Source organism: Candidatus Phyllobacterium onerii (assembly GCF_028331445.1).
Lineage (GTDB): Bacteria > Pseudomonadota > Alphaproteobacteria > Rhizobiales > Rhizobiaceae > Phyllobacterium > Phyllobacterium onerii.
Window position 1 is genome coordinate 286,251 of record NZ_JAQMHX010000003.1, and the last position, 57,671, is coordinate 343,921.

51 protein-coding genes, 1 other RNA gene and 1 riboswitch (2 of these 53 cut by a window edge) are annotated in these 57,671 nt (G+C 56.2%); of the genes, 22 read left to right on the forward strand and 30 right to left on the reverse strand.

Annotated features, from left to right (window positions below):
- The 9 genes from PHA01_RS09425 to PHA01_RS09465 form a co-directional block, all read right to left on the reverse strand.
- Positions 1-924 carry the 5' portion of a peptidoglycan D,D-transpeptidase FtsI family protein gene (locus PHA01_RS09425; protein WP_271894737.1) on the reverse strand. Its footprint begins 816 nt before the window's first position, so only the first 924 of its 1,740 coding nucleotides appear in the window; the start codon lies at positions 922-924; its stop codon lies beyond the left edge, outside the window.
- Positions 924-1,382: a cell division protein FtsL gene (ftsL, locus tag PHA01_RS09430; RefSeq protein WP_271894738.1), complete on the reverse strand. Its 459-nt coding sequence runs from the start codon at positions 1,380-1,382 to the stop codon at positions 924-926. Before ftsL ends, PHA01_RS09425 begins: the two co-directional genes overlap by 1 nt.
- A gap of 3 nt (positions 1,383-1,385) precedes the next feature.
- Positions 1,386-2,393 carry a 16S rRNA (cytosine(1402)-N(4))-methyltransferase RsmH gene (gene rsmH, locus PHA01_RS09435; RefSeq protein ID WP_271894739.1) on the reverse strand — a complete coding sequence of 336 codons (1,008 nt, stop codon included), beginning with the start codon at positions 2,391-2,393 and terminating at the stop codon, positions 1,386-1,388.
- Positions 2,393-2,851, reverse strand: coding sequence for a division/cell wall cluster transcriptional repressor MraZ (gene mraZ / locus PHA01_RS09440; protein WP_271894740.1), 459 nt, complete (start codon positions 2,849-2,851; stop codon positions 2,393-2,395). The genes rsmH and mraZ overlap by 1 nt, the downstream gene beginning before the upstream one ends.
- A 387-nt stretch (positions 2,852-3,238) precedes the next feature.
- An RNA gene (gene rnpB, locus PHA01_RS09445) (RNase P RNA component class A) lies at positions 3,239-3,672 on the reverse strand.
- A 91-nt stretch (positions 3,673-3,763) separates the two neighbouring features.
- Complete coding sequence (locus PHA01_RS09450) at positions 3,764-4,513, reverse strand: lytic transglycosylase domain-containing protein (RefSeq protein ID WP_271894741.1); 750 nt, start codon at positions 4,511-4,513, stop codon at positions 3,764-3,766.
- A gap of 213 nt (positions 4,514-4,726) precedes the next feature.
- Complete coding sequence (locus tag PHA01_RS09455) at positions 4,727-5,491, reverse strand: peptidoglycan recognition protein family protein (RefSeq protein ID WP_271894742.1); 765 nt, start codon at positions 5,489-5,491, stop codon at positions 4,727-4,729.
- Positions 5,478-6,197: a J domain-containing protein gene (locus tag PHA01_RS09460; protein ID WP_271894743.1), complete on the reverse strand. Its 720-nt coding sequence runs from the start codon at positions 6,195-6,197 to the stop codon at positions 5,478-5,480. The genes PHA01_RS09455 and PHA01_RS09460 overlap by 14 nt, the downstream gene beginning before the upstream one ends.
- A gap of 150 nt (positions 6,198-6,347) precedes the next feature.
- Positions 6,348-6,719, reverse strand: coding sequence for a hypothetical protein (locus PHA01_RS09465; protein WP_271894744.1), 372 nt, complete (start codon positions 6,717-6,719; stop codon positions 6,348-6,350).
- 238 nt (positions 6,720-6,957) lie between these two features.
- On the opposite strand from PHA01_RS09465, the gene PHA01_RS09470 reads away from it, so the two are divergent.
- Both PHA01_RS09470 and PHA01_RS09475 read left to right on the forward strand, forming a co-directional pair.
- A complete protein-coding gene (locus PHA01_RS09470; protein WP_271894745.1) occupies positions 6,958-10,593 on the forward strand; it encodes a hydantoinase B/oxoprolinase family protein in 3,636 nt (1,211 codons plus the stop codon).
- 2 nt (positions 10,594-10,595) lie between these two features.
- Positions 10,596-11,108, forward strand: coding sequence for a GNAT family N-acetyltransferase (locus tag PHA01_RS09475; RefSeq protein ID WP_271894746.1), 513 nt, complete (start codon positions 10,596-10,598; stop codon positions 11,106-11,108).
- A 9-nt stretch (positions 11,109-11,117) separates the two neighbouring features.
- On the opposite strand, the gene PHA01_RS09480 is transcribed toward PHA01_RS09475, so the two are convergent.
- Entirely contained in the window at positions 11,118-13,034 is a 1,917-nt protein-coding gene (locus PHA01_RS09480) for an LTA synthase family protein (RefSeq protein ID WP_271894747.1), read from the reverse strand.
- A 278-nt stretch (positions 13,035-13,312) separates the two neighbouring features.
- Between PHA01_RS09480 and PHA01_RS09485 the strand changes: the two genes are divergently transcribed.
- Both PHA01_RS09485 and PHA01_RS09490 read left to right on the forward strand, forming a co-directional pair.
- A complete protein-coding gene (locus PHA01_RS09485; protein WP_271894748.1) occupies positions 13,313-14,566 on the forward strand; it encodes a BtaA family protein in 1,254 nt (417 codons plus the stop codon).
- A 4-nt stretch (positions 14,567-14,570) separates the two neighbouring features.
- Positions 14,571-15,230, forward strand: coding sequence for a class I SAM-dependent methyltransferase (locus PHA01_RS09490; protein ID WP_271894749.1), 660 nt, complete (start codon positions 14,571-14,573; stop codon positions 15,228-15,230).
- 2 nt (positions 15,231-15,232) lie between these two features.
- On the opposite strand, the gene PHA01_RS09495 is transcribed toward PHA01_RS09490, so the two are convergent.
- Positions 15,233-16,255: a Tle-like phospholipase domain-containing protein gene (locus tag PHA01_RS09495; protein ID WP_271894750.1), complete on the reverse strand. Its 1,023-nt coding sequence runs from the start codon at positions 16,253-16,255 to the stop codon at positions 15,233-15,235.
- A gap of 661 nt (positions 16,256-16,916) precedes the next feature.
- Between PHA01_RS09495 and PHA01_RS09500 the strand changes: the two genes are divergently transcribed.
- The 4 genes from PHA01_RS09500 to PHA01_RS09515 are packed head-to-tail and all read left to right on the forward strand — an operon-like array spanning position 16,917 to position 22,038.
- On the forward strand, positions 16,917-18,092 hold the full coding sequence (locus PHA01_RS09500) for an acyltransferase family protein (protein ID WP_271894751.1): 1,176 nt from the start codon (positions 16,917-16,919) through the stop codon (positions 18,090-18,092).
- 13 nt (positions 18,093-18,105) lie between these two features.
- Positions 18,106-19,212, forward strand: a complete 1,107-nt coding sequence (locus tag PHA01_RS09505; RefSeq protein WP_271894752.1) for a glycosyltransferase family 2 protein — start codon at positions 18,106-18,108, stop codon at positions 19,210-19,212.
- Positions 19,213-19,217: 5 nt separating this feature from the next.
- Positions 19,218-20,252 carry a glycosyltransferase family 2 protein gene (locus PHA01_RS09510; protein ID WP_271894753.1) on the forward strand — a complete coding sequence of 345 codons (1,035 nt, stop codon included), beginning with the start codon at positions 19,218-19,220 and terminating at the stop codon, positions 20,250-20,252.
- A 4-nt stretch (positions 20,253-20,256) separates the two neighbouring features.
- A complete protein-coding gene (locus PHA01_RS09515; RefSeq protein WP_271894754.1) occupies positions 20,257-22,038 on the forward strand; it encodes an ABC transporter ATP-binding protein in 1,782 nt (593 codons plus the stop codon).
- Between the two features lie 90 nt (positions 22,039-22,128).
- Here PHA01_RS09515 and PHA01_RS09520 read toward each other — a convergent pair whose 3' ends face one another.
- Positions 22,129-22,788: a sugar transferase gene (locus PHA01_RS09520; protein ID WP_271894755.1), complete on the reverse strand. Its 660-nt coding sequence runs from the start codon at positions 22,786-22,788 to the stop codon at positions 22,129-22,131.
- Positions 22,789-23,285: 497 nt separating this feature from the next.
- On the opposite strand from PHA01_RS09520, the gene PHA01_RS09525 reads away from it, so the two are divergent.
- Positions 23,286-23,783 (forward strand): hypothetical protein, encoded by a 498-nt coding sequence (locus tag PHA01_RS09525; protein ID WP_271894756.1) that lies wholly within the window; start codon positions 23,286-23,288, stop codon positions 23,781-23,783.
- Between the two features lie 36 nt (positions 23,784-23,819).
- On the opposite strand, the gene PHA01_RS09530 is transcribed toward PHA01_RS09525, so the two are convergent.
- From PHA01_RS09530 to PHA01_RS09545, 4 genes are all read right to left on the reverse strand, one after another.
- Entirely contained in the window at positions 23,820-24,476 is a 657-nt protein-coding gene (locus tag PHA01_RS09530; protein ID WP_271894757.1) for a response regulator, read from the reverse strand.
- On the reverse strand, positions 24,476-25,864 hold the full coding sequence (locus tag PHA01_RS09535; protein ID WP_271894758.1) for a sensor histidine kinase: 1,389 nt from the start codon (positions 25,862-25,864) through the stop codon (positions 24,476-24,478). The genes PHA01_RS09530 and PHA01_RS09535 overlap by 1 nt, the downstream gene beginning before the upstream one ends.
- 421 nt (positions 25,865-26,285) lie before the next feature.
- Positions 26,286-26,795: a Holotricin-3 precursor gene (locus tag PHA01_RS09540; protein WP_271894763.1), complete on the reverse strand. Its 510-nt coding sequence runs from the start codon at positions 26,793-26,795 to the stop codon at positions 26,286-26,288.
- 312 nt (positions 26,796-27,107) lie between these two features.
- Positions 27,108-27,608 (reverse strand): hypothetical protein, encoded by a 501-nt coding sequence (locus PHA01_RS09545; RefSeq protein WP_271894764.1) that lies wholly within the window; start codon positions 27,606-27,608, stop codon positions 27,108-27,110.
- Between the two features lie 658 nt (positions 27,609-28,266).
- On the opposite strand from PHA01_RS09545, the gene PHA01_RS09550 reads away from it, so the two are divergent.
- Complete coding sequence (locus tag PHA01_RS09550) at positions 28,267-28,578, forward strand: hypothetical protein (protein ID WP_271894766.1); 312 nt, start codon at positions 28,267-28,269, stop codon at positions 28,576-28,578.
- A gap of 440 nt (positions 28,579-29,018) precedes the next feature.
- On the opposite strand, the gene PHA01_RS09555 is transcribed toward PHA01_RS09550, so the two are convergent.
- On the reverse strand, positions 29,019-29,300 hold the full coding sequence (locus PHA01_RS09555; RefSeq protein WP_271894767.1) for a hypothetical protein: 282 nt from the start codon (positions 29,298-29,300) through the stop codon (positions 29,019-29,021).
- 393 nt (positions 29,301-29,693) lie between these two features.
- Here PHA01_RS09555 and PHA01_RS09560 point away from each other — a divergent pair, with 393 nt between their 5' ends.
- Both PHA01_RS09560 and PHA01_RS09565 read left to right on the forward strand, forming a co-directional pair.
- Entirely contained in the window at positions 29,694-30,512 is an 819-nt protein-coding gene (locus PHA01_RS09560) for a glycoside hydrolase family 25 protein (RefSeq protein WP_271894768.1), read from the forward strand.
- Between the two features lie 119 nt (positions 30,513-30,631).
- On the forward strand, positions 30,632-31,846 hold the full coding sequence (locus PHA01_RS09565; protein ID WP_271894769.1) for a lytic murein transglycosylase: 1,215 nt from the start codon (positions 30,632-30,634) through the stop codon (positions 31,844-31,846).
- 2 nt (positions 31,847-31,848) lie between these two features.
- Here the strand turns inward: PHA01_RS09565 and PHA01_RS09570 are convergent, their stop codons facing one another.
- Positions 31,849-33,075: an alanine racemase gene (locus tag PHA01_RS09570; RefSeq protein ID WP_271895072.1), complete on the reverse strand. Its 1,227-nt coding sequence runs from the start codon at positions 33,073-33,075 to the stop codon at positions 31,849-31,851.
- A 142-nt stretch (positions 33,076-33,217) separates the two neighbouring features.
- On the opposite strand from PHA01_RS09570, the gene PHA01_RS09575 reads away from it, so the two are divergent.
- Positions 33,218-34,156 (forward strand): DMT family transporter, encoded by a 939-nt coding sequence (locus PHA01_RS09575; RefSeq protein WP_271894770.1) that lies wholly within the window; start codon positions 33,218-33,220, stop codon positions 34,154-34,156.
- 494 nt (positions 34,157-34,650) lie between these two features.
- On the opposite strand, the gene metF is transcribed toward PHA01_RS09575, so the two are convergent.
- Entirely contained in the window at positions 34,651-35,580 is a 930-nt protein-coding gene (gene metF, locus PHA01_RS09580; RefSeq protein ID WP_271894771.1) for a methylenetetrahydrofolate reductase [NAD(P)H], read from the reverse strand.
- Positions 35,580-36,587, reverse strand: coding sequence for an ArsR/SmtB family transcription factor (locus PHA01_RS09585; protein WP_271894772.1), 1,008 nt, complete (start codon positions 36,585-36,587; stop codon positions 35,580-35,582). Before PHA01_RS09585 ends, metF begins: the two co-directional genes overlap by 1 nt.
- Positions 36,588-36,712: 125 nt before the next feature.
- Here PHA01_RS09585 and PHA01_RS09590 point away from each other — a divergent pair, with 125 nt between their 5' ends.
- Positions 36,713-37,030 (forward strand): DUF2293 domain-containing protein, encoded by a 318-nt coding sequence (locus PHA01_RS09590; protein WP_271894773.1) that lies wholly within the window; start codon positions 36,713-36,715, stop codon positions 37,028-37,030.
- Here PHA01_RS09590 and bluB read toward each other — a convergent pair.
- The 3 genes from bluB to ettA all read right to left on the reverse strand — a co-directional run bounded on the left by bluB (position 36,963) and on the right by ettA (position 40,342).
- On the reverse strand, positions 36,963-37,715 hold the full coding sequence (gene bluB, locus PHA01_RS09595) for a 5,6-dimethylbenzimidazole synthase (protein WP_271894774.1): 753 nt from the start codon (positions 37,713-37,715) through the stop codon (positions 36,963-36,965). The two genes, PHA01_RS09590 and bluB, sit on opposite strands and share 68 nt — an antisense overlap.
- Positions 37,716-37,762: 47 nt before the next feature.
- Positions 37,763-37,939, reverse strand: a riboswitch (cobalamin riboswitch).
- 26 nt (positions 37,940-37,965) lie between these two features.
- A complete protein-coding gene (locus PHA01_RS09600) occupies positions 37,966-38,574 on the reverse strand; it encodes an MOSC domain-containing protein (protein WP_271894775.1) in 609 nt (202 codons plus the stop codon).
- 118 nt (positions 38,575-38,692) lie between these two features.
- Entirely contained in the window at positions 38,693-40,342 is a 1,650-nt protein-coding gene (gene ettA, locus PHA01_RS09605) for an energy-dependent translational throttle protein EttA (protein ID WP_271894776.1), read from the reverse strand.
- Positions 40,343-41,701: 1,359 nt separating this feature from the next.
- On the opposite strand from ettA, the gene PHA01_RS09610 reads away from it, so the two are divergent.
- The 8 genes from PHA01_RS09610 (at position 41,702) to PHA01_RS09645 (ending at position 50,136) form a co-directional block, all read left to right on the forward strand.
- Positions 41,702-42,658, forward strand: coding sequence for an alpha/beta fold hydrolase (locus tag PHA01_RS09610; protein WP_271894777.1), 957 nt, complete (start codon positions 41,702-41,704; stop codon positions 42,656-42,658).
- 3 nt (positions 42,659-42,661) lie between these two features.
- Complete coding sequence (locus tag PHA01_RS09615; RefSeq protein ID WP_271894778.1) at positions 42,662-43,849, forward strand: CaiB/BaiF CoA transferase family protein; 1,188 nt, start codon at positions 42,662-42,664, stop codon at positions 43,847-43,849.
- Positions 43,833-45,482, forward strand: a complete 1,650-nt coding sequence (locus PHA01_RS09620) for a thiamine pyrophosphate-binding protein (protein ID WP_271894779.1) — start codon at positions 43,833-43,835, stop codon at positions 45,480-45,482. The genes PHA01_RS09615 and PHA01_RS09620 overlap by 17 nt, the downstream gene beginning before the upstream one ends.
- A 104-nt stretch (positions 45,483-45,586) precedes the next feature.
- Positions 45,587-46,318, forward strand: a complete 732-nt coding sequence (locus PHA01_RS09625) for a glycosyltransferase family 2 protein (protein WP_271894780.1) — start codon at positions 45,587-45,589, stop codon at positions 46,316-46,318.
- The gene (locus tag PHA01_RS09630; RefSeq protein ID WP_112531790.1) at positions 46,311-46,631 is read left to right on the forward strand and encodes a lipid-A-disaccharide synthase N-terminal domain-containing protein; all 321 of its coding nucleotides are present in this window, start codon (positions 46,311-46,313) and stop codon (positions 46,629-46,631) included. The genes PHA01_RS09625 and PHA01_RS09630 overlap by 8 nt, the downstream gene beginning before the upstream one ends.
- A gap of 13 nt (positions 46,632-46,644) precedes the next feature.
- The gene (locus PHA01_RS09635) at positions 46,645-48,330 is read left to right on the forward strand and encodes an ArnT family glycosyltransferase (RefSeq protein WP_271894782.1); all 1,686 of its coding nucleotides are present in this window, start codon (positions 46,645-46,647) and stop codon (positions 48,328-48,330) included.
- 81 nt (positions 48,331-48,411) lie between these two features.
- On the forward strand, positions 48,412-49,470 hold the full coding sequence (locus tag PHA01_RS09640; protein WP_271894783.1) for a hypothetical protein: 1,059 nt from the start codon (positions 48,412-48,414) through the stop codon (positions 49,468-49,470).
- Between the two features lie 3 nt (positions 49,471-49,473).
- Complete coding sequence (locus PHA01_RS09645; protein WP_271894784.1) at positions 49,474-50,136, forward strand: hypothetical protein; 663 nt, start codon at positions 49,474-49,476, stop codon at positions 50,134-50,136.
- Between the two features lie 89 nt (positions 50,137-50,225).
- Here the strand turns inward: PHA01_RS09645 and PHA01_RS09650 are convergent, their stop codons facing one another.
- From PHA01_RS09650 to PHA01_RS09680, 7 genes are all read right to left on the reverse strand, one after another.
- Positions 50,226-51,551 carry a UDP-glucose dehydrogenase family protein gene (locus PHA01_RS09650; RefSeq protein WP_271894785.1) on the reverse strand — a complete coding sequence of 442 codons (1,326 nt, stop codon included), beginning with the start codon at positions 51,549-51,551 and terminating at the stop codon, positions 50,226-50,228.
- Between the two features lie 98 nt (positions 51,552-51,649).
- Positions 51,650-52,696, reverse strand: a complete 1,047-nt coding sequence (gene mgrA, locus PHA01_RS09655) for an L-glyceraldehyde 3-phosphate reductase (protein ID WP_271894786.1) — start codon at positions 52,694-52,696, stop codon at positions 51,650-51,652.
- Positions 52,697-52,863: 167 nt separating this feature from the next.
- Positions 52,864-53,865: an ABC transporter ATP-binding protein gene (locus PHA01_RS09660; protein WP_271894787.1), complete on the reverse strand. Its 1,002-nt coding sequence runs from the start codon at positions 53,863-53,865 to the stop codon at positions 52,864-52,866.
- 28 nt (positions 53,866-53,893) lie between these two features.
- Positions 53,894-54,952 carry a Gfo/Idh/MocA family protein gene (locus tag PHA01_RS09665; RefSeq protein ID WP_271895074.1) on the reverse strand — a complete coding sequence of 353 codons (1,059 nt, stop codon included), beginning with the start codon at positions 54,950-54,952 and terminating at the stop codon, positions 53,894-53,896.
- Positions 54,952-55,791 carry a carbohydrate ABC transporter permease gene (locus tag PHA01_RS09670; RefSeq protein ID WP_112531782.1) on the reverse strand — a complete coding sequence of 280 codons (840 nt, stop codon included), beginning with the start codon at positions 55,789-55,791 and terminating at the stop codon, positions 54,952-54,954. Before PHA01_RS09670 ends, PHA01_RS09665 begins: the two co-directional genes overlap by 1 nt.
- Before the next feature lie 12 nt (positions 55,792-55,803).
- A complete protein-coding gene (locus PHA01_RS09675; RefSeq protein ID WP_271894788.1) occupies positions 55,804-56,754 on the reverse strand; it encodes a carbohydrate ABC transporter permease in 951 nt (316 codons plus the stop codon).
- A gap of 149 nt (positions 56,755-56,903) precedes the next feature.
- Positions 56,904-57,671 carry the 3' portion of an ABC transporter substrate-binding protein gene (locus tag PHA01_RS09680; protein ID WP_271894789.1) on the reverse strand. 492 nt of this gene lie beyond the right edge of the window, so only the last 768 of its 1,260 coding nucleotides appear in the window; its start codon lies beyond the right edge, outside the window — the gene reads right to left on this strand; it ends in the stop codon at positions 56,904-56,906.

Consider the following 57,671-nt stretch of genomic DNA (forward strand, 5'->3'; position numbering starts at 1 on the left):
GGAATCGAGCGCCATCGCGGTAGTAAAACTCTTGATGGTGGAACCCATCTCGTATGTACCGGCGGACATGCGATTGAGATGGTCTTTATCCAGCGCGTTGAACGGATTGTTCGGATCGAAATCCGGCGCCGAAGCCATCGCAAGCACTTCGCCGGTATGCACATTGATCACCACCGCGCCGGCCGCGATCGCTCGGTATTTTTGCATCGCATTGACGACCACATCGCGCACGACATGTTGGACACGCAGATCGATCGACAATTTCACCGGCTCAAGGGAGCGGCTGTCGGCAAGACCCACATCGCGCAGGTCGGACAGACCCTGTTCGTCGATGTATTTCTCCATGCCGGCAATACCCTGATTGTCGATATTGACGAGACCAAGGATATGTGAAGCGGTGGGACCGCCCGGATAAAAACGTGATTTCTCCGTGCGGAAACCAATGCCTGGAATGCCCAGCGCCATGATCTGGCTTTTCTGCTGCGGTGTCAGGCCGCGCTTGAGCCAGGCAAAACCCGTCCCGCTCTTGAGGCGGCTATAGGTCTGTTCGAAGTTGAGATCCGGCAGAACCGTCGAAAGCAATTCGACGGCTTCGTCCGGATCGACGATCTTGCGCGGCTCGGCATAAAGCGAGGCGGTCTTGATATCGGTGGCCAAGACTTCACCATTGCGGTCGAGAATATCAGGACGTGATGCAAGCACCGCCCCGGTCGGGCCATTATAGCCCGTCGTGTCTTCCTGCATCCCGTAGTAAACCAGACGTCCGCCGATAATCCCGTATATGCCGACGAAGCAGGCTATCGCCATCACAACACGATTGCGGGCGCGATTGCCCGATTTTTTCTTTTTGGCGTCCAGCGCGAAAACAGGCGCGATGCCCGTTACCAGTTCAGCTTTCTTCCGTTTGATCCAGATCGCAGCCATCAATAGAGCCCCGCTGCCTTTGGCGCTGCAATCGGAACAAGTCGCTTGGGCGGCTTGGGCGCCGTCTTCGGTTTGTTGATGCTGCCGGTCATGGTTGTGTCTGGTTTGATTTTCTCACCTGCATCTGCCTCGGTGATAATGTTCGCAACGTCATCCAGATCTTGCGAGACAGGTTTCGGCTGCGGCAATTCATTGATGTTGATGATTTGTTGCGCCTCCACCTGTTGCAGATCGAGTTGGCCTTGAAACGTCTCAACCAGCTTCTGCAGACGGTTCGGCTGGGTCAGCAGGCTCCAATCAGCCTTGAGCAGATCAATCGTATCCCTCTCATCCGTTATCATGCGCTGGAGCCGGGTAACTTGCGTCATCTGATTTTCAGCATCGTGCTTGATCTTGTAGGTCACGGCGGCCGCCAGGATCATCAGCCCGATCAATATGATGTCGAAGGTACGCAGCACGGATCAGCCCCTCGCTGTTTCATGGAACACTGGAAGATTTGGCAGGCCATAGATCGAATGATCTTCGGCTAGCGGTGGATTGTCTGTGCGGATACCGGCGCGCAATTTCGCCGAGCGGGCTCGCGGATTGCGGAGAGCCTCTGCCTCGCTCGGTGCAACGATGCCCTTGCCGACCGGAGTGAAGCTTGCCAGGCGCTGTTCGAGTTGCGGCAGATGACGCGAGCCGCCGCCAGTCCCTGAGCGGTCGGAAAAGAAACGTTTGACGATACGGTCTTCGAGCGAATGGAACGTGACGACGACGAGCCGCCCGCCAGGTTTCAGGACCCGTTCAGCGGCATGCAACGCGCGTACGAGTTCGCCCAATTCATCGTTGACGAAAATGCGCAGGGCTTGGAAAACCCGCGTCGCTGGATGGATCGGCACTTTCGGGTTTCTGCCGACAAGCGCTTCGATGGCATTGGCAAGGTCGCGCGTGCGGGTGAACGGTTCGGTCACCCGGCGCTTGTCGATCATACGGGCGATGCGCCCGGCATGGCGCTCCTCCCCGAGAAAATTGAAGATACGCGCCAGATCACCGATTTTCAGACGATTGACGACATCGGCGGCACTCGGACCGGTACTCGACATACGCATGTCGAGCGGGCCATCCTTCTGGAACGAGAAGCCGCGCTCCGCCTCATCGATCTGCATGGACGAAACACCGATATCGAGAACGACGCCATTCGGTGCACCGAGTATCGCGACCTGATCCAGTGTCGAAAAAGCACCCTGCACGAGGGTCAATCGTCCGGCATATTCCTTTTCCATGGCACGGCCGGCCTGGATAGCCGACGGGTCACGATCGACAGCCGTTACGGAAGCGCCTGTTTCCAGAATCCGCTTTGTATAGCCACCTGCGCCAAACGTACCATCGATAATCAGCTGACCTTTTTCCGGCTGGAGCGCGGCAATGACTTCATCGAGCAGGACCGGAATATGACGGCCATCGCCCGCATCTGGCGAACCCGCCATCAGCTTTTCCCCGCGGTCAGATTTTCCTGACGGCGCTTTTCCGCCAGTCGCTGCCGGACCTTTGCCCGATGCGCCTCGAACCGCTCCGGGTGCCACATCTGAAAATGCGTGTTGGCGCCCGCAAAGGTCACATCCGATGAAATGCCCGTATGCTCGCGCATGAAATCCGTAACCGTTATCCGCCCATCCCCGTCCAGCTTCAGGAAACCGCCATCCGCGTGAAGATAAAACGACATGTCGTCCGCCGTCTCCGCGAAAGGATCCTCGCTGTCCAGATGGTTGTCGAAGCGCGTCAAGAGTTCCGGGCCGCCCGCATCGAGCGCAGGCAAATGCAGAGAACGCAGGGCGTAGAGTTCCGTGTGGCCGGCCGCCTGGATGATCGAACGAAAATGCGCCGGAACGGACACCCGCCCCTTCGCATCGATCCTGTTCGTCACATGTCCGAGGAACCGGTTCAAAACGCAACTCCGCCGTTTCCGCCCCCAGGGCTTCGATCATCTCTACCTCTGCCTCACCCTTCGATCGCTTCGAAGCGCGAGCCCCACCAATAGAAGTCCAAGCACCGGCAAACTGAGCCGAACGCCAGCCTTGGCATGCCAAATCGTATTTCGGGAAACACCGTGTCGACTGAACGCTACTGATGAAATCAATCGATATCATGGGGCACTATGGGCGTCAATGGGATTACAAGACACAGAGTGGGAATGAGCCGTTATTCCGGCACACTTCCGGCGATTCTGAATTTATCGCTCATTAAGCTTAATGAAGGGTTAGGACTCTTCGAGAAGTTGTAATTGACAAAGCACGGCCGGACCGCTCGAAAGCAGCGAAATCAACGAATTGAAAATGCCAGCTGGCCTGTAAGCCGGGTTCTGTATGGCTGGATTTTCATCCAACGCGGCAGCCATTCATCTTGGACGGATGTTGCCATCCGCCTCCTGCAACCCACCCGGACGACTGACCCGGAAACTGATCGCCGGACTTTCGCCCGGCACGCCGTCCCTATTCGGTTTTGCTCCCGGTGGGGTTTGCCATGCCGCCCCTGTTACCAGTTGCGCGGTGGGCTCTTACCCCACCCTTTCACCCTTACCCCGTCATTCCTTGCGTCCGATACGAGCCGTATCCGGCGCAACGAAAGACGGGGCGGTTTCCTTTCTGTGGCACTTTCCCTGGGGTCACCCCCGCCGGACGTTATCCGGCACCGTGTTTCCATGGAGCCCGGACTTTCCTCACATGCCGCCTTTCGGCGTATGACATGCGCGGCTGCCCGACCAGCTGGCGATGCGTATAAATGCGTTTCGGAGGAAAAACGCAAATGAAAAAGGCCGGATACAATCCGGCCTTTGAATTCAGCAGAGGATTGACCAACCTTACATGGAGGCCATTTGCAACTTCACCTTGCTGCAATAGTTGGCAGAAACCGGGTTCATGCGCGTGGCACCATGACCGGCATTGTAGCGCAGGATGGTACCGCAGGTCGTGCCGTTGCCAAGCTTGTGCGCGCCGGCAAGATACTTCATGCCCCAGCGAATATTCGTTTCCGGGTTATACAGCGCTTGGCGCGTACCGGTATAGCCAAGACCACGCGCCGTCTCGAGCTTGATCTGCATCAGTCCGATTTCACCGGCGCTGCCGGTCATGTTTGGACGATAATTGCTTTCCACCCTGACGACCGCGTTCGCCAGAGCAAAAGGAACACCATAGGACGACGCATAGGAACTGATAATCGTCGAATAGTTGGACGATCCGATCGCTGAAGGGACACCACCCGTAGTCATTGTATCAACGCGGTCGATGGTCTCATTGCGAACGACGGTTTTCACCCGCGCTTTAGCATGAACCACGGGGCGTTTGTGGGTTGAAGCCTTTTTGCTCACCCGCTGCGACTTGACTGCGCTTTTCTTGACCGCTGTCTTTTCAACACCGCGCTTGGCTTGGGTCTTTGCCTGTACTGGCTTCGTAGACTTGTTAGCGGCTTTCTGTTGTTCCGCTTCGGCTCGTTTTGCCTTCATGTAGTCGGCGAGGTTTGTCGGCTCCTTTGGAGCGCTGAATGCTGAATTTGTGCCGAAGAAGGCCATCGCCCCAAGGAGGGCGAAAATCATACCAAATTTTTTTGTCATCTTTTTCCGTCTAGAAGCTTGGGCCGCACGAACGTGCACGCCGGGACCGTTCCGTGCCAAAAAACACAAGGGCGATGCCCGGAACATTGGCCAAGGATTTGACGGCGCAATGCAGCCGAATATTGATCGGCCAAATAACTTTGTGTAACCCATTGAAATATATATGCTGCAGCGCACAAAGCCTATCGAGAAAAGACTTTTTCGTTCAACAACTTATGACGAGACCACTGGCAGCGCAGAAAGTAGCTTGTGCAGGGTTTCGATGGTTGATACGTCCGCTACTCCATCGACTTTTTCAGGGCGAAAGTGACGCTGGAAGGCCAAAATGCCCAATTGTGTCGACGAACCGAACACACCATCGATAGGAACGCCATAGCCATAAAGAGCCAGCATTGACTGCAGGGCCTCGACAGGTTGCCCCTCATCGCCAAGCGAAAAGAACCTTCCGCCGCGTACCGGCGAAGGGCCAACCCAATGGCCAATGCCGGCATCGTAAAGTGCTGGCCATGGAAATTTTTCGCCGGGATCGATCTTGCGCGCCGGCGCGATATCCGAATGCGCCAAAACATTCTCCGGCCGGATGCTGTGGCGCGTCACGATCCCGTTGCAAAGGTCGATCACTGCCTCGATCTGCCGTTCAGGGAAATCCGGAAACCCGAGCAGCGGACCGCCGTTGACGATCTCGATTCCGATGGAACAGGAATTGATATCGGTCTCGCCTTTCCAGGAACTCTGCCCCGCATGCCAGGCGCGTTCGCTTTCTGGCACCATCTGTACGATACGGCCATTCTCGTAAACGACGTAGTGAGCGGACACTTCACTTTGTGGATTTGCCAGCCAGCTTTCCGCTGCCTCGCCGGTTTCCATGCCGGTATAATGGAGGATCAAGATGGAGGGACGTTTGCCGTCCTTGCGCGGACCGAAATTCGGCGAGGCATGAACACCGGCCCGCGGCTGGTCCGGCTCAAACGTGCTCATATGCCTTAAGATCTTTTTCGACTTTATCCCAAGCCGCATTGATCGCGGCGATGCGCTGGTTGGCAATGGCGATGAACTCTTCCGGCACTCCGCGTGCCATCAACATGTCCGGGTGGTTTTCGCGAACGAGCGCGCGGTACTGCTTACGTGCGGTTTCAAAATTGACGTCCCGTGGAAGACCGAGAACGAGGTATGGATCCGCCTGACTACGACCGACATGCCGTGCCAATATGATGTCGAACTCTTCCTCATCGATCGCAAATATCTCAGCGACTGTCCCGAGAAAAATCAGTTCCTCGTCGTGCAAGGCGCCGTCCGACTTGGCAATGTGGAACAACCCATCAAGGATGTCTTCCAGCATCTTGCAGTTGGGCTTGCCCGAGCCGCACAGCGAAGCCAACTGGGCGGCGTAGGCTTCGTAGCCCGCCACATCCTGCTTGGCGAGGTTATAAAGGCGTGTGACCTGGTCCTGATATTGCGCCGGCACATGGAAAATATCATTGAAAGCGTTGATTTCCGCCTGCGTCACGACGCCGTCGGCCTTCGCCATCTTGGCCGACAATGCAATCATGGCGATGGAGAAGGCTACGCGCCGCCGCGTTTCCGGATCGCCTTCAAACGCAGTACGCACCGCCTCGATGATGCTCGAAAAGGCATCGATCGCGGTGCTGGTAATGAAATCGCTGATGCGGCGCCAAATCGACATATGTTCGTTTTATTCAAATTCGTTCGCAATTGCGAGAGAGATAGTGTGTCGAAAAACGCGTTTTGCCGGGACCGGTTGACGCAGCATTTGCGTGCGTTCGGCAAAGCGGCCAGCGCACGGCTGGCCGCTTACCCATGACTGGGACTGTTTTTACTGAACGCCGAGCGCGTCCTTGATGGCTTTTTCTGCAGAGTCCGCAGCCGCCTTGACCTGATCCGCCGTCTGACCGGCTGCCGTCGCGGCATCCTCAGCCGCCTTTCGGGCGGTCGCGACTGCAGCCTGCTTTTGCTCAGCCGTCATTGTCGCTGCCTGATCCTTGATCTTCTTCAAGGTCTCTTCCGCGTTCATCGGCGCCGCCGGCGCTTCCGTAGCCGCGGGCGCTGGGGTCGGAGCTGGTGCTGGTGCCGGAGCCGGCTGTTCGACTTTTGCCGGCGGCTGCTCCGACTTCTGCTCACTTTCGCCGCAACCGGCCAGCGCCAGAAGCGAAACCGCCGCCAGCGAAACAACAAATTTACTCTTCATGGTTTCCTCTCCGAAATTGCTAGATGGCCCCTCGATTCCACCTTATCGAAAATAAGGCAAAGTTGGATTTTGTTTTCGCTTTCGGTTAATTCCTGTGTGGATAACCACACATACGCAGAAAATTTAATCCAAGTGCTGCAGCCGATTGCGCTTGCTAACCGGGCCTGTTTATTGTGAGGCGGCGGCGCAAGCTCGCCGAAATTTTGCAAATCACTAATTTTGAGATCGGACGAATATTATGAGCGACAAATGGGATTTCTGGATCGATCGTGGCGGTACGTTCACGGACGTCATCGCACGCGATCCCGAAGGCGCTATACGAGCCCACAAGTTACTTTCGGAAAACCCAGAAGCTTATCGCGATGCGGCCATCCAGGGCATTCGCGATTTGCTTGGCGTCAAAAAGGACGACCCCATCCCCTCGCAGCGTATCGGTGAGGTCAAGATGGGCACGACCGTCGCCACCAATGCGCTCCTCGAGCGAAAGGGTGACAGGACGGCCCTCGTGATTACCAAAGGGTTTCGTGACGCTTTGAAGATCGCCTATCAAGCGAGGCCGGACATCTTTGCCAAGGAAATCATCCTCCCTGAACAGCTATATGAGCGCGTGATCGAAATCGACGAGCGCGTCCATACAGACGGAACCGTGGAAATCCTTCCTGACGCTGAACAAATCCGTGTTGCATTGACCGATATCAAGCAGGCTGGCATCGATGCCGTTGCGATTGTCTTTATGCATGCCTGGAACTATCCGGCGCATGAACGGATAGCGGCAAAAATTGCGCGCGAAATGGGCTTCGGCCAAGTCTCCGTCAGCCATGAGGTCTCGCCGCTGGCCAAGCTCGTTGGTCGCGGTGACACAACGGTTGTCGATGCCTATCTCTCGCCTATCCTGCGCCGGTACGTCGAGCACGTTGCGCGCGAGCTTGGCATAAAGGGCAAGTCCGATCACGGCCCCCGCCTTTCTTTCATGATGTCCTCCGGCGGTCTGACCGCCGCCGATTTGTTTCAAGGCAAGGATGCGATCCTCTCCGGTCCAGCTGGTGGCGTCGTCGGCATGGTTGAAACCGCAAAGCTCGCCGGTTTCGACAAGGTGATCGGATTCGACATGGGCGGCACCTCGACCGATGTCGCACACTATGAGGGCGACTACGAGCGCGCCTTCGACACCGAAGTCGCGGGCGTCCGCATACGCGCGCCGATGATGCGCATTCATACGGTGGCGGCGGGCGGCGGATCGATCCTGCACTATACTGCCGGCCGATTTCAGGCGGGTCCCGATTCTGCCGGCGCCAATCCTGGCCCGGCCTGTTACCGTCGCGGTGGCCCGCTGGCCGTGACCGATGCCAATGTCATGCTCGGGAAGTTGCAGCCCAAGTATTTCCCGGCGATTTTCGGTCCGGGGCAGAATGAGCGGCTCGACCGCGAGGTGGTGGTCCAGAAATTCACTGCCCTCGCCGTAGAAATCGGCGAAGGCAAAACACCGGAAGAGGTTGCCGAAGGTTTCATCACCATCGCGGTCGAAAACATGGCCAATGCGGTGAAAAAGATTTCCGTACAGCGGGGCTACGACGTCACCCGGTATCTGCTGAATTGTTTCGGTGGCGCAGGAGGCCAGCATGCCTGCCTCGTTGCCGATGCTCTTGGCATGGAAGCCGTGTTGATCCATCCCTTTTCCGGCCTGCTTTCCGCCTATGGTATCGGCTTGTCCTCCATATTCGCCTCCCGTCAGCAAGCGTTGGTGAAAGCCTTGTCCCCAAGCTCATTGAGCGACATACGCCAGCTGTCCGACCGTCTCTCCGGAACTGTCATCGCGGAAATCACCGAACAAGGCGTACCCCCTGAACACATTATTTCACGCCCGATCCTGCATCTGCGCTATGACGGCACCGATACGACGATCCCTGTCGATTTCAGTAGTTTCTCGATCGATAAAGCGCGCCTTGCCTTTGAAGCTGCGCACAAGGCCCAGTTCGGTTTCATCTATGACGACAAGGGTATCGTCGTAGAAGCAGTCGGCGTGGAGGGTTCCGATAGCCGCGGGCACCAGCAGATTGAAACCGAGCAACGCCAGGACAATTCGAAGCCCGAGGCCGGTGAGACCTGCACGGTCTACACCGGAGGAGCCTTCCACGACGCTGTCACCTTCCCGCGCGCCAATCTCAGGCCTGGGCACAAGGTCAGTGGCCCGGCGTTGATCATCGAGACACATCAAACGATTGTCGTGGAACCCGGCTGGCAAGCGGAAATCACCGCGCTCAATCACGTTCTGATGCGGCGGATCGAGAAGAAGGCACGCGTTGCAGCGCTTGGCACGCAGGCTGATCCGATCATGCTGGAGGTGTTCAACAATCTCTTCATGTCGATCGCCGAGCAGATGGGCGTGACGCTGCAAAACACCGCTTATTCGGTCAACATCAAGGAACGGCTGGATTTCTCCTGCGCGGTTTTTGATCGCAATGGCGCGCTGGTGGCCAATGCCCCGCATATGCCGGTGCACCTGGGATCGATGGATCGTTCCGTCGAAACGATCATCAAGTTAAATGAAGGCGATATCCATCCGGGCGATGTTTTCGCACTCAACGCACCCTATAATGGCGGCACGCATCTTCCCGACATCACAGTAGTTACCCCGGTTTTCGATGACGCGGGCAAGAACATCCTCTTCTATTCGGCGTCTCGCGGTCATCACGCGGACATCGGTGGATCGGCGCCGGGGTCAATGACGCCGCTGGCGACGACCGTGGACGAAGAAGGCGTCTTGATAGACAATTTCCGTCTCGTTGAACGGGGCCGCTTCCGCGAAGAAGAACTGACCGCGCTTTTGACCAACCATCCATGGCCTGTGCGCAATGTTCACCAGAATATTGCCGATCTGAAAGCCCAGATCGCCGCCAATGAGAAGGGCGTGAATGAACTCAGGAAGATGATCGCGCAGTTCGGTCTCGATGTGGTCGAGGCCTATATGGGTCACGTGCAGGACAACGCGGCCGAAAGCGTCCGCGGCGTTCTCGACCGGTTGCCTGAACATTCCGAATGTTCCTATGCGACCGATACGGGCCAGACGATCAAGGTCAAGATCACTGTCGACAAGCGCGAGCGCCGGGCGACTGTCGACTTCACAGGCACCTCGCCAGTGATGAAGAACAACTTCAACGCGCCAGAACCGGTGGCGCGCGCGGCAGTTCTTTATGTCTTCCGCGTCATGGTTGAGGGCGCGATCCCGATGAATGCAGGCTGTCTGCGTCCGATCGACATCATCACTCCCGATGGTTCTATGCTCAAGCCTGCCTATCCAGCAGCTGTCGTGGCCGGCAATGTCGAGACTTCGCAGCATGTTACCAATGCGCTTTTCGGGGCGCTTGGTGCGATGGCGAATTCGCAAGGAACGATGAACAATCTGACCTTTGGCAATGATCAATACCAGTACTACGAGACAATCTGTTCAGGGTCTCCCGCCGGCCATTTCAACAATGGGGCGGGCTTTGCCGGAACCTCCGGCGTTCACACCCATATGACGAATTCGCGCCTCACTGATCCGGAGATACTCGAAATGCGATTTCCCGTCCTGCTTGAGGACTTTCACATTCGGGCAAATTCCGGAGGCGCCGGGAAGTTTTCGGGAGGCGGTGGTACCAAACGCACTATCCGGTTTCTAAGGCAGATGGATTGCTCGATCCTCTCATCACATCGCAATCGTCCCCCAGAGGGCCTCGATGGCGGCAGCGACGGCGAGGTGGGCAAAACCGAAGTGCGCCGCAACGATGGAACTATTGAAACATTGAAGGCGTGCGATCAGACTGTACTCGAGGCAGGTGAGGCCGTCATCGTCACAACGCCAACGCCCGGCGGCTACGGCAAGATCGGAGCCTGACAATGGTGCGCGCCGCCACTCCCCTCATTAGGATTTTGGACGGCGCCGATGCCGAAGCCTTTCACGCGCTGCGCCTGTATGGGTTGCGCAGTGCGCCAGAGGCTTTCGGTTCGAGCTACGAAGAGGAACGCGAACTCGGCATCGAGGAGGTCCGCCGGCGCCTCGATGACCGCCCCAATGCAGCCTTTGGTGCATTCGTCGATGATATCCTTGTCGGCGTTGCCGGGTTCGCCATGAACACCAAAAGCAAGCAAAGACACAAGGGGCTGCTGTGGGGCGTCTTCGTCGACAAGGACTGGCGCGGACATAACCTCGGAAAGCAATTGACGGAGACAGTCATCGATTATGCTCGGGGTCATGTCGATACGTTGCACGCAACCGTAATGGCCACAAACATTTCGGCACGCGCGCTTTATCTGGGGCTTGGCTTCACCGTGTTCGGCTTTGAAAAAGATGCCTTGCGCGTCAACGATCAATCCTATGACGATGAACTATTGCGATTGGACCTGAGATAAACAGGTGTCTTAACTGCCGTGAACATTCAACTCGGGAAAGAATTTATCCTGACCCGCCCGGTTCCCGAACATCATGTCATATTGCAGCAGCCGGAAATTGTTGATCAGCGGGTCGGTGCCTGGTTTTTCGATCCAGTCAGGATTTGACATGTCGTCTGTAGACAACAGCAGATGGCGGTCTATGACCTTGTAGCGGTCACGGATCGCGCCAAGAAAACCTGTGTAATATGGATGGCTTAACCCAGCAAGCTCAAGCACGTGCAGAGGCAGGAAAGCCGGGCTGACAGTACCGATGCCATGATTCGTTCCCGTTCGATTGGACCAGACTACCAAAGGCGTTTCATGCTGCTTGAGCATCTCGTCGAGCGGCGCGCGCCTGTCTGCAACGCGGCCTTTCATATATCCCGTGGAGATGTAGGCGTCGCCAAGGGGTGGCAGATGATCGCCGAAAAAGACAAGGATCGTCTGGCGTTTGCGCTTTGACGCCCAGTCCATCAGTCTCTTCAAACCACGGTCAGCATCGGCGACACCTTCAGAATAAGTGCGGATGGCTTCGCGCTCGGCAACACCTGTTTCTGTCGCCACGTCAATAGATGGGTCTTTGTAACGATACGGTTCATAAGGGCCATGACCCTGCAAGGTCACGGTGAAGAAGAAGAACGGGCCTTTAGTCTCGTCCGCTTCCCGAATGACTTCCTCCATCAGGGCCGCATCCGATACCAGCGGTCCCCGCGACGCGAGTTTCGGTAGATTCTCCTCCGATCGGAATGCGTCGAAGCCGAATGCCTGATAGACATTCCGGCGGTTCCAGAACCATTCGTGATAGGGATGGATTGCTTTCGTAACGTAGCCCTTGCTTTTCAGAAAGGTGGGGAGCGAAGGTAGAGGATGGCGGATGTATTGCTGATAGGGAATGCTGCCATAGGGCAAAAATGCGTTGGAAAATCCTGTCAACGCCTCAAATTCCACATTGGCTGTCATCCCGCCGAACTCTGGCGAGAACACCGATCCAGATTGCCTCGCACGCACCGTCGGGAGCGGATCACGATTGAAATTCACGCCGCGTAACCGTGTCGGATCCCAGAACGATTCGCTCATCACCATAATGATATCGGGCTTGTCCTGTGACTCCATCGCTATCGCAGGCATCGAAATCGCGGTGATCGCATCGGAGGAATAGCCTTGAGGAACGGTTAGGTCGGCCATGGGCAAATTGAGCGCGAAGGCCATCGTAAACCCGTTATGGGCATAGTTCTCCTTCTGATCCCACATGATTGGCTGTACGCGCAGGCGGTCCCTTGCCCAGGAAAAATTGTTGTAATCCATGATCGAAACAAAGAAGACCAACGCCGGTATCGCGACAACGAGCCGCCACAGGCGTCCCCTGCCGTTGAGCCTGAAGGTGCGCTGGCGCCAAAACCGCCAGGTCAAGACCAGTCCCGCACTTACCAAAATCGTTATTACGACGATGCCGGCGGCACTCCACGGACGTTCCCTGACGAGCAAGGGTAGAAGATCCACGACCTGGCGCGAATACAGAAAATCGGTGGGGTAAAGCGGATCTCCGAGATACAGCGCTTTCTGTCTTCCAATCCACGTGAACAGCAACACGCAGGGAGCGACGACCAGCAGTCCATTGTGAGAACGTCCGAGAAGCGCATCGAACGCAATCATCACCAGTGCATAGAAGCCGACAGTCGTCCAGGCAGGCCGGTAGAGCTCCTGAAAAAACAGCATCGTTTCCGAAATTGAGCCGCGCGATACCAGTTCAATGGCAAACACCAGGACCGTTGAAAGAACGCAAACAGCGATCACATAACCCGTGTGCCTTAGGTAGATTGCAAACATGGAGGGCTGAGTCGCAGCCGCATCGGCCTGCCAGGCACTCTCTGTCTTAACTTCGACTTGCTCGACCTGCCTGACCAACGCCATCTCCAACAATGCATGCGCGGGCGGTTGTTACAAAACCGTCACTAAAACGTCATATATCAGCTGGCCGTTCCGGGAAAAGTGGGAAAAACAAGGAATTAGCCGAATTCGATCACTTATGCGGCAACAGTGTCACATTGCGCGAACGAGCAAACCCAATGGGTTGCCGCTATAAGTTGAATCAATTTGACAATTCGTTGCACCGGCACCGTCACCCGTCTGTTACATCGAAATGTTAGGCGAGCAGGAATTTCCAACAAAGGGGATTCGATTAGATGCCGTTTGCTCGACAATCCACAAATGCCCCTCTCCCGCGCAGTGAGAAGCTGAACAAGGCAGTCCGTCAGAACAGATTTCTATCGCGAGCGGGGATATCCGAGCGGCTTTTCGCTCATGTCTTCAAGGGATTGGTCTATCCGCAAATCTGGGAAGATCCCGAAGTCGACATGGAGGCGCTGCAGATCCGCCCTGGACATCGCATCGTTACAATCGCATCGGGCGGCTGCAATGCCATGTCCTACCTGACGGCTGACCCTGCCAGCGTCGAGGCCGTAGATCTGAATACTGCCCACGTCGCGTTCAACCGCCTGAAGCTCGCGGCAGTGGCAAACCTGCCCAACTACGATGCGTTCTATCGCTTCTACGGCACGGCCGATGACAAGACCAACCTTGCTGCCTATGAACGCTTCATACGCCAACACCTGGACCCCACGAGCCGCGGCTATTGGGAAAAACGCATGTTGTCGGGGCGCCGGCGTATCACGATCTTCTCCCGCGATCTCTATCGCCACGGCTTGCTCGGTCTGTTCATCGGCATGGGACATCGCGTGGCAAAACTTTACGGCATCGATCCGCGCGATATTCTGAAATCCTCGACCATGGAGGAACAGCGCGCCTATTTCGACAGCGCCTTGGCCCCGCTCTTTGACAAGCGCATGATTCGCTGGGCGACGAAGCGGAAATCGTCCCTTTTTGGCCTTGGCATCCCACCGCAGCAATATGATGCTCTTGCAACCGCGGGAAACGGCAATATGGCACAGGTCCTGCGCGGCCGTCTTGAAAAGCTCGCTTGTGGCTTCCCGCTTTCGGAAAACTATTTTGCCTGGCAGGCCTTCGGTCGTGGTTATAGCGACAACGCTGAAACGGGCCCGCTGCCTTCGTATCTCTCACGCAACAACTTTGCCACCGTGCGCGACCGCGCTGGTCGGATGAGCGTTGTGAATGCGTCCCTGACAGAATTTCTCGCGGCAAAGGCCGTCGCATCCGTCGACCGCTTCATCCTCCTCGATGCGCAGGATTGGATGAACGACAACCAGCTCAACGAACTCTGGCACGAAATTACCCGCACCGCCGCACCAGGCGCTCGCGTCATATTCCGGACCGCTGCCGAGCCGACCATCCTGCCGGGCCGTATCGACGAAGCCCTGCTCGAACGCTGGTCCTATCAGGACGAAGAGTCACTCGCCCTTCACGCCCGCGATCGTTCGTCGATCTACGGCGGTTTCCACCTCTACACGCTGAAGGACTAGTTCGATGCTCGCCAAGATTGAACATGGTCCGCTGATGGATCGGGTCTACCGGCATCAGCGTCATTTCTATGACGCCACCCGCAAATATTACCTGCTTGGCCGCGACCCCATGATCGCGGGCCTCAATCCTCCTGGGAAAGGCAGCATTCTTGAAATTGGTTGCGGTACCGGCCGGAATCTCGTCCTGGCTGGCGAAGCCTACCCCAAGACTTCGCTCTACGGCATTGATATCTCGAATGAAATGCTCGCTACCGCGACCAAAAAAATAGCCGCAGCGGGACTGGACGAACGCGCGCACCTCGCTTACGCCGATGCCGCGGATTTTGATCCGGAAGCGCTTTTCGGACGGCGTGAATTCGACCGGATTTTCATCTCCTATGCGGTTTCGATGATTCCGCAATGGCAAGAGGTGATCCGCGAGGCTGTGAGCCATCTGACGCCTGGCGGCGGCGCCTTGCATATCGTGGATTTTGGTGACCTGAAGGGCCTGCCGGGCTTTACCAGGACTGCCCTGTATAAATGGCTGGAATGGTATCACGTCACACCGCGCAACAATCTGTTCGATGTAGCTGACACGATCGCTGCACAGACCGGTTGTACAAGCGAAACGCGGCGGCTCTACCGCGGCTTTGCCTGGATTTCAGTGATTCGTCGTAAGAAGTAAGTCTACTTGCACAGATCGCTCTTGGAGCCTTCCGAGTTCGGACCCGCGAGGCAATAGAGCATCGACATCTCCGCAGCCGTTCGGGTGTTTTGCGGATTTGTCTCTTGGGCATCGCCACTCGTGGTCTTGTTCAATTCGCAATCGGCGCGAAGCAGGCACATAACGGGGATCCGGGCCATGGCAACAGCGGCCCTCTGCATGCCTTGCGGCCCGACGAAGTCTCCGGCATTTCGCACGCGATACCACTGGTGGACGCGCGAAATCCGGAAGAATGCGCGCGGGTTGGACAGGATCGCCAACCTCGACGGAAGGGTATTGTCGGAAAAAAGATCAACGACCTGGCCATCATACGGCTCCGCAAGACGGCGGTTGTTGGATATGAAGGTCGAATTGAAGACGATGGCAGCGGTACAAGGAAACGCAGCTGCCATGTGACGTGCGAGCCCGCCTCCGAGACCATGTCCGACCATTATGTATTCAACCGGCAGGCCGGCCGCGTTCCGTTGGGCTTCCCTGCGAACTTTGGCGAACTCCTTGCGCGCGGTGCGATATTGATCCCAGGGATTGATCATCTGGGTAAAGTAGGTGTTTTCGCTAATGAGATCATTGAGACTTGTGGAATTGTCTTTCCCACGGAACACCATCATCACCGACAGGCGATCAGCCGCGCGACGATAGTACACTTCGGCGTCGAAGCCACCTGGCCTTACGATCGGTCCACCTTGCGGAGCCCAGCCGAAATAGTCGGGCTGAAGTTTGAAGCGCTCGCGCGGGATCGGTTGATAAACATTCGACGCATAGGCGGCATATATGCCGAAATAATCGGAGATCAGTTCATTGTCATAATCGGGATAGCCGCGATAGTTTCGCCAGAAACTCGGGATCGCAGGGCGAATACAGCTTCCGGTTTGGCCGACGGAAACACCCAAATCATTGCGATCGATCGTTACCCAGGAACTCAAAAAGGCATTTGCAAACGCGACGAAGCCGACGAGCAAAACCAGCAAGCCAAGTCTTCTGATCATTTCTTGCCCCCAAATGGCAAATGCTGCAACCAAACGTCTCAAACATAGGTTGCAACGAGTAACACGCGCCAAGAATTCGTGCAGCTAGGAAAATGGGGGGCATGATCTGGGCCATTGGAACTGCGCCGAGCGCACTTTTGGCCGTCGTGCTATGCGAAGTGCCTGTACCCATTGACGCCACTATCCAATCCGCGTCTCCGACGCCCGCAGGTGCTCCGCTAGCACAAATCTCAACGACGGGATGTTTGCAATGGCCACCGCTGTTATCGGTCGTTTATTGCATGTCATGCCCGAATGGGCGCGCGGTCAGTTCTCGTTCATCGCAGCATTATTGCGACGGACCTAGATTGATTGAACCGCGCCCGACTTATGCCGCACCGTAATCAGACCAAAGTCTGATTACGGTGCGGCCTATGTTTGATATGGAGGGATTTGGAAGACAGGCGAGCACCCTTGTGCTTTCTGCCACGTGCCAAATAGAAGCAGCCGCAATTGTTTGCGGCGAACGGAGCTTTGGTACGTCCGCCGATCGAGGTGATCACGCCCGAGAGAGCCTAATTGTTGGGTCAATGAGGGAGGCCAATTGGCAAGAACCGTCACTGATTGGAGGATTGGCGCGGTCCAGGAGCTTGCCGGCATAGCTGAACGCTGAAGGATCCCGATGTCGAATGTGCGTTATCGGCAGTTGGACGGTCTGAGAGCCGTTGCCGTCGCCATGGTATTGTATGCGCATTTTTTTGCTGCCGATGGCTCTTATTGGGGCCACGTCGGAGTGCGTCTCTTCTTCGTGCTGAGCGGGTTCCTGATTACGCGGCTTCTCCTGGAGGCGCGCTCCGCCGCGGAATTCGAACCCGTTGCGGCACTCAAGTCGTTTTACATTCGCCGGGCATTGCGCATTTTCCCCCCATATTTTGGCATGTTGGGCTTCGTCTGGCTGGCGGGCCTAGAGGAATCCAGACGAGTGCTAGCCTGGCACGCCTTTTACCTTTCAAACTTCTGGTATGCCCTTCGCGATGAGTGGACGCCGTGGATCTTGTGTCACACATGGAGTCTGAGTATCGAAGAGCAGTTTTACGTCATTTGGCCGTTGATTATTCTGTTGGCGCCGCGCCGTTCGATCGAACGGATTTGTATTGGCGTCATCCTCCTTTCGTTGGCATATCGTTTCTACTGGCCTGTTACAGGAACGCCTTCTCTCGCGCGTGATCTGCTTCCTCCGGCATCAATGGACGCACTGGCATGCGGTGCATTGCTCGCTGCCTGGCGATCGAGGACTGCGCTCTCGCCCCGATGGATGTTGATGAGCTGGGTGCCGCTCACCGCCACCTTCCTCATTCTGTTGTGGCTCAGACCAATGCCGATGCCCATGACGCTGGATTGGGCACGCTGGATCGGGCTGGAGATCCTCCCTCTCGTTCCGCTCGTGATGATTGTTGGCTACTGTTCGGCAGGATTGGGCGGTTATCTCGGTCGGCTTGTCGAATGCCCGCCACTGACTGCTCTTGGTCGCATCAGCTACGGCGTTTATCTTTTCCACGCGATCGTTCTTGCTTTTGTCGTCAAGGCTCAACCCTGGATACCCATCAATGTCTCGGAGCAAGGATTTGGCCGGCTCCTCATTGCCGGTGCGGGCACACTAATGCTCGCTTCGATCTCGTGGCTGGTCCTGGAAAAGCGGATCAACGCGCTAAAAGATTTCTTCCCTTACGTCGTTCCAAAAGAGCGCAGCACCACTCTACGGCTTCACGGGACAAAATATCACGGGGACACCGCCCATCCTCACCGTGCAATCGATGACAGCGACGCTCTCCCAAACCCTCAATCGTCAACGAACTGATCCCAGGTGAACCATGCCCACTCCACTGGTCTCCGTCCTGCTGCCCGTCTACAACGGCGAACCATACCTCGCCGCGGCGCTCGCCAGCATTCTGCGTCAGGACCATGAACGTCTGGAGGTCATCGCGATCGATGATGGCTCAACTGATGGCTCCTTGCAGATTCTGCAGCGATACCAGAAGGGCGACGGTCGTATATCCATCGTCTCGCGAGAGAATCGTGGCCTTATCGCAACCTTGAACGAGGGCCTGGCTCTGGCCAAGGGCGAGCTTGTCGCCAGGATGGATGCAGATGACGTCTGCTACACCGCTCGCCTGTCGCGCCAAGTTTCGGTATTTGGCGAGCAACCGCACCTCGCAATCTGCGGGACGGGTATCGACACACTCATCGGCGACCGTATCGTGCGCGGCTCGCTTGATCCACTCTACCTGTGGGCGAATTTAGGGATATTGTCGAAGTTCTTCACGATCTTCATGCACTCGACCGTGGTCTACAACAGAAACGTCATCCCGGATGAGATGCTTTTCTATGACCCACGTTATGTCCACGCAGAAGATTTCGATCTTTTCAGACGGATTACGGATCGCTTTTCGGCGGCAATGATCGGTGAGAGTTTGGTCGCTTACCGTATCCACGGCGAAAGCGTCACAAACAAGCACAAGCGACAAATGCGCAAGACGCATCTGAAGATCGTTGCTGAGAATCTCGAGCGGGAAGGTCTGGTCGACAATCCTGACGTCTTCGACGACATCGCCAACGCCGTGACGATGAACAGTGTTCAGCGGGTTGCGGAATGTATCCTGGGGCTCGAAGAGAATATCTCGACACAGCCCGAGGCGATACGGCCGAGCTATGAAGAAGGCAGATTGAATCTCTTTTACTTTCTCTATCAGCTCATCAGCGATGAACAGCGACCGGAGTTAACGCATGAGTTCCTAACCCGCACGCAAAAATGGGGACTCATTCGGCGCCGCGAACGATACAGTCTCCGCCCTGGTGCATACATGCCGTGGTTCAGTGGCATTTCAATCGCGGCCAACAGGCAGGTCGACGCGTTATCCCGATATTTGCAGTCCGTGCCCGCTGCGACCGTCCTTCCCCGTTATGACCTGATCGGCTGAGCAGAATGGATATAGAATTCCACCAGACCGCCCAACACAGTTTCAAGACGGCGCGCTCCCTGTCGACAATTGCTCCGTCGGAGTCAGAAAAACCGGTGCAGGCAAGTTTCATTGTGTGTACGCGAAACCGCGCTGCGGCTCTTGCGACCTGCATTAGATCGATTGAGGCAGCATGCCGGTCCCATGCTGCCTTTACGAGCGAACTCGTTGTTGTCGACAACGGCTCGACGGACAGCACGCCCGAGTACGTGACGGGCGTGGCCGCTGCCTCAAATATTCCAATCACGCTGCTTGCAGAAGCGCGTCCGGGCCTTGCCGCCGCGCGCAATGCCGGGCTGCGGCATGCGCGGGGCAGCATTGTCATTTTCATCGACGACGATTGCGAAGTTCATCGAGACTATCTCCGTGACCTGGAGCGTCACTATGCGACCGGTGAGCGGTTGGTCATCCGCGGCGGCCGAGTCGAGCTCGGCAACCCCAATGATTTACCATTCACGATCAAACGATCGCCGACGCGTGCGCGGCTCACCCGCGACGTCCATCCCGGTGGCTTCGTGGTGGGCTGCAACATGACGATGCATCGCGACGTCGCGGCCCGTATCGGCCATTTTGACGAGCTGCTCGGCGCGGGTGCGCCGTTGCGAGCCGCAGAGGACACCGACTACCTGATTCGCGCATTCCAGCTGAACGTCCTGGTCGAGTACGTGCCTGACATGACAGTCTTCCACCATCACGGACGAAGCTCTCGCCAGGATGTCGAGAGGCTCCATCGAAATTACAGCTTGGGCAATGGTGGGCTTTACGTGAAGCATATCCGATGTGCTCCTTGGCTGCTTCGCCATTTCTTTTGGTCCGTGAGATCGGCCTGCAGGGAGCTTTTCGGCGGGCCTCGATTCGATCCTGAGCTGCACCTGTCGCACTGGCCAATTGTATTCATGAACTTGTTGGGCGCTGTCGCGTTCGCGGGTCTTCTTCTAACAAAACGGTGGCGTCGTCGAGAGGTGCGCCAAGACAAACAGGCAGCTCTTGAGCTAAGGTGACACCATGTTGCAATTCGTATTGCCAGGCACGCAGATGCTCCGAGACGCGCTGGGGCGCCAATTGCCCCTGCTTTCCGCTGTGGTCATCCTCGGTCTGAGCAGCGCTGCGCTCGAAGGCGCCGGTATAGGTCTCGTCATTCCCATGCTGAGCATCATTGCCGGTCATGAGAATGACGCGGGAATGGCCGGCCTCTCTGCTGTCTTCCAACAAGTCGGATCGGGGTTGGATGATGGAGAACGACTCGTTGTAATCGCGGTCATTGTCCTCGCCTTGATCACGCTGAAGAACGTTTTGGCATTTTCGAACACCGTGCTCACGACATACATCTACGGTAAAGCCAGCCACTCCATTCGAAGCGCGCTCTCACAGCAGCTCCTCAGCATCGGATACCCGTTCTTCCTGCAACAGAGTCCGGGGCGATTGCTGAATATCATCTCCAATGAGTCGTGGCGGGCTTCGGATGCCATCCAGACCGTCCTCGCGTCGATTGTGAGCGCGTCGGCCGCCATCATTCTACTGGGGTTCCTTCTGCTTCTGTCCTGGCAGATGACATTGTTCGTGGCGCTGGGTTTGGCGCTGGTCCAACTGGCGCACGCCATTCTTTCGGCTAGTCTGAAAGACCCGAGCCGTAGTGTCACATCGCTCAATAGCGAACTTGCATCAAGAATGCTCCACCTCGTACACGCCGGCCGGCTGATCCGTATCTTCGGGCAGGAGCGGCGTGAAAAGGCGGTTTTCGACAAAGCATCCGACGCCGTTCGCCGGGCTGGCTTTGTCCTCCAAACCCGGCAGGGGGCACTACCGCCGCTGACCGAGGTCCTGCATGCGATGCTGTTCTTGGCAGTCGTCGTGGTTGCCTGGTTCGTGAATGTGAGTTTTCCGGTTATCGTCGCATTCATCGTCCTCCTCTACCGGCTGCAGCCGCATATGCGTGCCCTGCAATTGTCGTGGAGCCAGATCCAGGGTTGGAGCGGGTCACTGGAAGAAGTGAGATGGCTGCTGGATTCGTCAGATAAGCCAGAACCTCCAACGGGCACGCAGCCGGCCCAAGGCTTACGTCAACGGATGCAATTCGACGGTGTGACCTTTAAATACCCTGGTTCAGGTTCCCGCGCCGCGGTGTTGCATTCCGCGACCTTCGAAATCCGCAGCGGTTGCTCGACAGCAATCATCGGTCGATCAGGTGCCGGCAAAACCACCGTGGTAAACCTTTTGTGCAGATTTGTGGATCCGGATGAGGGGCAGATCATCGTTGATGGCGTGCCCTTGAGCCAGATCGACCCCGTCCAATGGCGAAGCCAGATCGCGCTGGCAAGCCAGGACCTGGAACTTGTGGACGGTACGATTCTGGAGAACATCACTTACGGGCAAGACCTGGCGACAGCCGCCGAAGCGGAGGGCGCGGCAAAATTGGCCGAGGCACACGAGTTTATAGAAAACCTGCCATACGGATATCAAACGATCGTTGGCTACAGAGGCGTCAACCTGTCGGCCGGACAGCGGCAACGCATTGCACTGGCAAGAGCAATGGTGCGCGATCCCGACATCCTGATTCTGGACGAAGCCACAAATGCTGTCGACGGTCTCTCGGAAGCAGCGATCGTCGAGACGCTAAAATCGAGGGCAGGACGGCGTACAACGATCGTGATCAGTCATCATAGGAGCACGATTGCATTTTGCGATGATGTTGTGATCCTCAGTGGCGGTCACGTGAAGAGCCAGGCTCGATTTGCCGAAGTAGCCTCATTGAGTATGGACCAACTTTACGAGCATAAAAACGGCTGACGAACTCGACTAATCGTCTTTTTCTTTGGCAGAATCGTTTCCCTTTGCGGTGAGCGCTGCACTCGATTCTATCCGGCCCACCAAGCTGTATTAATACGATCCGCGAGACGCACATACGGCGGGAATGGTCTTGAGAATGATTATGATATCTTTCTGAAAAGACCAGTTTTCAACGTAATGCTTATCGAAAGCAATCCGTTCGTCATAATTGACGTCATTACGCCCGCTGATCTGCCACACACCAGTCAGGCCAGGGCGCGATTTGAAATAATAGGTTGCGGCGGAACCATAGAGCTCGATCTCATCCTTCACTACAGGACGCGGCCCAACCAGACTCATCTCGCCGCGAAGAATGTTAACCAGCTGAGGTAATTCGTCGAGGCTCAATTTCCGCAACACGATGCCGAGTGTGGTGACGCGTGGATCGACCTGCAGCTTTCGCATCGCCACCCATTCTGCGTGTGCCGCCGGATTTGCAGCGAAATGGGCTTCAAGGACGGCATCACCGTCTGTAACCATGGTACGAAATTTGAGGCAATAGAACGCATTCCCACCACGCCCGATGCGGCGATGGCCATAGAGAACAGGTCCACCATCCGACAACTTAACCAGACATGAGAGCAGTAAAAACAGTGGGCTGAGTAGGATAAGGGCAAGGATCGCGGCAAACACATCGAACGATCGTTTCAAGAGCCCTCCAATGGGAAGTTTTTCAAGTTCTTCGGATTCTCGAATTGTTTTCGTCGTCACAAGAAGTCCTTTCGAGTGGTTCTCAAGAAGCTGGCTCGTTTCGTGTTTTGAATGGCAAAATCAACTCTTCATATGCGCGGCAATCCCCCACGCCAACCCAGGACTGGCGACTTCGTTCCACCGTTGGGCTTCAGCCCTAGGAAGCGTCGGACTTATGCCAAGCCCAAGATCAGACCAAAGTCTGATTTGCTGTTCAGCAATGAAGAGGCTCGGCTCGACGGACTCTAAGGGCGGTCGCGTTCCTCTTCGGACTTCAGACCAGCGAAGGATGAGACTTATGACAATCGACGATCGGACCAAAGTCGGAATACCGCGAGGCAATCGTTTGGTATGGAAGGGTATGGCGATGTTGACACGCGAACGCCACATGCCAAATTCGGGGAAGCCCTCTTGAGGCCCGCCACTTCTGTGACTGCAGTTGCTTTGAGCCGCAACCGAGACCAAACCTTCCCTTTGTCTTGCGTTCTGTTATGAGGACAGAACTTCTAGGAGGCACTATGCATACCTGTTTTGGACTGGCTCGTGTCCTTTGTAGCGCTTTCGTAGCGGCGGCATTGGTGGCGACGCCGTTTGAAATCACCTTTGATGGTGGATCTCTGAGTTTGCACGCACAATCGGCGTGGGCAAAAGATGGAGGCAATGGCGGCGGCAAGGGTGGCGGTAATGGAGGCGGCAAGGGCGGAGGCAATAGCAACGGCGGCGACGGTGGAAATAGCGGCGGAGGGAACGGGAAAGGTAATAACGGCAAGGACGGAAAAAACGACAATGCGGGCCAGAGCGGCGATGAAAAGGGCACTACAGTCAATCAATCCAAACCCGCTACCCGCGAAAACGTGGAAGTTGATGACTCTTCGATTGAAGTTCGTCACAAGAATGGAATGAGCGAAAGGATTGAGGCCGGGCGCTACACAATGAAGGACGCGAGGGGGCGCACCATCATTAACCGCACAGCAACAATTTCCGATCAATCGAGATTACAGTCGTTCGCCCGCTGATCGTTTTGCACGCTGGGTGCAGCATGCAATGATCGATTATACCAAGCGGATATCGTGGCCAGCGTCACGCAGTGCCATCGCAGCTTCCGTCCGGTTCGTGACGTTAAGTTTCGCAAATATGCGTCCCATATGATGTTTCACAGTTTTTTCGTGAATGTCGAGCTTCAGCGCAATCCGCTTGTTGCTCAATCCGGCCGCGGCAAGATCCAAGACCTCATACTCGCGACTGGAGAGTTCGGAGATCGGATCAGACTTATTGGGCGCATTGGAGACGGATGACAGATCCGATAGCATCCGTGCCGATAGGGCCGGAGAAACGTAACCTTCGCCGGAGGCAACAGCTCGGATTATTTCAGCCAGCGCCCGTGAGCCTACGCCTTTGAGGACATATGCTTTCGCGCCGCTGTTCAGAGCCTTCGTCACATCGTCACTCCTCTCTGACACAGTCAGCATGATGATCTTTTGGTCGGGGAAATGGTCGAGGATCGGAGAGATCGCGTCTAGACCACCGCCTGGCATAGAGATGTCCATTAGAATGACGTCCGGGCGGTGATCATGGGCAATCCGGATCGCGTCCTCCTTCGTGCAGCCTTCTCCAACGATCTGGAAGCCGTTGATTTCGCCGAGGCTGCGCCTGACGCCCTCCCTGAATAACGGATGATCGTCGATCACTGCAATACTTAGTCCAGTCATTACACCTGCTCCAGTCCGTCCAAATTCAGTGACATCCGTACCCTAGTCCCTCGTGCCGAAGACTCTATTGTAAAATGGCCCCCAAGACTTTCCACTCGATCTCTTAGCCCGGCAAGTCCGATACCGGTACGACCAGTGGCTGGATCGAATCCCGGCCCGCTGTCAGAGACCTCGACTACAACGCGTTCGCCTCGCAAAGTTTCCACAACCCGCTGTTCAATGCCTCCGCCATGCTGGAATCCATTGTTCAACGCCTCTTGTATAAAGCGATAAATGCAAATTTTTGCGGAAGGTTCGAGTTGCGCCGGGGTGCCTGACATCGATAAATCAACGCTCGACCCGGTACGATACTCGTGGGCTTTAACCGCCCGCTGGATGATTTCTGGCAAATCGGCCGCCTCTATATGTGGCAGCACAAGGCCGTCGCAGATGTTCCTGATTTCACGCATTGCTTCGTCCAGGCTTTCCTTTATCGCCATCACTTCGCCCTCACGCGTTGCTTCCGAGACAGCAGGATTAACCAGTACATCGCTGTCCAACCTAAGCGCAGCGAACGCCATGAGCTGTGCGGGGCCGTCATGAATATCCGCCCCTATGCGCCTGAGATAGCTTTCGTTCAGTGCAGCAGCGCGTTGAGAGGCACGTTGGACGCGCGCATGCAACGTCTTGTTCTGCAGGAGCAGGTCGGAAAGTTCGCTCACCCGTTGCTTTAGGTCCCGACGTTGGTCGTCGATGGTCTTGCTTCCACGGAACACGATAACTGACAAGACCAGAAAAAAAGCTAGTGTAAAGAAGGCGACAGCGAGCCAGCTGCGCAGGCGAGCCTGATCCAAACTGTGCTGAAATTCGTCAGCTATCTCATAAAATTCCGATACGGCGACCACTTTGCCCGACCAAGGTTGGAGGACTGGATTATAAATCTCCAGAAGTGGCTTGCCGCTCGCCCGCTCAGCTTCGCTTTCCACATCGTCAACGTTGTTAAAATTAGCGACCATCTTGCCAGCAAACGCTGTCTTCAGGTCATCGCTGACGGCAAAATGCTTGCCCATAAGCGCCTTGTCATTGGAATAGAGAACCAGCCCGTCGCTTCGCCAGAGCCTGAAAGACATGAGCCTGCTAGCCAACGCCCCCTGCCCCAACGTCTCATCCAACGCACGCGTAACCGTCTCGTCGAGCATCTGATTGGTTTGCATGTCGGGAAGAATGGGCGCGACAACGCTGTCCACGTACAAAGCGGTCGCCGCCGCCGAATTACGAGTCACGGCAGCTTCAATCAGACCCGCCACAAAAGCGCCAATCAAAATCATCGCGCCCACCGAGACTAACCCTCCAATGAGCAGAAACTGCCTTGCAAGAGACTGGGAATTCCAGCGGGTCAGCAGATTCATGGCTGTGTACGGTGCGTTGGTCCAAAGCCATTTGATCGAGGCAATATTCGAACGTTACGTAGGCACCGATACCCCGATGCTTTCATTGTTTATCTCCATTCTGGGTGCCTGTGCGATCGTAGCACTGGTCTGCCCATAGCGGTCGCGAGCCACCGTTTTTTGTTTCTATGTTGCCGTGGTCACCGCTACCGCAATGTCTGTCATCGTGCAATTATGCACGAGCCGGGAGACCCGGCGCAATCTCACCCCTCAAGAAACTTCCTCACGCAATCAAAACGTGAATCCAGATTCATCCCGATGTTCGGCTACTCCGCGACTTCTGAAGAAATTCTTCCCAACATGACGCCGTTGGTTGCTCGTGAAAACAGCGACCCGAAGGCCGCTGTCGAAAGATTACCGCAGATATAGATCCCGTAAGATCTTATTGGCGCGCATCCAGCAATGCATCAATGCGATCGACCTGCGCTGGAGTGAGCGTGCGGCCAAAGGCGGTTTCAAGCTGTGCAACCGCATCGTCAAGCGCCTGCTCCTGCAACGCAGGGTCAGTCAGCGCCAAGGCCTCTTCCCGGCTGCGCTCGTAGGTTGCAATTTTGCCTACGGAAGAGTTCGGTGCGGCCCGTTCCCTTGCCCGTGCAGACGCATGCGCAGCGTTCAGCGGACCCAATCCAGTTTTATCGTCGTCAGCGTCCAGAGATGATTTCTCGACTTTGGCTTTGTCGTGGGCATTTACAGAATTGCCGCGGTCGGACGACTTGCCATGGCTTCCACCGTTGTTCCCGTTTCCACCGCCATTGCCGCCACCATTGCCGCCGCCGTTTTTGGCCAGGACCGAACCTACGGGATTGAAATGATCGGTGGTTGCACACATTGCGCCGGCAAAAAACAAACCAAGACACGCTGCTGCGACGAGACCAACTTTAAATTGAACCATTGTCCACCTCCTCAATGAATTGCGTGCCGACAGAGCCGGGCCAACAGTCCAAAGATAGGCTTCTTCGAGGATAGAGAAATCGGACTAAAGACCTATCCGTAAAATCAATGGGCCTAACGCGTATATGCTCGTTAACCTCGCCGTATCATGCCAATTCCGCGACCAGGCCGTAGACGTGATTTCGGGTATGTCGTTGCTGTACGGAGCTATGTACTCCATGTACTCCGCAATCTGATGTAAAGATGCGGAATCGACATTAAACTGAAGCAGGAAGCTTCGACCCGCTCCTCTTCTCCCTTCAGACGGACGCCGCTACTTCTTCTGAGCGGCTTGACAAGCGCGCAATGCCTTGAACGCAGCGTCGGTACCAGTGAGGTCAATCACCAATGTTTGACGCCCTTTCGCGGTGATCGTCAGCTTTTTCTTCTTGGCAAGATTGTAGATAAAATCGAGATCGTTGAAGGGAACGGATGCACCGTCGAATCCCTCCATCTCCTGGCCGGTTGCAACGCCCGTGAACTTCTCACCATCGACGTCGAATACTACCGATAGCTGTTCACCTGCGGTAATCTTTTCGGGCTTCTTGGAGTAAAGCGCCAGATAGCCGCGCAGATTTGCGGTTGCATTGATACCGATCTCCACCTGTGCGCCATCGTCGGCATTTTGTCGGGCGATAAGGCAGCCAGGGCCCATCTTATCATTGACAAATATGTCCCAACCGGCCGCCTTGCCATATTTCTTGAACATATCCTGGGCCTCGCATGGAACGGTAAGGACAGCAACTGCCAGGGCAGTCCGAACTAATAAATGCATGATCTCCTCCTGTGTTCTGCTTTCAATGAAAAAAACACGACGATGTGTTCGACGCATCAAAATCTCTAAGATGTAGGTACGTCACAAGAACTCAAATCGCCGAGAGCGTTCTTCCCGACATCAGGACCAAGAACCAAGGGAACCCGAGCTTGTGGGCAACGGTACCGTTTGATTTGATCGTGAGTATTTTATTTTCGGCCAGTGAAATCCTACGGTGGGCAATTAACAAGTACGTAACTGTAACGATGCGGGAAGTGGTGAGTTCGCACGGCCTCTCAAGAGTCCGCCGAACTAGTCGCGCCGCTCGGCCAGCTGGCAGCGACCATTACGTGCAGAATGCAACCATAACCCGACACCAGAGCTTCATCGAGATGATCGCAGGCCCGCTCACTCTCCAGAGGCGCACGGCTCACGGTTGGGCCCCTCTTTCAGCATAGGACGGGAAGCGTCGAGCCCCACCGGTTTACCCCGCGGGAACTTCAAGCATGCCGAACAGTTTAGCTTCATCGAAGAGTTTCGCCGATTGTCCGAGGAGGCTCGGAGGCAAGAGGGCCACGCACTTGGGTGCCTAGCCTCGCCTATTGGCTCGCGTGGAGACGATCGCGAAGAGGCCATGGAAGAGGCTTGGATTAAGAACGCCTGATAATGAGGTGATGCCATGAGAGAACGCAAGGAGTCCTATGTTCCATATCATACCCGATACGAAATAAAGCCGCCCAAGGAGGACGGCCCCTATCTTCGGCGCGGCGCTGAATGTGCGGACGCGATCGAGGAGATGTTCAAGGATCAGATTGCCCTTCCATTCAACCACCGTACCTACATCCGGGTGCATGAGAAGGCCAGGGAAGCCGGTTGGCAGGATCAGGAGATACGTAAGGCCATCCTCTTTTGGATCGACCAGATGATGCTTAGCCAGGTCGCAGGATCTGACGGCGAGGTCATTGACTATCTGGACGAATTCTGGCGCTGAAAAATATGGCAAAGAATGGCAGCAGCCTGCACTACTAGTTGCAAGCCGACGCGATGGCGCAAGGCTAAGGCGTGCCTAGTGTTGTCCATCGAGAAAACTCAGTCGATGTGTAGGACTTTTGATTTTTACTGGTAGGCCTTTAGTCCGATCTCGCATCGTCTGATTAAGGCTATCCTCTTTGGTGCCGACACCACCCCGCGTCGGCATGGGCCCCCAAGGCCCAACAGCCCGGTCAGCTGACCCTTGAGACTCCAGCTGACCGGGCTTTTGAAGATGACCTAAAGCATATTTCATTTGTTTGATGGACGCCGGTATCCAGATTGATACCAACGGATTGGCGGTGGTCGAAAGTCCACCGCCTTTTTGTTGGAACCTTGATCAGAACTTCACCTTGAAGCCAGTCGTGCCATTGACGCTGTACCTGTCGGCAAAGGATAAAGTTAAATAGGAAAAGTCTGTTTGATGGCTTCCCGCCACTGCGTTGCAACGGCCTCGGGCTCTTCGTTCACCAGGATGCAGAAGTGACTAGGGCTTTGCGGCCCCAGAGTGTGAATGGTTGTATGTTGCGCGTCAGGATATTTCTGGACCGCAACGATCGTATGGGGGTTAACGTAAACAATCTGTCCTTCGGCGGATATGAACTTGAGCATTTCCTGGTCTCCTGATTTCTGGCTGTCGTGCCGACGCTGCGTCCCGATAGTAAGCAAGCCAAGAATGATCATTAGGTTAAGCTGCCCAATGCCACCCGAGAGCATCACCGCCGCTGATGCTAGGGTAAGGACCAGCGGACAACATTTATCTGCACTCGAATGCCGAGCGCGATGAGAAGGCCAGCGAGGCGATTGAGGTGCAATTGAGCACTGCGTTTGACAAGATCGCCGACGCGTAGAGTCAATGGGGAGTCAAGAAAAGTTCCGAAAAAAGAGTTTGAAATGCGGTTTTGCAATTCCCGACTAGATACCGTATCTCGTCCAAAATGGCTGAAAGTACGCGGAATTTATGAGATAGCTAAATTGTCCTTGGCTAGTTTCTGATATGCAATCTTTATTAAGCATAATGACGCATCTGTAAGGTACCTGTGACGCACCGTCCACGATTCGATACGGAACTCCTTCATGAAACGACTTGCAGCCAGTATATTGACCCTCTTGCTCGCCGGCTGCACCACGGTTGACTACGACTTCTCCGCACCAAAGCAAACTTCGGCCGTTCAGCAGATCGCCGCCCCGACAGGCAATGTAAGCGCGCCGCGTTTCGGTGATCGCGATCCTCACGACTGGACCGGCAAGACGCCGTGGCGGTATCCGATTCATGGAACGGACGTCTCGAAATATCAATCCACAGTTGATTGGCAGACGGTACGCAGCAGCCGTATTTCCTTTGTCTTCATAAAGGCGACCGAAGGCGCCGACAGGTTCGACGAAAGATTTGGCCAGAACTGGGCAGCGGCGCGCGCCGTAGGCATCCCTCGCGGTGCCTATCACTTCTACTATTTCTGCCGTACCGCCAAGGAACAGGCGCGCTGGTTCATCGAGCACGTTCCTAACGATCCCGGCGCTTTGCCCCCGGTTCTCGACATGGAGTGGAACGCCGCCTCTCCAACCTGCAAGCTCAGGCCGAATGCTGCGGTCGTGCGCGGCGAAATGCGTACCTTCCTGGACATCCTCGAACGTCATTACGGCAAACGGCCAATCATTTATACGACCGTCGATTTCTTCGACGACAACGACCTGAAGCAGCTTGCCAATTATCCATTCTGGTTGCGCTCGGTGGCAGGTCACCCCGATGAGAAGTACGGACCGCATCCCTGGACTTTCTGGCAATATACCGGGACGGGAGCCATCCCCGGCATACGCGGCGATGCGGATATCAATGTTTTCGCAGGCAATGAAAGCGCCTGGAAACAGTGGCTGGTGCGCAACAAGGTCCGATAAAGCTCAGCGCGAGCGTTTTCTCGCACTTCTTTGACTTCACGCCATCCACATATTCGTGCATTAGCAGGAAAAATTCTGCGTGTAGTGAACACGCGCCCGTTATCAATGAGATTTTTCTTATGAACAAACTATCGATTGCACTTGCCGTCAGCCTTTTTGCCCTATGCGGCACTGCCCGTGCCCTGGATCAGGTGGCGCCGACGCAGCCGGTAGTGGCAAAGCCTGCATGCGGGGGCGAACTGGAGCCGTGGTTCAATGGACTGATCGCCGAGGCAAAAGCAGCCGGTGTAACCGATAGAGGTTTGGGTGAGCTTCTCAAGGCTTCGATGGACGACAAGGTACTTGAGCGTGACCGCGCCCAAGGCGTCTTCAATCAGACCTTCCTCACTTTCTCCTCGCGCATGGTGTCCGATTACCGCTTGAAACAGGGCGCGGCAAACCTCAAGAAATATGCGGATACCTTTGCCAAAGCAGAAGCTGAGTATGGTGTTCCAGGACCGGTGATCGCAGCATTCTGGGGTCTTGAAACGGATTTCGGTGCGGTTCAGGGCGATTTCGATACGCTGAACGCACTCCTGACGCTCTCATTCAATTGCCGCCGGCCAGAACTTTTCCGCCCGCAGTTGATCGCTCTTCTGAAGCTTTTTGACAGCGGTGTCGTCGACGCCAAGACGACCGGCGCCTGGGCTGGCGAGATCGGTCAGATGCAGATGCTGCCAACCGATTATCTCGAGCGCGGCGTCGACGGTGACGGCGATGGCAAGGTCGATCTGAAGCACAGCGCACCAGATGCGATCATGACCGCTGCTCGTGTGATGCATGATTTGGGCTGGCGCAAGGGCGAGCCATGGCTGGAGGAAGTGAAGCTTACACAGGAGCTGCCTTGGGAAAATGCCATGCGCACCAACCGTCTGCCCCACTCCAAATGGGCTGCGTGGGGCGTTACCGGTATGAAGGGACCGCTCGGTCCCGACGATGGCGATGCCTCGCTGCTGCTTCCGATGGGCCGCAAGGGCCCCGCTTTCCTTTCCTATGCAAACTTCGATATTTTCGTCGAATGGAACAAATCGATCATCTACGCCACCACAGCAGCCTATTTTGCCACCCGCTTGGCTGGCGCGGGCCCGCTGGAGCCAACCAATCCTGAAGCCGGGCTCAATCCCGAACAAATGAAGGAATTGCAGAACAAGCTTGCGGCGCGCGGCCACGACATGGGCCCGAAGATCGATGGCGTGTTCGGCATTCTTACCCGCGATGCGGTGCGCGACGAACAGATCCGCCTCGGTCTGCCCGCTGATGCATGGCCAACACCCGAACTCCTCGGCAAGCTCTAACCCTACTGCGCAGGCGCCATCGTCTCGAGTGAGGCAAAACCTTCCGGTCGATCACCCTCATCGAAGGGCGTCTCCACCTCGACGAACGTGTCGGGGTAAAAGCCGTTGAAGCGGGTGCGCAGCGATAGCGAGTAAGCACCGATATTACCGATCTCGATCCAGTCTCCAGTGTCGACCGTTTCCGGCAACCAGAACGGGCGTGACAGGATATCGACGGAGTCGCACGTTGCGCCGCACACCCGGAACGGCACAATTTCCTTCGGATCGCCATGGCGGTGCTTTTTGGCCGGATCTGGGATGAAGCGGGCAGGCAGCGTGATCTTGCCGGTCCACGAATCCGACAGCGACGCCCAGATACCGTCATTGATGTAGAGTCGCCTGCCCTTGCGTAAGAGAACACGCACGATCAATGAAAACGCCCGAGCGACGATGACCCGGCCCGGTTCTGCCACCAGGGGCAAATCACCAAAACCATACTCCTTGATATCGCCCCGCAGCCGCGACATCAGTTGGCCAAGCGAAGGCATCTCGACATGCTTGCGTCTCGGGTCATGTCCATACTCGGCCGGAAAGCCACCACCAACGTCGAGACCCGCCAAGGGAACCCCAGCGCGGTTGCGTACCCAATCAGCCGAGCTCAAGGCACGCTCATAGGTGTCGGGATCCTCGATCTGGCTGCCAACATGAAAACATAGGCCGACCATGTAGCCGATCTTGTGGGCGCGCTGCAGAAGCTCGACCGCATGTGCCGGTGCGGCACCAAATTTTTTTGATAGCTCGTAGGCGGCATGTCCCTTGGTTTGCAGCCGTATGTACAGCGTTATGCTCGCTGGATCGATATCGAGTGCGCGCACGATACGGGTTACCTTGGCGATCTCATCCTCATGGTCCACTGCCAGAACACGAATGCCGTAGGTCTCGAGAGCCAGGCGAATATCCGACTGCGCCTTGATCGGGTGCATATAGAGCATCTGCGCATCCGGTGCGACCTTGCGCACCGCTTCGAACTCTCCCGGGGATGCCACATCGAAAACGCTGATGCCATTGCGTGCCAGCGTTTCGAGCACAAGATTTTCGCCATTGGTCTTGACCGCATAAGCCGTCTCGCCCGGGAACATCTTCATGAACTGGTGCGCGTCATCGATCAGAACTTGCGGCCGAAAGCAGTAGACTGGCTGATCCGGCCGCAGGGTAAGCGCTGCTTCACGGGCTGAGGCGAATCGTTGCATCGTTTTGTTCTGCGTCATGCAAAACTCTTATCAAGGACAGGTGACAGACGAAAGTCGGTTTCTTGCAGCTGGAATCGGGTGGTTTTATACCGTTGAACAGCTAGAAACCTTATTCAGACAGCACTGTCGAAAGGATCTATCCGTGTCCACCGCGCAAACAACGTCGCCCAATCCTCTCGCCATGACCAGCTTTGCATGGTTGCAATTACTCCTGCTTGGCGCAATCTGGGGTGGATCATTCTTCTTTGCACGTGTCGCGGTTCAGGTGGTTCCCCCGTTGACGTTGGTTCTTTTTCGCGTGGCGGTAGCAGCTCTGGCACTTCATCTCTATCTGCTTGGCCGCGGCATCCGGTTTTGGGACTACCGGGATCATGCATTTGAGTTCGCCGGCCTTGGCCTGCTGATGAACGTCATACCCTTTTCCCTGCTCTTCATTGGGCAGACGGTTCTCGGCGCAGGTGTCGAGTCGATCCTCAATGCCACAACACCGATCTGGACGGTCGTTGTCGCTGCCATCCTTACGGTAGACGAAAGGATCACGATCAACAAACTCGTCGGCATTCTCCTAGGCATATTCGGGCTCGTCATCATGATCGGCCCTGGTGTTCTCACGGGTCCCGGTGGTCCGCTTTGGGCTGAAATTGCTGTCATCGGCGCCACCCTCTCCTACGCTTTTGCCGGCATTCTGGCGAAGCGCTTCAAGGGAGTGCCACCCACAGTAACCTCCACCGGTCAAATGACCGCGTCCACGCTCATCATGATACCCGTGGTGCTCATCTACGACGGCGTTCCTGCCGTAGCGAACATCGATACCGGTGTCTGGTTGGCCATCCTCGGTCTTGGCCTCCTGTCGACCGCTTTCGCCTATATCCTCTATTTTTCGATCGTCCGGACGGCCGGCGCAACAAATGCATCACTCGTCACTTTGATCGTTCCAGTCAGTGCTATTCTGCTTGGAACAATTTTTCTCGACGAGGAGCTCGCGCTTCAGGACTTCCTCGGCATGGCATTGATCGCTCTTGGATTGTTGACGATTGATGGCAGGCTGTTCGCAGCACTGCAAAAGCGCCAAAAAGCCTAAAGTTTTCAATATACCGTTAGCCTTATTGCTCGGGGTCCGCGGCTTAATTCTGGCCTAATTGTGGCAAAGTTCGAGCTACACCCCGCCTGTGTGACCTTTTTGCTGCACTGCAAAAATATACCGCTTTTGGGAACATTTTATCGTGATTTGAATATTTTTCACCGCTCTAAATGGGTTTAAATTCAAAAACTTAGGTTTAGACGGCAAAAAATTTCTACTATCCATGTCACAAGACCGCAATATTTGGGCTTTTTATGTGGCAAATTTGCGCTATGCTAAATGGGTTAACTGCAGGAGACGAGCGATGGGACTAACTCGATCGATGAATGTCCTTATGATCTGTGCAGCGTTCGCATTTATTGGTGCAATGGTCGTAGGACTAATCCCCTGATTGTAAATAAGAGCGCTACGAAGATGGTCTCTGACCGTTAAGCGAATAAAAAACAGGAAGGCGGCCCGGTTATAGCAACCGGGCCGTTTTCGTTTCAAATTGCCTAGGCTGCAGCACCGGCAAGACTGGCCTCAACCGCATTGCTGCCACCAGGACGAATGCCAATCAAATGACAGATGGCGAAGGGTAGATCAGCCCGGTTCATTGTGTAGAAATGGAAATCCTGAATACCGCGCTCGACCAGATCGAGCACCTGTTCGGCGGCAACCGCTGACGAGACCAAGGCGTGCGTCTGCGGGTCATTGTCCAGCCCGTCAAACCGCTCGGCAAGCCATGCGGGAATATGGGTTCCGGCTTTCGAGCAAAAATTGGTGACCTGCGTGAAATTATGGATCGGCAATATGCCGGGCAGGATCGGAATATAGATACCAGCGCGGCGAACCTTTTCAACGTAACGTTCATAAAGATCGTTCTCGAAAAAGAACTGCGTGATCGCCCGCGTCGCGCCATTGTCGACCTTGCGCTTCAGCATGTCGATATCCGTGGCAAAATCTGGACTTTCTGGATGCTTTTCCGGATACGCGGAGACGGAAATGTCGAAGTCCGCGAAGGCTTTGAGTCCCGCGACCAGCTCGGCGCCGTTCTCATAGCCACCTGGAGTTGGTTTATAGTGCGCGCCGACGCCGCCGGCCGGATCGCCGCGCAACGCCACAAAGCGCTTGACGCCCATGGCCGCAAACTCGCGCACAACCGTATCCACTTCTTCCTTAGTCGCATCGACGCAGGTCAAATGGGCGGCGGCATTGACGTCGGTTTCAGTCAAAATCCGCTTGATTGTACGGGCAGTACGCTCCCGAGTGGTGCCGCCGGCACCGTAAGTCACCGATACGAAATCAGGATTGAGTGGCGCAAGGCGCGTCACCGTTTCCCAAAGCCGCTCTTCCATGACTTCCGTCTTCGGCGGGAAAAACTCAAACGAAACACGGATATTTGACCCAATATCCGAACGGCGGGACTGGCGGAAAAAACTCATTATACGCTCTCCGTTATGCGGGAGGTTGAATCGGGATCGGCGATCAGCAGGCGTGGGTCGCGTGCCAGCCACAATTTGACGGTCAGTTTGTCATCGCCCTTCGGTTGTAGATCGCGACTCTCTTCGAGCATCAATCCAGCCTCGGTCAGCCAGTCGCGCATCTGCCCGTCATTGAATCCAAGACGCACATGCGCATGATTGTCGCGCAGGAACTCAAGCTCATGCGGGGCAAAATCGACGATCAACATTCGCCCGCCTGCCCGCAACGCGCGCGCCGCTTCGCGGATTGCTTCCGCCGGATTGTCGAGAAAGTGCAGGACCTGATGAATGGTTACGAGATCGAACGACTCCCGATCGACCGGCAGCGAATAGACGTCGCCGTGGCGAACCTGCGCGTTGGTAATGCCATCGCGGTCAAGGTTTGAACGGGCAATAGTCAGCATGTCGCGATTGATGTCGATGCCGACACCGCGCACATAGAGCGGCGCAAAAAGCTCCAGAAGGCGGCCTGTGCCAGTCCCAACGTCGAGCATGGCCTGGAAGGGTTTGCGACCGACGATCTTGATGAGCGCGTCCTCAACCGCGCCATCCGGGACATGCAATGAACGGATCGCGTCCCAGCTGGTGGCATTGGCGCTGAAGTAGGCAGCTGCACGCTCACGACGCTGCAGCTTCACTGAGGAAAGGCGTTCAAGATCACGCTCCAACAGCGGATCTTCGTTGTCCAGACGATCCAGAAGAGAGCGCGCGATGTCGCCGACGATCAGCGATTCTGCCAAACGGAAATAAGCCCAGGAACCTTCCTGATAACGGTTGATGAGGCTTGCTTCAAACAGGAGCTTGAGGTGGCGTGACACACGTGGCTGTGACTGGCCGAGAATAGTCGTAAGGTCTGAAACTGTCAGGTCGCCGCGCGACAAGAGCGCCAGAATACGCAAACGGCTTGGCTCGGCCGCTGCTTTCAGCGTATCGACCATCAGATCAAGATTGAGATTACGCTTGTCCATTATTCACCTCAAAAGACATAAAGATATGTTTATGTGAGAAATCGAATTTTGGCAAGTTGTTTTTGCCGTTGACGACAAATTTTGCCGCGTTTGAAATACGACAAAGAATCACGCAAGGAACCTGCATGAGCACAGGAACAAACCGCCAGCGCGCGATCAACAAGGCGCTGACGCTGCTTCTCCCGGCGGTGCCCTATTCGGATTCGGAACCGATAAGGGCTGCTGCTGGCGCGCCGCACATGCGGTCATTGCCCCCTCCCATTGCGGTGTGGCTTGCTGCCGTGGCGCATGTCCGCCACCAGCACACGGATTATGACGCCCTGCGCGATGAAGGGTATGACAAGGTGAGTGCGCGGTTCTTCGTGCTTGATGCCATCAATCGGAAGTTGACGCAGTGGCGGGCGACGCGTCTGCTGGATCCTGATGAGGAAGATCCGAGCTGATACTGGTCGCGTGCCGCCAAGTGTCTTCGAAGATCAGCTCCGTCAGTGGCAGCCTCTTACGCCAGCCGCGCTTTTGCAGTTCCGGCGTGTCGTAGAGTTCATCGACATAACCGATACAGAGGTACGCTATGATCTCGACATGCTCCGGAATGCTGAGGATACGGCGCATATCCTGATCATGGTAAATGCTGACCCACCCGACACCGATGCCCTCAGCCCGAGCTGCGAGCCAAAGATTTTGCACAGCGCAGACGGTACTGTAGAGGTCCATCTGGCGATTATGCGTGCGTCCAAGCACCACCCTGCCCCCACGAGTGCGGTCGCAGGTGATGCAAAGGTTGATCGGCGCCTTGAGAATGCCTTCGAGCTTCAGCGAAGCATAAAGCGCTTGCCGTTCGTCGCTGAACAGCAACTTCGCTTCCTCGTTGGCGCGGGTGAAGGCGCGATATATCTCCGCCTTTCGCGCTTCATCCCGAATGACAATAAAGTTCCACGGCTGCATGAATCCGACCGACGGCGCATGATGCGCGGCGTCCAGCAGCCGCATCAGGATACTGTCGGGTACCGGTTTCGGCAGGAACTGGTCGCGAACGTCGCGCCTTGTATAGATGGCTTTGTAGACCGCAGCGCGCTCATCATCGGAAAAGCAATCGGCGGTGACCGGACGATACGAAACATTCTGCATTGTTTGCTCCCAACAACGCTTGGAAACTCTCCCCGCCGTCCGCGCGATTTAAGCTATGAGGTCCGGCCGGTCTTCTGACTGAGGTTCATCTGAACCGCGCGCCTTCCGGTATATCCGTGGCATATGCGCGGCCCATCCCCTTTACAGCGTTGGGCACGTGCCGGATTCTCACCGGCTTCCCGATTCTCCTGCAAAAAGCAGGCACCGGACCTTCAGTCCATTCGCCATAGAAAAGCTCTTGGCGCAAGCCTTAGATCGGATAAATCCATTGCTCAGGCACCCGTACATCGACTTTTTCACCGGCGCGAATGGTGCCCGGTTTCTCGATCCAGGCGACGATACCACGCAGGCGCTTCGAGACCCTGACGAAGTCAAGCGCTGTCGTCGTGTGATCTTCTGTGTCTGCATGTTCGCCGATGGAGCGTCCCGCCACTTTGCAAGGGGCATTTTGCCCGTCGACCTTCAGGGTGACGCCTCCTTCGAAGAACATCAGCGTCCGTGGCGGCAGCATCGAAAGCGCCGGAATACCGTCAATGACCATGTTGCCGCCGATCCATTCAGCCTTCAAATCAGACAATCCCATGCCAGCAGCGACATCCGCTAGTTCGTCCGATGCGAGAATGGAAAGCTGGCGCTCGTTGCGCATTTCCGTGCCGCGCGGATACCAGGGCTCACGCCCGCCGGACTTGCGCGTCGGACCCGCATGAAAATCGCCGACGATCCCGTCGAATGTGAGCTCAAGAGAAGCTGCTGGCGTCGTGACAAAGTCGCCTGCGAGAGCTTCGAACAGTCCACTTACCCGCCCGCTGAGCTTGCGTGAAGGGAGTATTTCGGTTCTGGTTTCAAACAGGTCGGTCATTGCGCCACTCCGTGAGACTCCCCGCATACTAGAAATTCAAGCCACGAAAACCAGCAAATAAGCCTGATGGGTTCGTCAAAAATGGTGATGGGAGAACGTCTCCGCCTCCCACTACCGTTTATCGAGTTAGCGGCTTGTAGCTAGGACGCTTCGGGTTGACACTGTCCGGACCAAGGCGGCGGATCTTGTCGTTCTCGTAGTCCTCGAAATTGCCTTCGAACCATTCCACATGACTGTCGCCTTCGAATGCGAGAATATGCGTCGCCAGCCGGTCGAGGAACATGCGATCATGGCTGATGATCACGGCGCAGCCTGCATATTTTTCCAGCGCGTCCTCAAGCGCCGCCAACGTTTCGGTGTCGAGATCGTTGGTGGGCTCATCGAGCAGAAGAACATTGCCACCAGCCTGCAGCATCTTGGCGAGATGCACGCGATTGCGCTGACCGCCGGAGAGATTGCCGACTTTCTGCTGCTGATCGCCGCCCTTGAAGTTGAATGCCGAGACATAGGCGCGGGAGTTCATCTCGTACTTGCCGAGCTTGATGATTTCATTACCGCCCGAGATTTCTTCCCAGACGTTCTTGTCGGCCTTGAGATGATCGCGGCTCTGATCGACATAGCCGAGATGCACGGTTTCACCGACACGGATGGAACCGGAATCGGGCTTTTCCTGCCCGGTGATCATCTTGAACAGGGTGGTTTTACCTGCACCGTTGGGTCCGATAATGCCGACAATGCCGCCGGGTGGCAGCTTGAATGTAAGGTTTTCGATGAGCAGTCGATCGCCGAAGGATTTGGTGAGACCTTCCGCTTCGATCACCACCTGGCCAAGGCGCTCGCCTGCCGGGATAAGAATCTGTGCATCGCCCGGCCGCTGATCGTTGGCTGCATCCACCAAGGCGTCATAGGCCTTGATACGCGCTTTCGACTTCGCCTGACGCGCCTTGGGGCTCGCCGAAATCCATTCGCGCTCGCGTTCCAGAGCTTTCTGGCGCGAATCGTCTTCGCGGCCTTCCTGCTGCATGCGCTTGGCCTTGGCACCGAGATAGGCCGAGTAGTTGCCTTCATAAGGAATACCGCGACCGCGATCGAGTTCGAGAATCCAGCCTGTAACATTGTCGAGGAAGTAGCGATCGTGGGTGATCAGCAGTACCGAACCCTTGTATTCGCGCAGATGCTTTTCCAGCCACGCCGTGGTTTCCGCGTCCAGATGGTTGGTCGGCTCGTCAAGGAGCAACAGGTCCGGTTGCGATAGCAGAAGACGGCATAGAGCCACGCGGCGGCGTTCACCGCCGGAAAGGTTGGTTACCTCGCTGTCTCCAGGCGGGCAGCGCAATGCTTCCATGGCCATCTCGACCTGCGATTCCAGGTCCCAGAGATTCTTGGAATCGATGATATCCTGCAACTTCGCGCCCTCGTCGGCGGTCTCGTCGGAATAATTCATCATGACTTCATTGTAGCGGTCGAGAATGGCCTTCTTGTCGGCAACTCCGTCCATGACGTTGCCCATCACATCCTTTGTGGGATCAAGAATGGGCTCCTGGGCGAGATAACCAACTGTCGCGCCTTCGGCCAGCCAGGCCTCGCCTGTATATTCTCTGTCCATACCAGCCATGATCTTGAGGATCGTCGACTTACCTGCACCGTTCGGTCCGAGGATACCGATCTTGGCATCGGGGTAGAAAGAAAGATGAATGTTTTCAAGAACCTTCTTGGTTCCATATGCCTTGTTCAGGCCGGCCATATGATAGATGAATTGGCGTGCCATAACGCGCGTCACTCCGGTGTTCGGGATTTGAGAGCGGTTTGCAGTCATATTGGATCAGTTCTGTTTCCCGGATGGCGAGACAATCCACTAGGAAGGTGGCGAGGCCGATGTTTACCCATCGGACGATGCCGCCTGACAAAGTGGGTGTCCGCAAGCCGGAAACCCGAAGGGCCGGGTGAATTTGCTTCAAATCCTTCGGGCTTCGGCTTCGCCCGCACCACCAGTGCGGCCTCGCCAAACCCCTCGACCTTGAACCAAATTCCCTCCGGCAGAACGATCAAATATGACTGCAAACCGCTCTGGGGACATGAATTTGCGCCGTATGTAGGCGAAAGGGGCTCCGGTGGCAATGGATGGGTGGTTTATTTCGGGCATCTGCTGAGGTTAAGCCCCTTCTTTGCCACGCCCGCTTTCGCGTCTGGCCATTGTTTGCATGCTGGGAAGACGGGCGGTCGTCGAAGCGCGTCTTTGTAGATAAATAATGCGATCCGAAGACCGCCCGTCCGGCGACTTTTGATCCCGTCCGTTCCGCTTGGGAGGCTTGACGTTGGGTGAATTGCTTCGCCCGCTGCCGAAAGCCCCTTTCGAAGTGCTCGTCCAGCACACGCCAGTCGTAGTACCGGCAGGGGAACCCTTGGACGGAACTTCCCCGGACAGCGGGTCCGTTACCCGCCATCGGAGGCGCCGATCCTCTCCCCACTTCGAACGGCTCCGGAAGCAGTTCCCGTGAAGAGGACGGGGAGAAGGATAAGTCAGGTTTGGAGGGCGTGGATAAGTAGCCACGATTATTTTTGTCAGGAGGTTTGATGGGGTGTCTTCGCGGCTGCTAATTTTGCCGGATGGCAATGCTGCTGTGCGTGGTTCGACAAGCTCACCATGAGGGGGGTGGGTGGGCTGCACGACAACCGGCGGCGTCGCGACAGGCATCAACGTTGCTGTTTCTGGCTCCCCGCAATCAACGCACGTCCCTCATGGTGAGCTTGTCGAACCACGCACAGCAGCATTGCCATCCGGACATCCAAACGAGCGAAACCGGGCGCGGATATTTCCGTCACCCGGTTTCCCCTCTGGTGCCGCATTCGGGGAGCGTCCTCTTCTCCCCTGAACGGCCATGTAACTGGCAGAAACCGAGTGCGTTTCATTGTTGCAGTTGCAACGATCGCACATTCAATCTCTTTCGGAGTGAAGTTCTGAGGCAAGTTTTTATCGATTGCAAGAGGCTTTGCAAAATAAAATTGCATATGCTTTTGCGTGATTATTTATTGTGCAATAACGAAAAAAATTAAGCGGATTTTATCGGAATTTATTGCGCATTGACTATTCATGCGCCACCACTTCAACTGCGACGGGAGGCAGTGAATGGCATTCGAGGACGTAGAAACGATTGCAAGCGCGACAGGGGCAAAACTTGCGATGCGGTTTTCCGCGGCCGAGGGTCAGGCGCACGCCATCGTCCAGATCAGTCACGGCGTCAGCGAACACTCCATGCGCTATGCGCGGTTTGCCCGATTCTTGAACGGGCAAGGTTTTCACGTCTATGCTCACGATCATCGCGGACACGGATTTACCAAAGCAACTGGAGCTCCGGCTGGACGATTCGCGCAAAGCGACGGAGTCATGCGCGTTCTGGACGACGTCGATGCCATCAACAGCCTTGCCAGCAAACGCCATCCTGATCTCCCAATAATTTTGTTCGGGCATTCGCTCGGCGGATTGATAGCAATGAACTACGTGCTGAAGCATCCGCGCAAAGTGGACGCTGCGGCGATCTGGAACGCCAATTTCTCTGCTGGACTTCTCGGCCGGGTCGCGCAAGGAGTCCTGCGTGCCGAGCGCATGTTTTTGGGATCGGACGTTCCAAGCATGGTGCTACCGAAATTCACCTTCCAGCAGTGGGGCCGCAGTGTTGCAAAGGCTCGTACGGCGTCCGACTGGTTATCGCGCGACCCTGGCGAAGTAGATGCCTATCTTGCCGACCCATTATCGGGCTGGAACCCGACAGTGAGTATGTGGCGCGATATTTTCGACCTCATCTTCACCGGCGCAAATGATTCGTCGCTGGCCAACGTCCCTCGCGACTTACCCTTCAATCTCGTCGGCGGTGCCGAAGATCCGGCCACCGAGAAGGGCAAAGCTGTCAGGCATCTTGATCGCAGAATGAAACAGCTTGGATTTTCCAATGTCACAACGAATATCTACGAGGGTACACGGCATGAAGGCCTCAACGAGATCAACAGGGAGGTAATCATGTGGGATTTCGCTGACTGGGCGACACGAACAGTTTCGAAACGGCCGACACATCTGGAGAGTGCTTGAAACATGACTGATGCTCCTCTCAAGGGTGTGCGTGTCATCGAACTCGCTCGCGTTCTGGCCGGTCCATGGGCCGGACAGGTTCTCGCCGACCTTGGCGCTGATGTCATCAAGGTGGAAAATCCTGCCGGAGGCGACGAAACGCGTGGGTGGGGACCGCCTTTCATCGCCAGCAGCGAGGGCGAAAACCTCTCTGCCGCCTATTTTCACTCGTGTAACCGCGGCAAGCGTTCGATTACCTTGGATTTCACGACCGAAGAGGGACAGCAGACCGTCAAGGCACTGTGCCGTACCGCAGATGTCGTGCTCGAAAATTTCAAGGTGGGCGGTCTGAAGAAGTATGGCCTCGACTACGAAACTTTGAGCGCCGACAATCCGCGCCTGGTCTATTGTTCGATTACCGGCTTTGGTCAGGACGGTCCGTACGCAGCACAGGCAGGCTATGACTTCATCATCCAGGGCATGTCCGGGCTGATGTCCGTTACCGGCGAACCCGACCGCGAGCCGCAAAAGGTTGGCCTCGCCGTCGCTGATGTCTTCACCGGGCTCTATTCCGTCATCGCCATTCAGGCCGCGCTGGCACATGCAGCGAAGACAGGCGAAGGCCAGATGATCGATATGGCCCTGTTCGACGTGCAATCGGCTGTCATGGCCAACCAGGCGATGAACTATCTTGCGACGGGCAAGAGTCCGCACCGCATGGGCAACGCGCACCCGAATATTTCCCCTTACGAAGTCGTGCCGACATCTGATGGTCATATGATTCTTGCAGTCGGCAATGACGGGCAGTTCGCCCGATTCTGCAGCCTCGTCGGGCTGACAAATCTCGCCAGCGATCCTCGCTTCCTGACCAATCGTACCCGGCTGGAAAATCGTGCAGCACTGACGGACCTGATCCGGGTCGAAACGCAGAAACGTACTCGCGCTGAGTTGCTCGATGCCTGTTCCCGAAATGCTGTTCCGGCAGGACCGATAAACCGGATCGGCGAGATGTTTGACGATCCGCAGATCGTGTCACGGCAATTGCGGCTTGATCTCGACGATGGTCACGGCAGCACCATACCTTCGGTGCGCACGCCGATCGTCATGTCGAAAACCCCGCTTTCCTATCAACGGCCTTCGCCACGTCTTGGCGAGCACAGCGCTGAAATACTCGAAGAACTGAAGGATATATCCAATGAAAACGGGCGGTGAATTGATCGTCGAGGCTTTGGCGGCTAATGGCGTCGAGCGGTTGTTTTGCGTGCCGGGTGAGAGCTATCTTGCCGTGCTCGACGCGCTTTACGACGCAAAGATAGGCGTCACCGTTTGCCGGGCCGAGGGCGGCGCGACGATGATGGCTGATGCCTGGGGAAAGCTCACAGGCAAGCCAGGCATCTGCTTTGTCACACGTGGTCCAGGGGCAACCAATGCCTCCCCCGGAATCCACATCGCCAAGCAGGATTCGACGCCACTGATCCTTTTTATTGGCCAGGTGCAACGCGACGCACGTGAGCGCGAGGCCTTTCAGGAAGTCGAGTACCGCCGCTTCTTTGCCGATACAGCGAAATGGGTGGCGGAAATCGACGATGCGCGGCGCATTCCGGAATTCGTCACGCGAGCATTTTCGGTCGCAACCTCGGGTCGCCCCGGACCTGTCGTGCTGGCCTTGCCGGAAGACATGCTGACCGACAAGGTCGAAGCAGTGGCGGCGCAGGGCTGGCAGCCGGTCGAGACGGGTCCTTCTCCAGCCAGTATCGAAAAGCTCGCCGATCTTCTTCAGGGCGCAAAACGGCCTTTCATGATCCTGGGCGGGTCGCGCTGGGACGAAAATGCCGTTCAGTCGATCACGCGCTTTGCAGAGAAATGGCACCTGCCCGTCGGCTGCTCGTTCCGGCGCCAGATGTTGTTCGATCACCTTCATCCCAACTATGCGGGCGATGTCGGTATCGGCATCAATCCCGTATTGGCTGCCCGTGTGAAAGACGCTGATGTCTTGCTGCTCGTCGGCGGGCGTTTCGGCGAGATGCCCTCGTCCGGCTACACGTTGATGGACAGTCCCTACCCCAAGCAGACTCTGATCCATGTGCATCCAGACGCGGATGAACTTGGACGAGTATATCGCCCAAGCCTCGCGATCAACTCAGCTCCCGACGCTTTTGCTGAAGCCGTGGAGCACCTGGCCCCGCCATCACACACCAACTGGCCGGGCGAAGCCGAGATTGCGCATAAGTCCTATCTTGCCTGGTCAACACCACCGAAGACCGGACCGGGCAAGGTCGCGATGGGACCAATCATGTCCTATTTTGAGAGCGTGCTGCCTGAGGATGCAATCATGACCAATGGCGCAGGCAACTACGCCACATGGCTGCATCGCTTCCATCGATTCCGTCGCTTTGGCACACAGGCGGCGCCGACGTCGGGCTCCATGGGTTACGGGCTGCCAGCTGCGGTTGCAGCCAAGCAGCTTTATCCAGAGCGTATGGTCGTCTGTTTTGCGGGCGACGGATGCTTTCTGATGAACGGCCAGGAGTTTGCGACAGCGGTAAAATATGACCTGCCGATCATCGTCCTCGTCATCAACAACAACATCTATGGGACGATCCGCATGCACCAGGAACGCGAATACCCTGGGCGGGTATCCGCAACAGACCTCACCAACCCGGATTTTGCCATGCTGGCGCGCGCCTATGGCGGGCATGGCGAGACGGTGGAGTCGACCGAAGAATTCGAAGGAGCGTGGCAGCGGGCAATCGCAAGCGGCAAGCCGGCAATCATCGAGATCCGTCTCGATCCAGAAGCGATTACGCCGGCGAAGACTCTCTCTGATATTCGCAACAAGCGTTGACCGACAAGGTGACCATTACGGCTTCGTAATGCAAATGAGGATGGCACGGCGGCGCTTTCGATGTTATGGAGCCCGCCTGAAGTCCCACTACGAAAGCTTGCAACTTGAGCAATCCGGCAATTACGATCGTCATTCCGTGCCGCAACGAGGCCGCCAATCTAACCTTTCTCCTCGATGAAGTGGATGCAGCCATGGAAGGCCGCAGCTACGAAGTGATCGTGGTCGACGATGGCTCTACCGACTTGACGGGTGAAGCATTGGGCGAGCGGATCAAGGCCGGGAAGCCTCTGCGTCATATTCGTCACGACAAGTCTGCGGGGCAAAGTGCGGCCGTTCGCTCCGGCGTATTCGCGGCAAGGGGTAAGGTCGTGGTCACCATGGATGGCGACGGACAGAACAACCCCGCCTACCTGCCACGGCTTGCCGATGCACTGCTGCAGGCCGGTCCGGCAATCGGGATCGCAGCAGGGCAACGGCTGAAGCGTACCGACACGAAACTGAAGCAGTTCGCATCGAAATATGCCAACAAGCTGCGCAGCGCGATCCTGAAGGACAATACACGCGACAGCGGCTGCGGCCTTAAGGCTCTGCACACCCAGCTTTTCCGGGAATTGCCTTTCTTCGATGGCTGGCACCGTTACCTGCCTGCATTGGTGATCCGTGAAGGCTATGGCGTCGTGCATGTCGATGTCCTCGATCGCGAGCGCCGTCACGGCAAATCGAACTACGGCATTCTCGACCGCGGCCTGCGCGGTATTCTCGACCTTTATGGCGTCTGGTGGCTGCGCAAGCGCCGCAAGACCGTTCCAACGATTACGGAGATCAGTCATGGCTGATGCTATTACCAATTGGCTGCACTCGGTTTTCGTGGCCCAATTCGACGCCTGGATCCTGCTGGGCTTTTTTGCGCAGGGCTGTTTCACCATGCGTTTCGTCGTGCAGTGGATTGCCTCCGAACGGGCCAAGCGCAGCGTCGTCCCGGTCACCTTCTGGTTCTTCTCACTCTTTGGCGGTGTGCTGCTTTTCGTCTACGCGGTCGTGCGCAAGGATCCGGTGTTCATTGCCGGTCAGGGCCTGGGGCTTATCGTCTATATTCGCAATCTCTGGCTGATCGCCAATGAGAAGAAGGCGATGACGCTGGACACGTGAGCAAGCGATGTTGATGACCTCTTCGGACCTCACTCCCGGCGGCGGCACAAAACTTCGCGCCAGCCATTATTTGCTGCTGGTTTTCATCTGCCTCATCTCCTTTGTCCCGGGTATCGCATCGATACCGCCGCTGGACCGCGATGAAGCGCGATACGTGCAGGCAACGCACCAGATGGCTGAGAGCGGCGACTATGTCGATATCCGCTTTCAGGACGCATCACGCTACAAGAAGCCGGTTGGCATTTACTGGCTGCAGAGCGCTGCGCTCAAGCTCACAGGTTACAATAACGATGCGCCGATATGGGTTTACCGGCTCGTCTCGGTGGCCGGCGCTACGATTGCTGTGCTCGGCACGGCTGCTCTGGGAGCATTCCTTTTTGGCCAAAGCGCCGGCCTTATGGCCGGTATCGCCCTTGCTGCGATCGTCATGCTTGGTTTCGAGGCGCGGGTGGCAAAGACCGACGCAACGGTGCTGGCGACGGTCGTCATCGCACAGGGTGCGCTCGCATCGATCTGGATGGCGAGCCGCAAGCAGGCTGCAGCAAAATGGGCACCAGCAGTGATTTTCTGGGTGGCAACGGCAGCCGGTGTTCTGATCAAAGGCCCGATCACTCCCTTTGTCAGTCTTTTGACCATGGGCTCTCTCAGCCTTTTCTACCGCGAGTGGCGATGGCTGAAACGCCTGAAGCCGTTAAGCGGCATCCTCATCCTGCTGGCAATCGTGCTGCCATGGCTCATCCTGATCACGCTGAAAAGCGGCGGTGCCTTCTTCAACGAATCCGTCAACAAGGATTTCCTGTCGAAGGTTGGCGATGCGCAGGAAAGTCACGGCGCGCCGCCGGGCTATTTCGCCCTGATCTTCGTCGTGTTCATCTGGCCATTTGGCGTGCTCGCTATTCGCGGCGGTCTGCAGGCGTTGAGCCGATTGCGCGAGGATCCGCGCCTTGCCTTCCTGATTGCCTGGTACATTCCATTCTGGCTGGTAACCGAGCTGATCCCGACGAAGTTGCCCCACTATATCCTTCCTGCTTACCCGGCCCTGCTGTTGATGATGGCTTGGGCCATCGACACCGGCGTCGCCGCCCAGCCCTATCGCGGCCGCTGGCAAATCTGGGTCGAGCGGCTGACGCTTCTTGGCCTTGCCGCTGCGACACTCGGCTTCATGGGCGCGGGGCTTGTCCTGCCCTACGTCATGACCGGATCATTCTCCCTTCCGGGGATCATTGCTTTCTTTACTGCAGCTGCCGCGGGTGTCTTTGCCAGCGGCCTAGTGTTGAATCACAATCTCAAGCGCGCGTTGCAAGCCTCTGCAACCTTTGCGATTATTACGCTCACGCTGCTTACATGGGGCGTCGTTCCGGCACTGACACCGATCTGGCTCAGCCCGGCCATTGCCAATGCCTTCAATGCCGCCAAGCCGTGCGACAACAGCGTACTGGCTTCCGCCAGTTATGCTGAGCCAAGCCTGGTCTTTCTTGCCGGTACGAAGACGGTCCTCACCGACGGTGCAGGGGCGGCCAAGCACCTCAGCAACGATCCGGCCTGTGCGATTTCAGCAGTCGATGAACGGGAACACGACGCCTTCATCAAGGCTCTGCCGCAGGGCGAGACGTCGGTTGCCGCAGTCGGTACTGTGAGCGGCATTAACTACAGCAAGGGCCGGAGGACGACCATAACGCTGTACAAGGCGGTGAAATAATCGACGACTCGCGACTAATGTCGAATTGACGGCGTCGCAAAGTTTATAGGAATATAGTCCTTTTTTAAAAGGACCCTATTCATGCATCAATCACCCACAGACAGCCCGGCCTACCACAAGCTGCTATGGCAGATAAGAGCCAACGATTCTCGCCTAAGAACTCCAAAACGCGGGTGTTCAGCGGCGCAAGCCAAGCAGGACCATCTACTCCTGCAACAGAAGCAGGATTTTCTCTACAAGCAGCTCGAGTTTTTGGACGAACTTGACCTCTTCCTCAAATTCGATCCAGATCAACCTCGCGTGCCTCCTGGAAATTCTGATGGCGGGCAATGGACGAACGGCCAAGGCGGGATTGATCCAATCACCGCGGGCGCCACATTGGCGCATAGTAGTTCCAGCCCGCAAAGCGGCTCATGGATTAAACGGACCGAGCAACTCGGACTGCAGATCGACCGTGAAACTCCACTGCGGGCCATTGTCAGAAACAATCCCGTTATCCGTTCTGCCACTGCTCTCCTCTCGTTCCTGAAAGCACCGGAACTCGAATACCCGCTAGCGGACGCGGTTGCGCAATACAACGCAATTGCAGCTGCTGATGATCCTTATGTCGTGCCAATCCTTTCTCTGCGCGCAAGGCAATTTAGCAAAGGCGATTCCGACACAAAAATCTGGGCGAGCGTTCGCAAGGCGGATATGGATACCGTCAGCAAGTTTTGCCCCAGATACTGGACGATACAAACTATAGCGGACAGCGTTGCATCTACGATGGGACCCATTGGGTCCTATGGAACACCGCAAAACTATGGAACTCAGTTTCACCTGCGTGCGGCAAATATGGTGAACGGCTTAGGCGACAGCACTCTGAAAGCAGAATTATTTCTTATGGCTCCACTGGCCGGCACTCCATCCGATTACTACCGGCAAGAAGTCGGGATCAGGGAAAAAGGATCACTCGGGCTCGATGTTCATGAGACAGTCAGGAACGATCTGACCTGCATCTACGATTTCAAGACGGGGATAAAAGAGCTTGATCTCGCACGGATGGGGGTTTTTGCCCATTCAACCGCGAAGACGTTTCCCAAAACGGAGGAGTTCTTTGTCATACAGATCAAGCCAAGTGCCGGTTCCATCAGGAGATAGTCAATGACCACTATTAAAGACGTACGTGATGCAATGCGCCCGCTCATTGAGCGGCGGAACGACCTGATCTCGACAGGACGATTTGTCTTCATTAAACCCGTTCAGCATTTGCTGCGCGGTTTCTATATTGGAAGCTCGATGGATCCGACTGTCTTCGTTCCGAAAATTTCAGTGCAATTGCTTGCCCCTAAAACGGAAATCAGAGCTCTTGGCTGGGGCATGCGGTTTAGGCAAGCCAACTATGGCGAGTACATCAGGAAGTCCGGGTGGACTATGAACAAGCCAGACATAATCGCGCAAATGCTGGACATAATCGAGGGCGCTCTGCCGGAGCTCTATGCCATCGCAAGTCTGGATGATTATTTTGCCTTTCTCTCTGCCATGACGGTGCCAGAGGTCAGCTCGACCACGATTGAACTTTTCGAGGTATTGATACCAGCCATGAAAGGGGAATTTGATATTGCACTGAGCTTTTTGCAGAAAAATAGGTCGGTAGCTGAGCATGTGGATCGGCTTTCGCCGGAGTTCTATCCAGCGCTCTTGGCTGGAGATCGAGCTGAAATTGCCCGAATTCTCCACGAATGGGAGGCAATCTCCGTCAAAACCCATAAGATCGAAAAAATCTGGGAGCGAACGCCATTTCCATTGGAATTGCAGGACGGCTAGCTAGTCAGCGACAAAGGGCAACTGGCCTGAAGCCAATCCGTAGTCGATTCTCGCTCGTCGTCATGCAAACCATGACCTCTGAATTTCCGTCAGGTATTGGCGCTCTTCCCCACCAGCGGTCGTCCGACAGAGTGGTATTCCAGGCCAGAGCCTTCGAGGTCTTGCACGTTGAAGACATTGCGCAGATCGAACAGAAGTTTGCCGCTCATAAGCGTAGAAACCCGCTTGAGGTCGAGCGCACGGTAGGCATTCCATTCAGTCAGTAATAGTGTGATCCCTGCCCCGTCGACAGCTTCGTAGGCAGACTTGCACCAGGTGACATCGTGCAGGACTGACTCTGCTGCCTCGCGTGCTTCAGGATCGTGCGCTCGCACGCTCAAACCAGCCTTCTGCAGGGCCGGAATAATGTCGAGTGCCGGCGACTCGCGAATGTCGTCCGTGTTGGGCTTGAAGGCAATGCCAAGCACGGCAACGGATTTCGCTCCCGTGCGCCGCGCTGCTTCGATCACCCGCTCGGCCATGGAACGCTTCCGCTGTTCATTGACACTGACGACCTGCTCGATAAGAGTTTGAGGCGCATCCATCTTGCGTCCGGTCGCCGCATAGGCGCGTGTATCCTTCGGGAAACACGACCCGCCAAATCCCGGCCCCGCATGCAGGAACTTCGAACCTATGCGGTTGTCCATGCCGATGGCCCGCGCCACGTCCTGTACATTCCCTCCGGCCTTTTCGCACAGGTCAGCCACCTCGTTGATGAAGGTGACCTTCATGGCCAGGAAGGCGTTGGCCGCATATTTGATAATCTCGGCATTTTCCAGTGTCGTGACGATCATCGGCGTTTCACGCAGATAGAGCGGACGATAGACGCGCTTCATAGCCGCTGCGCCGGCATCATCATGAACGCCGACGACGACGCGGTCTGGCCGCAGGAAATCTTCGACGGCCGAGCCTTCGCGCAGGAACTCCGGATTGGAGACCATGGAGAACGGCACGTCGGGCCGTGCCTTGGCGATGCGCGCCCGCACATCGGCGTTGGTGCCCACGACCACAGTCGATTTGATGACGATGACAGCGTTCGGCTTCATTGCCGCGGCGATTTCATCGGCAGCCGCGTGGATATATTGCAGGTCGGCTTCACCATCGCCGCGCCGCGAGGGCGTCCCGACCGCAACGAAGATAACGTCGGCATCGGCAACGGTCTCGGCGAGTTCAGTCGTGAATGTCAGGCGGCCGTCGCGCGCATTGCGTACCAGCAGTTCATCGAGGCCGGGTTCGTAGATCGTAACCTCGCCAGCCTGCAACCGGTCGATAATCGCCGGGTTTTTATCAACACAGGTCACCTGAAAGCCGAATTCGGCAAAGCAGACACCCGACACCAGACCGACATACCCGGTCCCGATCATCGCAATCTTCATTGAACGGTCCAATCCTTATCTGTTCTTGGCGAGACGTTTCGCATTAGGATCACGACCCTTGCCCCGCCCTGCCAATTTCAAGGTTGCTTTGAGGTGCTTTACTTGCGTGACGGTCCCTTGCGTTCAGCTGAGGCAGCCCAAAGATTGACGTTCGCATCGGTTGCATAGCTATCGATCTCGGCAAGCTCGGCATCTGTAAATGCAAGATTTTCGAGCGACTTGACGCAATCGATCACCTGCTGTGGCTTGCTGGCGCCGATCAGCGCGGTGGTGATGCGACCCTTCCTGAGCACCCACGCGATTGCCATTTGCGCGAGTGTCTGGCCGCGTTTTGATGCGATCTCATTGAGTGCACGAATGTTGTCGATGTTGCGCTCGTTGAGGAAATCCGGATTGAGCGACTTGCCCTGTGCCGCACGGCTCTCTTCGGGTACACCTTTGAGATATTTGTCGGTCAGCATTCCTTGCGCCAAGGGCGAGAATACGATGGAACCGATGCCGAGATCTTCCAGCGCGTCGATCAATCCGTCTTCCTCGATCCAGCGATTGATCATTGAATAACTTGGCTGATGGATGAGACATGGCGTGCCAAGCTCTTCGAGAATAGCTGCCGCCTCGCGCGTGCGGTGGGAGTTGTAGGACGAAATGCCGATATATTGAGCCCGGCCGGACCGCACAATCTGATCCAGCGCCATCATTGTCTCTTCGAGCGGCGTATCGGGATCAAAACGGTGCGAATAGAAAATATCGACATAGTCGAGACCCAGCCGCTTCAAGCTCTGATCGCAGCTGGCGATAACGTATTTGCGGCTGCCCCATTCGCCATAAGGCCCGGGCCACATGTTGTAGCCCGCCTTGGACGAAATGATCAACTCATCGCGATAACCCTTGAAGTCATTGCGTAAAATGTCGCCGAATGCTTCTTCGGCAGAACCCGGAGGCGGACCATAATTGTTGGCAAGATCGAAATGCGTGATGCCGAGGTCAAAGGCCTGACGGCAGATCGCCTGTTTGACGTTGTGCGGGGTATCGTTGCCGAAATTGTGCCAGAGCCCAAGGGAAATGGCCGGCAACTTGAGTCCACTCCTGCCGCAACGGTTGTATTTCATGGTGTCGTAGCGCTTGGAGTCCGGTGTCCAGCTCATGGTATTCGTCCTGCTCTTGTCCATACATTATTGACGCGGGAGGCGACTCCACGCGCGGCAGACTATGACCCATACGCATGGTGATGTCATGACATGAATTGGCTCGTGGTGTCGCAGATCGCCCGACGAAGAGCGTTGCTATTTGCCATAGTAAGGGATGGCGCGCCTTACCCCTTGATGACTTGGCCTTCATTGTCAAACCGGTAGGTCCGACCGGCATCCGGAGTGGCATAGAGCACGCCATCCACATCGTAATTGTGCTCGCCGAAGAGACGAACCGTCAGCGGGCCGAAATCCGTCTGGAGGTAGATAATCGTATCGGCACCGAGATGTTCGACATGGATCACAGAGCCTTTCCATTCGCCGGATGTCTTGCTGACCTGAATGTGCTCTGGACGGATGCCGATGGTTTTCGCACCGCTCAGGCCGAGCTTTGTGGCGTCGACCAGGTTCATCTGCGGCGACCCAATAAAACCGGCAACAAAGACTGTCTGAGGGGAATTATAGAGCTCCATCGGTGAGCCGACTTGCTCGATCCTGCCCTGGTTCAGCACTACGATCTTGTCGGCAAGTGTCATGGCCTCGACCTGATCATGTGTCACGTAGATCATGGTCGCCTTGAGTTGCCGGTGCAGACGCGCGATCTCGATACGCGTATTGACGCGTAGCGCAGCATCGAGGTTCGACAGCGGCTCGTCGAAAAGGAACAGTTGTGGCTCGCGCACAATGGCACGGCCAATCGCGACGCGCTGGCGTTGGCCACCGGACAGTTCTGCCGGGCGGCGTTCGAGATAAGCATCGAGCGACAGCATGTTTGAGGCGATCCCGATGCGCTCCTTGATTTCGTCGGCTGGCTTACCTGCCTGCTTCAAGCCGAGGCCCATATTGTCGCGAACGGAGAGGTGCGGATAGAGCGCATAAGTTTGGAACACCATGGCAATGCCGCGTTTCGCGGGCGGCGTATTGTTGACCTTCTTGCCATCGATCAGGATGTCGCCCGATGTCGCATCCTCGAGTCCCGCGATCACCCGCAGCAATGTGGATTTGCCGCAACCGGACGGCCCGACAAAAATCACGAACTCGCCATCCTTGACCTCAAGGTCGATGCCTTTAAGCACATCGACCTGACCGAAGGACTTACGGATATTTTCAATCTTCAAAGAACCCAATGTCTTGTTCCCGTTTCTTGATTCAAATTCATAGATTAACTGGTTGACCCGTCCGCACGCTTTCATCTGCTGCCAGGCACACGCTGAGCGAACGCACGGCATCCTGCATGTGGCGGTCGAGGTCGAGATCTTCGCGGATAGCCTTGAGGACAAACGCCTGCTCCAGATCGCAGAGTTCCTGATGTCCAGGTTCGCCAGCCATGCTCAAGAGCTCGTCGGGCTTGGCGAAGCGGCCATCCGGTCCAATCTTTGCCGAGTGCAGACGAATAGTCGAAGTTTTGGTATGTGAATCGATGTCATCCGACTTTGCGTTCTGGTCCATGACGATGGAAACGCAACCATTCGGCGAAATCACATCTTTGACGAAAAAGGCCGTCTCGGACATCATCGGGCCCCATCCGGCCTCATACCAGCCGACGGTCTTGTCATCGAACAACACTTGCAGGTGTCCGTAGTTGTACATGTCCGGATCGATCTCATCGGTGAGACGCACGCCCATGCCGCGAACCTGAACCGGCTTGGCGTCGGTGATCTGCAGCATCACATCGAGATAATGCACACCGCAATCGACGATGGGCGACGTGGTTTTCATCAGCGATTTGTGCGTTTCCCAGGTTGCCCCACTCGACTGCTGATTGAGGTTCATGCGGAAAACGTAAGGACCGCCTAGCTTGCGGGCCTCTTCGATCAGCCGCATCCAGGACGGATGGTGGCGCAGGATGTAGCCTATCACGAGCTTGCGCCCATGTTTCCTGGCGGCAGTGACGACCCGCTCCGCATCGACCACCGTCGTAGCCAGCGGCTTTTCGACGAAGACATCCGCGCCCGCTTCCATGGCCGCAACTGCATAGTCTGCATGGCTGTCGGAATATGTGTTGATGGAAACGAGGTCAGGCTTCAACTCGGCGAGTGCCTTGTCGAAGGAGGGATGGATCGCGTAAGCGCCAAGCTCTTCCGGCAGGGGCACGACGGAGCGATTGACCAGCCCGACGATCTCGAAACCCGGATTGTGGTGATAGGCGAGCGCATGGCTGCGGCCCATATTGCCGAGCCCCGCCACGAGAACCCGCACCGGCTTTTGAGCCATCATTTGACCGCTCCCGAAGTGATGCCGCGGATCAACTGCCGCGAGAAGATGAGATAGAGAACGAGGACCGGGACAATCGCCAGCGTCAGCGCCGCCAGCACCGCATTCCAGTTGGTCACGAACTGACCAATAAACACCTGGCTACCGAGCGTCACGGTCTTGGTGGCGTCACTCGGCGCAAGAATGAGCGGGAACCACAGATCGTTCCAGATCGGTATCATTGTGAAGACGGCGACGGTCGCCATCGCCGGCCGCACGAGCGGCAGCACTAGGCGGAAGAAGATCGAATATTCCGACAGGCCGTCAATGCGCCCGGCATTCTTCAAATCGTCCGATACGGTCTGCATGAATTCGGTGAGAATGAAGACCGCGAGCGGCAGACCCTGCGCGGTGTAAACAAGGATTAGTGCGGTGAGCGTGTTGACCAATCCCGCAGCAACCATGCCCTGCAAGATGGCCACTGTTCCCAGGCGGATCGGAATCATGATGCCGAGCGCGAGGTAAAGTCCCATCAGCGTGTTGCCGCGGAAGCGATATTCCGACAGCGCAAAGGCGGCCATTGCTCCGAACAGCAGAACGAAGAAGATCGAGACACCCGTGACGATGAAGCTGTTCTGGAAATAAAGGACGAAATCCCCCTGTCCGAGAACGGTCTGATAGCCGATGAGGCTAAATGTCGATGGTGTTGGCAGACCCAGTGGATCACGGAAGATCGAGCTCCGGTCCTTGAAGGAATTGATGACGGTCAGGAACACCGGAAACAATGCGATCAGCGTATAGATGATGAGCGCCAGATGGACGAGACCGGTGCGGACGGGCGATGCTGTTGGCTTTGCCATGGATCGCTGCTCCTAGAACTGGTAGCGGCGCATACGCCGCTGGATGGCGAAAAGGTAGAGGCAGACGCCTGACAGGATGATGAGGAACATCACCGTCGCGATCGTCGCGCCCATGGATTTGTCGCCAATCTGCAACTGGAAACCGAAGAAGGTTCGGTAGAGTAAGGTACCGAGAATATCCGTCGCGCCGTCCGGTCCGGCGAGCGCGCCCTGCACGGTATAAACCAGATCGAACGCATTGAAATTGCCGACGAAAGTCAGAATGGAGATAATGCCGATGGAGGGCAGGATCAGCGGCAGCTTGATCTTCCAGAACTGGCTCCATCCAGTCACGCCATCGCATTCGGCCGCTTCAAGAACTTCTTCGGGAATGTTGAGCATCGCCGCATAGATCAGCATCATCGGGATGCCGACATATTGCCAGACCGAGATCAGCGAAACGGCGATCAGCGCACTGCCCGGCTTGCCGAGCCATGGCGAAAACAGAGATTTCAACCCGACCAGATCGAGCAGGAAAGGCGAAACGCCCCATATTGGTGACAGGATGAGCTTCCAGATAAAGCCGACGATCACGAAGGACAGAAGCGTCGGCAGGAACATCGCCGTGCGATAGAAGGCACCAAAGCGCAGCTTCGGCACGGACAGCAGCGCGGCAAGCGCCACACCGATGGGGTTCTGCACCAGCATGTGGATCAGGAAGAAAACGAAGTTGTTGCGCAGCGCATTCCAGAAACTGGCAGCCCAACGCGGATCGCCGAAGAGCACCTGGAAATTGCCGAAGCCGACAAAGATGCTCTGGTTGTCTTTGACGTTGAACAGGGAAAGCCGCAGCGTTTCGATGAGCGGCAGGATCATCACAGCAGTATAGACGAGCAAGGCGGGCGCCAAAAACACAAGGATGTGCCAGCGCCGGCGGTGTCTGTCCTCAGCTCGATCGATCGATACTTCTGCGACTGTGCTCATTGAAAACTGAGACCCCTGCTTATGATTTTTGGTCGCATGGAAAGCGGCCTGCGACTGCCGTTTTTAGCAATGATAGCGCAACAGCGTGCCTTGCGCCCGGATAAAGAAATAGCCGGGACGATCACAAGAACGTCCCGGCCATCAATCACTTACTTGGCAGGCTTGTACCAGCTGTCGAGACCATCCTGCAGCTTCTTGGCTGCAGCTTCCGGCGTGTCGGTGCCGTTGATGACGTTAGCCGATTCAACCCAGGTTTCGTTCTCGAGGTTTGGCGTGCCGCGCGACAGGATCTGATAGGTCGAGCGGATCGTCGGCTTGCACTTCTCGCGCCATGAAACGAATTCCTGCGCCAGTGGATCCTGCATCTTCACCGGCGTTGAGTTCAGGCTGAAGAAGCCTGGCAGCGCGTTGGCGTAGATCTCTGCAAATTCCGGCGAAGCAACCCAGTCCAGGAACTTCTTGGCTTCTTCTGCGTGGCCGCTTTTGGCGTTGAGACCGACGCCGATGTCGTTGTGGTCGGAAATGTAGCAGGCGTCACCGGCATTCTTCACAGGCGGCGGGAATGCTCCCATCTTGAACTGGGCTTGTGTATTGAACAGACCGATTTCCCATGAACCGGCTGGATAAATCGCAGCACGTCCGAGAGTAAACAGATTTTGGCTGTCCGGATAGGTCTGGGCTTCGAAACCATCGCCGAGATAATCCTTCCACTTGAGAAGAACCTTATAGGGCTCGACCCAATCAGCGTCGGTCAGCTTCTCTTCGCCCTTGATCAGCTTGGCGCGGCCTTCTTCGCCTTTCCAGTAGGTCGGTCCGATATTCTGGTAACCCATAGTCGCGGCTTCCCAGAGATCCTTTGTACCCATGGCCATCGGAATATAGGTGCCGTCAGCCTTGATCTTGTCAAGCGCGGCGAA

What these genes read in the sequence shown, in the direction of transcription:
- PHA01_RS09630 (WP_112531790.1), top strand. Translation starts at nt 46,311, where the DNA reads ATGGCTGATGCTATTACCAATTGGCTGCACTCGGTTTTCGTGGCCCAA.
- PHA01_RS09670 (WP_112531782.1), bottom strand. Translation starts at nt 55,791, where the DNA reads ATGGCAAAGCCAACAGCATCGCCCGTCCGCACCGGTCTCGTCCATCTG.
- PHA01_RS09470 (WP_271894745.1), top strand. Translation starts at nt 6,958, where the DNA reads ATGAGCGACAAATGGGATTTCTGGATCGATCGTGGCGGTACGTTCACG.
- PHA01_RS09525 (WP_271894756.1), top strand. Translation starts at nt 23,286, where the DNA reads ATGCATACCTGTTTTGGACTGGCTCGTGTCCTTTGTAGCGCTTTCGTA.
- PHA01_RS09460 (WP_271894743.1), bottom strand. Translation starts at nt 6,197, where the DNA reads ATGTCGATTTGGCGCCGCATCAGCGATTTCATTACCAGCACCGCGATC.
- PHA01_RS09650 (WP_271894785.1), bottom strand. Translation starts at nt 51,551, where the DNA reads ATGAAGATTGCGATGATCGGGACCGGGTATGTCGGTCTGGTGTCGGGT.
- PHA01_RS09465 (WP_271894744.1), bottom strand. Translation starts at nt 6,719, where the DNA reads ATGAAGAGTAAATTTGTTGTTTCGCTGGCGGCGGTTTCGCTTCTGGCG.
- PHA01_RS09530 (WP_271894757.1), bottom strand. Translation starts at nt 24,476, where the DNA reads ATGACTGGACTAAGTATTGCAGTGATCGACGATCATCCGTTATTCAGG.
- PHA01_RS09540 (WP_271894763.1), bottom strand. Translation starts at nt 26,795, where the DNA reads ATGGTTCAATTTAAAGTTGGTCTCGTCGCAGCAGCGTGTCTTGGTTTG.
- PHA01_RS09585 (WP_271894772.1), bottom strand. Translation starts at nt 36,587, where the DNA reads ATGGACAAGCGTAATCTCAATCTTGATCTGATGGTCGATACGCTGAAA.
- PHA01_RS09590 (WP_271894773.1), top strand. Translation starts at nt 36,713, where the DNA reads ATGAGCACAGGAACAAACCGCCAGCGCGCGATCAACAAGGCGCTGACG.
- PHA01_RS09610 (WP_271894777.1), top strand. Translation starts at nt 41,702, where the DNA reads ATGGCATTCGAGGACGTAGAAACGATTGCAAGCGCGACAGGGGCAAAA.
- PHA01_RS09535 (WP_271894758.1), bottom strand. Translation starts at nt 25,864, where the DNA reads ATGAATCTGCTGACCCGCTGGAATTCCCAGTCTCTTGCAAGGCAGTTT.
- mgrA (WP_271894786.1), bottom strand. Translation starts at nt 52,696, where the DNA reads ATGAGCTGGACACCGGACTCCAAGCGCTACGACACCATGAAATACAAC.
- PHA01_RS09615 (WP_271894778.1), top strand. Translation starts at nt 42,662, where the DNA reads ATGACTGATGCTCCTCTCAAGGGTGTGCGTGTCATCGAACTCGCTCGC.
- PHA01_RS09600 (WP_271894775.1), bottom strand. Translation starts at nt 38,574, where the DNA reads ATGACCGACCTGTTTGAAACCAGAACCGAAATACTCCCTTCACGCAAG.
- bluB (WP_271894774.1), bottom strand. Translation starts at nt 37,715, where the DNA reads ATGCAGAATGTTTCGTATCGTCCGGTCACCGCCGATTGCTTTTCCGAT.
- PHA01_RS09495 (WP_271894750.1), bottom strand. Translation starts at nt 16,255, where the DNA reads ATGATCAGAAGACTTGGCTTGCTGGTTTTGCTCGTCGGCTTCGTCGCG.
- PHA01_RS09635 (WP_271894782.1), top strand. Translation starts at nt 46,645, where the DNA reads ATGACCTCTTCGGACCTCACTCCCGGCGGCGGCACAAAACTTCGCGCC.
- metF (WP_271894771.1), bottom strand. Translation starts at nt 35,580, where the DNA reads ATGAGTTTTTTCCGCCAGTCCCGCCGTTCGGATATTGGGTCAAATATC.
- PHA01_RS09665 (WP_271895074.1), bottom strand. Translation starts at nt 54,952, where the DNA reads ATGGCTCAAAAGCCGGTGCGGGTTCTCGTGGCGGGGCTCGGCAATATG.
- PHA01_RS09570 (WP_271895072.1), bottom strand. Translation starts at nt 33,075, where the DNA reads ATGCAACGATTCGCCTCAGCCCGTGAAGCAGCGCTTACCCTGCGGCCG.
- PHA01_RS09510 (WP_271894753.1), top strand. Translation starts at nt 19,218, where the DNA reads ATGGATATAGAATTCCACCAGACCGCCCAACACAGTTTCAAGACGGCG.
- PHA01_RS09545 (WP_271894764.1), bottom strand. Translation starts at nt 27,608, where the DNA reads ATGCATTTATTAGTTCGGACTGCCCTGGCAGTTGCTGTCCTTACCGTT.
- ettA (WP_271894776.1), bottom strand. Translation starts at nt 40,342, where the DNA reads ATGGCACGCCAATTCATCTATCATATGGCCGGCCTGAACAAGGCATAT.
- PHA01_RS09475 (WP_271894746.1), top strand. Translation starts at nt 10,596, where the DNA reads ATGGTGCGCGCCGCCACTCCCCTCATTAGGATTTTGGACGGCGCCGAT.
- PHA01_RS09450 (WP_271894741.1), bottom strand. Translation starts at nt 4,513, where the DNA reads ATGACAAAAAAATTTGGTATGATTTTCGCCCTCCTTGGGGCGATGGCC.
- PHA01_RS09485 (WP_271894748.1), top strand. Translation starts at nt 13,313, where the DNA reads ATGCCGTTTGCTCGACAATCCACAAATGCCCCTCTCCCGCGCAGTGAG.
- PHA01_RS09620 (WP_271894779.1), top strand. Translation starts at nt 43,833, where the DNA reads ATGAAAACGGGCGGTGAATTGATCGTCGAGGCTTTGGCGGCTAATGGC.
- PHA01_RS09455 (WP_271894742.1), bottom strand. Translation starts at nt 5,491, where the DNA reads ATGAGCACGTTTGAGCCGGACCAGCCGCGGGCCGGTGTTCATGCCTCG.
- PHA01_RS09560 (WP_271894768.1), top strand. Translation starts at nt 29,694, where the DNA reads ATGAAACGACTTGCAGCCAGTATATTGACCCTCTTGCTCGCCGGCTGC.
- PHA01_RS09490 (WP_271894749.1), top strand. Translation starts at nt 14,571, where the DNA reads ATGCTCGCCAAGATTGAACATGGTCCGCTGATGGATCGGGTCTACCGG.
- PHA01_RS09500 (WP_271894751.1), top strand. Translation starts at nt 16,917, where the DNA reads ATGTCGAATGTGCGTTATCGGCAGTTGGACGGTCTGAGAGCCGTTGCC.
- PHA01_RS09505 (WP_271894752.1), top strand. Translation starts at nt 18,106, where the DNA reads ATGCCCACTCCACTGGTCTCCGTCCTGCTGCCCGTCTACAACGGCGAA.
- PHA01_RS09675 (WP_271894788.1), bottom strand. Translation starts at nt 56,754, where the DNA reads ATGAGCACAGTCGCAGAAGTATCGATCGATCGAGCTGAGGACAGACAC.
- PHA01_RS09640 (WP_271894783.1), top strand. Translation starts at nt 48,412, where the DNA reads ATGCATCAATCACCCACAGACAGCCCGGCCTACCACAAGCTGCTATGG.
- PHA01_RS09550 (WP_271894766.1), top strand. Translation starts at nt 28,267, where the DNA reads ATGAGAGAACGCAAGGAGTCCTATGTTCCATATCATACCCGATACGAA.
- PHA01_RS09565 (WP_271894769.1), top strand. Translation starts at nt 30,632, where the DNA reads ATGAACAAACTATCGATTGCACTTGCCGTCAGCCTTTTTGCCCTATGC.
- PHA01_RS09515 (WP_271894754.1), top strand. Translation starts at nt 20,257, where the DNA reads ATGTTGCAATTCGTATTGCCAGGCACGCAGATGCTCCGAGACGCGCTG.
- PHA01_RS09555 (WP_271894767.1), bottom strand. Translation starts at nt 29,300, where the DNA reads ATGATCATTCTTGGCTTGCTTACTATCGGGACGCAGCGTCGGCACGAC.
- PHA01_RS09645 (WP_271894784.1), top strand. Translation starts at nt 49,474, where the DNA reads ATGACCACTATTAAAGACGTACGTGATGCAATGCGCCCGCTCATTGAG.
- rsmH (WP_271894739.1), bottom strand. Translation starts at nt 2,393, where the DNA reads ATGGCGGGTTCGCCAGATGCGGGCGATGGCCGTCATATTCCGGTCCTG.